57 protein-coding genes (2 of these 57 cut by a window edge) are annotated in these 55,426 nt (G+C 67.9%); 22 read left to right on the forward strand and 35 right to left on the reverse strand.

The window, feature by feature from the left end; genetic code table 11:
* Positions 1-429: the start of an acetolactate synthase large subunit gene (locus tag RMCB_RS27045; RefSeq protein ID WP_029366054.1), read on the reverse strand. It extends 1,434 nt beyond the left edge of the window; 429 of the gene's 1,863 nt are visible here — the first part of the coding sequence; its start codon is at positions 427-429; its stop codon lies beyond the left edge, outside the window.
* Between the two features lie 296 nt (positions 430-725).
* Here RMCB_RS27045 and RMCB_RS27050 point away from each other — a divergent pair, with 296 nt between their 5' ends.
* Positions 726-1,124, forward strand: a complete 399-nt coding sequence (locus RMCB_RS27050; protein WP_062831213.1) for a PH domain-containing protein — start codon at positions 726-728, stop codon at positions 1,122-1,124.
* A 63-nt stretch (positions 1,125-1,187) separates the two neighbouring features.
* Here RMCB_RS27050 and RMCB_RS27055 read toward each other — a convergent pair whose 3' ends face one another.
* Entirely contained in the window at positions 1,188-2,039 is an 852-nt protein-coding gene (locus RMCB_RS27055) for a DoxX family protein (protein WP_029366056.1), read from the reverse strand.
* 145 nt (positions 2,040-2,184) lie between these two features.
* Between RMCB_RS27055 and RMCB_RS27060 the strand changes: the two genes are divergently transcribed.
* Both RMCB_RS27060 and RMCB_RS27065 read left to right on the forward strand, forming a co-directional pair.
* Positions 2,185-3,306, forward strand: coding sequence for a PQQ-dependent sugar dehydrogenase (locus RMCB_RS27060; protein ID WP_029366057.1), 1,122 nt, complete (start codon positions 2,185-2,187; stop codon positions 3,304-3,306).
* Between the two features lie 93 nt (positions 3,307-3,399).
* Positions 3,400-4,026: a TetR/AcrR family transcriptional regulator gene (locus RMCB_RS27065; RefSeq protein ID WP_062831259.1), complete on the forward strand. Its 627-nt coding sequence runs from the start codon at positions 3,400-3,402 to the stop codon at positions 4,024-4,026.
* Positions 4,027-4,029: 3 nt separating this feature from the next.
* Here the strand turns inward: RMCB_RS27065 and gatB are convergent, their stop codons facing one another.
* A complete protein-coding gene (gatB, locus tag RMCB_RS27070) occupies positions 4,030-5,535 on the reverse strand; it encodes an Asp-tRNA(Asn)/Glu-tRNA(Gln) amidotransferase subunit GatB (RefSeq protein ID WP_062831214.1) in 1,506 nt (501 codons plus the stop codon).
* A gap of 24 nt (positions 5,536-5,559) precedes the next feature.
* Positions 5,560-6,033 carry a MarR family winged helix-turn-helix transcriptional regulator gene (locus RMCB_RS27075; protein ID WP_029366060.1) on the reverse strand — a complete coding sequence of 158 codons (474 nt, stop codon included), beginning with the start codon at positions 6,031-6,033 and terminating at the stop codon, positions 5,560-5,562.
* 74 nt (positions 6,034-6,107) lie between these two features.
* On the opposite strand from RMCB_RS27075, the gene RMCB_RS27080 reads away from it, so the two are divergent.
* Positions 6,108-6,800, forward strand: a complete 693-nt coding sequence (locus RMCB_RS27080) for an NAD(P)-dependent oxidoreductase (RefSeq protein ID WP_062831260.1) — start codon at positions 6,108-6,110, stop codon at positions 6,798-6,800.
* Between the two features lie 111 nt (positions 6,801-6,911).
* Here the strand turns inward: RMCB_RS27080 and RMCB_RS27085 are convergent, their stop codons facing one another.
* The 3 genes from RMCB_RS27085 to gatC form a co-directional block, all read right to left on the reverse strand.
* Positions 6,912-7,943 carry an ATP-dependent 6-phosphofructokinase gene (locus RMCB_RS27085; protein ID WP_029366062.1) on the reverse strand — a complete coding sequence of 344 codons (1,032 nt, stop codon included), beginning with the start codon at positions 7,941-7,943 and terminating at the stop codon, positions 6,912-6,914.
* A gap of 105 nt (positions 7,944-8,048) precedes the next feature.
* On the reverse strand, positions 8,049-9,530 hold the full coding sequence (gene gatA, locus RMCB_RS27090) for an Asp-tRNA(Asn)/Glu-tRNA(Gln) amidotransferase subunit GatA (protein ID WP_029366063.1): 1,482 nt from the start codon (positions 9,528-9,530) through the stop codon (positions 8,049-8,051).
* Positions 9,527-9,826, reverse strand: a complete 300-nt coding sequence (gene gatC / locus RMCB_RS27095; protein WP_029366064.1) for an Asp-tRNA(Asn)/Glu-tRNA(Gln) amidotransferase subunit GatC — start codon at positions 9,824-9,826, stop codon at positions 9,527-9,529. Before gatC ends, gatA begins: the two co-directional genes overlap by 4 nt.
* Positions 9,827-9,930: 104 nt before the next feature.
* Between gatC and RMCB_RS27100 the strand changes: the two genes are divergently transcribed.
* On the forward strand, positions 9,931-10,599 hold the full coding sequence (locus RMCB_RS27100; RefSeq protein WP_201028360.1) for an ACT domain-containing protein: 669 nt from the start codon (positions 9,931-9,933) through the stop codon (positions 10,597-10,599).
* Positions 10,600-10,671: 72 nt separating this feature from the next.
* Here RMCB_RS27100 and RMCB_RS27105 read toward each other — a convergent pair whose 3' ends face one another.
* The 8 genes from RMCB_RS27105 to ligA all read right to left on the reverse strand — a co-directional run bounded on the left by RMCB_RS27105 (position 10,672) and on the right by ligA (position 19,679).
* On the reverse strand, positions 10,672-11,688 hold the full coding sequence (locus RMCB_RS27105) for a hypothetical protein (protein ID WP_062831216.1): 1,017 nt from the start codon (positions 11,686-11,688) through the stop codon (positions 10,672-10,674).
* Positions 11,685-12,749 (reverse strand): vWA domain-containing protein, encoded by a 1,065-nt coding sequence (locus RMCB_RS27110; RefSeq protein WP_062831217.1) that lies wholly within the window; start codon positions 12,747-12,749, stop codon positions 11,685-11,687. The genes RMCB_RS27105 and RMCB_RS27110 overlap by 4 nt, the downstream gene beginning before the upstream one ends.
* Complete coding sequence (locus tag RMCB_RS27115; RefSeq protein WP_062831218.1) at positions 12,746-13,831, reverse strand: vWA domain-containing protein; 1,086 nt, start codon at positions 13,829-13,831, stop codon at positions 12,746-12,748. The genes RMCB_RS27110 and RMCB_RS27115 overlap by 4 nt, the downstream gene beginning before the upstream one ends.
* Positions 13,822-14,295 carry a hypothetical protein gene (locus RMCB_RS27120; protein WP_062831219.1) on the reverse strand — a complete coding sequence of 158 codons (474 nt, stop codon included), beginning with the start codon at positions 14,293-14,295 and terminating at the stop codon, positions 13,822-13,824. The genes RMCB_RS27115 and RMCB_RS27120 overlap by 10 nt, the downstream gene beginning before the upstream one ends.
* Complete coding sequence (locus RMCB_RS27125; RefSeq protein ID WP_062831220.1) at positions 14,288-15,157, reverse strand: DUF58 domain-containing protein; 870 nt, start codon at positions 15,155-15,157, stop codon at positions 14,288-14,290. Before RMCB_RS27125 ends, RMCB_RS27120 begins: the two co-directional genes overlap by 8 nt.
* A 16-nt stretch (positions 15,158-15,173) precedes the next feature.
* Positions 15,174-16,178 (reverse strand): AAA family ATPase, encoded by a 1,005-nt coding sequence (locus RMCB_RS27130; RefSeq protein WP_062831221.1) that lies wholly within the window; start codon positions 16,176-16,178, stop codon positions 15,174-15,176.
* Between the two features lie 56 nt (positions 16,179-16,234).
* Complete coding sequence (locus RMCB_RS27135; RefSeq protein WP_062831222.1) at positions 16,235-17,461, reverse strand: proline-rich domain-containing protein; 1,227 nt, start codon at positions 17,459-17,461, stop codon at positions 16,235-16,237.
* Between the two features lie 157 nt (positions 17,462-17,618).
* On the reverse strand, positions 17,619-19,679 hold the full coding sequence (gene ligA / locus RMCB_RS27140; protein WP_062831223.1) for an NAD-dependent DNA ligase LigA: 2,061 nt from the start codon (positions 19,677-19,679) through the stop codon (positions 17,619-17,621).
* An 86-nt stretch (positions 19,680-19,765) separates the two neighbouring features.
* Between ligA and RMCB_RS27145 the strand changes: the two genes are divergently transcribed.
* Both RMCB_RS27145 and RMCB_RS27150 read left to right on the forward strand, forming a co-directional pair.
* On the forward strand, positions 19,766-20,176 hold the full coding sequence (locus RMCB_RS27145) for an MmcQ/YjbR family DNA-binding protein (protein WP_029366073.1): 411 nt from the start codon (positions 19,766-19,768) through the stop codon (positions 20,174-20,176).
* A complete protein-coding gene (locus tag RMCB_RS27150) occupies positions 20,173-21,747 on the forward strand; it encodes a 4-coumarate--CoA ligase family protein (RefSeq protein WP_062831224.1) in 1,575 nt (524 codons plus the stop codon). Before RMCB_RS27145 ends, RMCB_RS27150 begins: the two co-directional genes overlap by 4 nt.
* Before the next feature lie 5 nt (positions 21,748-21,752).
* On the opposite strand, the gene RMCB_RS27155 is transcribed toward RMCB_RS27150, so the two are convergent.
* From RMCB_RS27155 to RMCB_RS27210, 12 genes are all read right to left on the reverse strand, one after another.
* Positions 21,753-22,085, reverse strand: coding sequence for an ArsR/SmtB family transcription factor (locus RMCB_RS27155; protein ID WP_062831225.1), 333 nt, complete (start codon positions 22,083-22,085; stop codon positions 21,753-21,755).
* The gene (locus RMCB_RS27160) at positions 22,082-22,576 is read right to left on the reverse strand and encodes an SRPBCC family protein (protein WP_062831226.1); all 495 of its coding nucleotides are present in this window, start codon (positions 22,574-22,576) and stop codon (positions 22,082-22,084) included. The genes RMCB_RS27155 and RMCB_RS27160 overlap by 4 nt, the downstream gene beginning before the upstream one ends.
* A 75-nt stretch (positions 22,577-22,651) precedes the next feature.
* Positions 22,652-23,662: a uroporphyrinogen decarboxylase/cobalamine-independent methonine synthase family protein gene (locus tag RMCB_RS27165; RefSeq protein ID WP_062831227.1), complete on the reverse strand. Its 1,011-nt coding sequence runs from the start codon at positions 23,660-23,662 to the stop codon at positions 22,652-22,654.
* Positions 23,659-24,729 carry a tRNA 2-thiouridine(34) synthase MnmA gene (mnmA, locus tag RMCB_RS27170; RefSeq protein WP_062831228.1) on the reverse strand — a complete coding sequence of 357 codons (1,071 nt, stop codon included), beginning with the start codon at positions 24,727-24,729 and terminating at the stop codon, positions 23,659-23,661. Before mnmA ends, RMCB_RS27165 begins: the two co-directional genes overlap by 4 nt.
* Complete coding sequence (locus RMCB_RS27175) at positions 24,726-25,931, reverse strand: cysteine desulfurase family protein (RefSeq protein ID WP_062831229.1); 1,206 nt, start codon at positions 25,929-25,931, stop codon at positions 24,726-24,728. The genes mnmA and RMCB_RS27175 overlap by 4 nt, the downstream gene beginning before the upstream one ends.
* A gap of 47 nt (positions 25,932-25,978) precedes the next feature.
* Positions 25,979-26,815: a lysophospholipid acyltransferase family protein gene (locus tag RMCB_RS27180; protein ID WP_062831261.1), complete on the reverse strand. Its 837-nt coding sequence runs from the start codon at positions 26,813-26,815 to the stop codon at positions 25,979-25,981.
* 53 nt (positions 26,816-26,868) lie between these two features.
* A complete protein-coding gene (locus tag RMCB_RS27185) occupies positions 26,869-27,705 on the reverse strand; it encodes a GNAT family N-acetyltransferase (protein ID WP_062831230.1) in 837 nt (278 codons plus the stop codon).
* An 88-nt stretch (positions 27,706-27,793) separates the two neighbouring features.
* Complete coding sequence (locus RMCB_RS27190) at positions 27,794-28,453, reverse strand: nitroreductase (protein WP_062831231.1); 660 nt, start codon at positions 28,451-28,453, stop codon at positions 27,794-27,796.
* Positions 28,453-28,863 carry a cupin domain-containing protein gene (locus RMCB_RS27195; protein WP_062831232.1) on the reverse strand — a complete coding sequence of 137 codons (411 nt, stop codon included), beginning with the start codon at positions 28,861-28,863 and terminating at the stop codon, positions 28,453-28,455. The genes RMCB_RS27190 and RMCB_RS27195 overlap by 1 nt, the downstream gene beginning before the upstream one ends.
* A gap of 1 nt (position 28,864) precedes the next feature.
* Positions 28,865-29,599 (reverse strand): SDR family oxidoreductase, encoded by a 735-nt coding sequence (locus tag RMCB_RS27200; protein ID WP_062831233.1) that lies wholly within the window; start codon positions 29,597-29,599, stop codon positions 28,865-28,867.
* Positions 29,600-29,822: 223 nt separating this feature from the next.
* On the reverse strand, positions 29,823-30,779 hold the full coding sequence (locus RMCB_RS27205; protein WP_029366085.1) for an electron transfer flavoprotein subunit alpha/FixB family protein: 957 nt from the start codon (positions 30,777-30,779) through the stop codon (positions 29,823-29,825).
* Positions 30,780-30,831: 52 nt separating this feature from the next.
* Positions 30,832-31,623: an electron transfer flavoprotein subunit beta/FixA family protein gene (locus RMCB_RS27210; protein ID WP_029366086.1), complete on the reverse strand. Its 792-nt coding sequence runs from the start codon at positions 31,621-31,623 to the stop codon at positions 30,832-30,834.
* Between the two features lie 211 nt (positions 31,624-31,834).
* On the opposite strand from RMCB_RS27210, the gene RMCB_RS27215 reads away from it, so the two are divergent.
* Genes RMCB_RS27215 through RMCB_RS27235 form a run of 5 tightly spaced genes read left to right on the forward strand, consistent with a single transcriptional unit; the run spans position 31,835 to position 37,597 of the window.
* Positions 31,835-32,608 (forward strand): class I SAM-dependent methyltransferase, encoded by a 774-nt coding sequence (locus RMCB_RS27215; RefSeq protein WP_062831234.1) that lies wholly within the window; start codon positions 31,835-31,837, stop codon positions 32,606-32,608.
* The gene (locus RMCB_RS27220; RefSeq protein ID WP_062831235.1) at positions 32,605-34,149 is read left to right on the forward strand and encodes a 1,4-alpha-glucan branching protein domain-containing protein; all 1,545 of its coding nucleotides are present in this window, start codon (positions 32,605-32,607) and stop codon (positions 34,147-34,149) included. The genes RMCB_RS27215 and RMCB_RS27220 overlap by 4 nt, the downstream gene beginning before the upstream one ends.
* 26 nt (positions 34,150-34,175) lie before the next feature.
* Positions 34,176-35,417, forward strand: a complete 1,242-nt coding sequence (locus tag RMCB_RS27225) for a glycosyltransferase family 4 protein (RefSeq protein WP_062831236.1) — start codon at positions 34,176-34,178, stop codon at positions 35,415-35,417.
* Positions 35,418-35,469: 52 nt separating this feature from the next.
* Positions 35,470-36,846 (forward strand): MFS transporter, encoded by a 1,377-nt coding sequence (locus tag RMCB_RS27230; RefSeq protein ID WP_062831237.1) that lies wholly within the window; start codon positions 35,470-35,472, stop codon positions 36,844-36,846.
* Positions 36,839-37,597, forward strand: a complete 759-nt coding sequence (locus tag RMCB_RS27235; RefSeq protein ID WP_062831238.1) for an ArsR/SmtB family transcription factor — start codon at positions 36,839-36,841, stop codon at positions 37,595-37,597. The genes RMCB_RS27230 and RMCB_RS27235 overlap by 8 nt, the downstream gene beginning before the upstream one ends.
* A gap of 4 nt (positions 37,598-37,601) precedes the next feature.
* On the opposite strand, the gene RMCB_RS27240 is transcribed toward RMCB_RS27235, so the two are convergent.
* Positions 37,602-38,441, reverse strand: a complete 840-nt coding sequence (locus tag RMCB_RS27240; protein WP_165606334.1) for a GntR family transcriptional regulator — start codon at positions 38,439-38,441, stop codon at positions 37,602-37,604.
* 229 nt (positions 38,442-38,670) lie between these two features.
* On the opposite strand from RMCB_RS27240, the gene RMCB_RS27245 reads away from it, so the two are divergent.
* From RMCB_RS27245 to RMCB_RS27285, 9 genes are read left to right on the forward strand one after another with little or no spacing between them, the layout of a single operon-like run.
* Positions 38,671-40,308 (forward strand): ABC transporter substrate-binding protein, encoded by a 1,638-nt coding sequence (locus tag RMCB_RS27245; protein WP_062831240.1) that lies wholly within the window; start codon positions 38,671-38,673, stop codon positions 40,306-40,308.
* A gap of 16 nt (positions 40,309-40,324) precedes the next feature.
* Complete coding sequence (locus RMCB_RS27250) at positions 40,325-41,293, forward strand: ABC transporter permease (protein ID WP_029366094.1); 969 nt, start codon at positions 40,325-40,327, stop codon at positions 41,291-41,293.
* Positions 41,290-42,180 (forward strand): ABC transporter permease, encoded by an 891-nt coding sequence (locus tag RMCB_RS27255; RefSeq protein WP_062831241.1) that lies wholly within the window; start codon positions 41,290-41,292, stop codon positions 42,178-42,180. Before RMCB_RS27250 ends, RMCB_RS27255 begins: the two co-directional genes overlap by 4 nt.
* A 26-nt stretch (positions 42,181-42,206) precedes the next feature.
* Entirely contained in the window at positions 42,207-43,187 is a 981-nt protein-coding gene (locus RMCB_RS27260; protein ID WP_165606335.1) for an ABC transporter ATP-binding protein, read from the forward strand.
* A complete protein-coding gene (locus RMCB_RS27265; RefSeq protein WP_062831243.1) occupies positions 43,184-44,209 on the forward strand; it encodes an oligopeptide/dipeptide ABC transporter ATP-binding protein in 1,026 nt (341 codons plus the stop codon). Before RMCB_RS27260 ends, RMCB_RS27265 begins: the two co-directional genes overlap by 4 nt.
* Positions 44,206-45,396, forward strand: coding sequence for a M20 family metallopeptidase (locus RMCB_RS27270; protein WP_062831244.1), 1,191 nt, complete (start codon positions 44,206-44,208; stop codon positions 45,394-45,396). The genes RMCB_RS27265 and RMCB_RS27270 overlap by 4 nt, the downstream gene beginning before the upstream one ends.
* A 31-nt stretch (positions 45,397-45,427) precedes the next feature.
* Positions 45,428-46,792, forward strand: coding sequence for an aspartate aminotransferase family protein (locus RMCB_RS27275; protein WP_029366099.1), 1,365 nt, complete (start codon positions 45,428-45,430; stop codon positions 46,790-46,792).
* The gene (locus RMCB_RS27280) at positions 46,789-48,225 is read left to right on the forward strand and encodes a xylulokinase (RefSeq protein WP_062831245.1); all 1,437 of its coding nucleotides are present in this window, start codon (positions 46,789-46,791) and stop codon (positions 48,223-48,225) included. Before RMCB_RS27275 ends, RMCB_RS27280 begins: the two co-directional genes overlap by 4 nt.
* Positions 48,226-48,227: 2 nt before the next feature.
* Positions 48,228-48,995 (forward strand): glucosamine-6-phosphate deaminase, encoded by a 768-nt coding sequence (locus RMCB_RS27285; protein ID WP_036422056.1) that lies wholly within the window; start codon positions 48,228-48,230, stop codon positions 48,993-48,995.
* A gap of 30 nt (positions 48,996-49,025) precedes the next feature.
* Here the strand turns inward: RMCB_RS27285 and RMCB_RS27290 are convergent, their stop codons facing one another.
* Genes RMCB_RS27290 through RMCB_RS27300 form a run of 3 tightly spaced genes read right to left on the reverse strand, consistent with a single transcriptional unit; the run spans position 49,026 to position 50,457 of the window.
* Positions 49,026-49,340 (reverse strand): DUF202 domain-containing protein, encoded by a 315-nt coding sequence (locus tag RMCB_RS27290; RefSeq protein ID WP_062831246.1) that lies wholly within the window; start codon positions 49,338-49,340, stop codon positions 49,026-49,028.
* Positions 49,337-49,720: a YidH family protein gene (locus RMCB_RS27295; protein WP_036422058.1), complete on the reverse strand. Its 384-nt coding sequence runs from the start codon at positions 49,718-49,720 to the stop codon at positions 49,337-49,339. Before RMCB_RS27295 ends, RMCB_RS27290 begins: the two co-directional genes overlap by 4 nt.
* Complete coding sequence (locus RMCB_RS27300; RefSeq protein WP_029366104.1) at positions 49,717-50,457, reverse strand: acyltransferase; 741 nt, start codon at positions 50,455-50,457, stop codon at positions 49,717-49,719. Before RMCB_RS27300 ends, RMCB_RS27295 begins: the two co-directional genes overlap by 4 nt.
* Before the next feature lie 171 nt (positions 50,458-50,628).
* Here RMCB_RS27300 and RMCB_RS27305 point away from each other — a divergent pair, with 171 nt between their 5' ends.
* A complete protein-coding gene (locus tag RMCB_RS27305) occupies positions 50,629-51,912 on the forward strand; it encodes a BamB-related PQQ repeat family beta-propellar protein (protein ID WP_062831262.1) in 1,284 nt (427 codons plus the stop codon).
* Between the two features lie 12 nt (positions 51,913-51,924).
* On the opposite strand, the gene RMCB_RS27310 is transcribed toward RMCB_RS27305, so the two are convergent.
* From RMCB_RS27310 to RMCB_RS27325, 4 genes are all read right to left on the reverse strand, one after another.
* On the reverse strand, positions 51,925-52,614 hold the full coding sequence (locus tag RMCB_RS27310) for an esterase (RefSeq protein WP_062831247.1): 690 nt from the start codon (positions 52,612-52,614) through the stop codon (positions 51,925-51,927).
* 75 nt (positions 52,615-52,689) lie between these two features.
* Positions 52,690-53,892 (reverse strand): THUMP-like domain-containing protein, encoded by a 1,203-nt coding sequence (locus RMCB_RS27315; protein WP_062831263.1) that lies wholly within the window; start codon positions 53,890-53,892, stop codon positions 52,690-52,692.
* Entirely contained in the window at positions 53,850-54,842 is a 993-nt protein-coding gene (locus tag RMCB_RS27320; RefSeq protein WP_029366108.1) for a class I SAM-dependent methyltransferase, read from the reverse strand. The genes RMCB_RS27315 and RMCB_RS27320 overlap by 43 nt, the downstream gene beginning before the upstream one ends.
* A 32-nt stretch (positions 54,843-54,874) precedes the next feature.
* Positions 54,875-55,426, reverse strand: the 3' portion of a protein-coding gene (locus tag RMCB_RS27325; protein ID WP_062831248.1) for an enoyl-CoA hydratase. Its footprint extends 114 nt past the window's final position; only the last 552 of its 666 coding nucleotides appear in the window; its start codon lies off the right edge, out of view — the gene reads right to left on this strand; it ends in the stop codon at positions 54,875-54,877.

The raw sequence follows: 55,426 nt of genomic DNA on the forward strand, positions 1-55,426 counted from the left end.
GCCGATCAGGCCGCGTCCGACCTGACCGGTGATCGCCACCACCGGAATCGAATCCATCTGAGCATCGGCCAACGGCGTCACCAGGTTGGTCGCGCCGGGGCCCGAGGTGGCCATCATGACGCCGACCTTGCCGGTGGCGTGGGCATATCCACTCGCGGCGTGGCCTGCGCCCTGCTCGTGGCGCACCAACACGTGGCGCAGCTTCTGTGAGTCGAAGAGCGGGTCGTAGACGGGCAGCACCGCTCCGCCGGGGATGCCGAAGATGACGTCGACGCCGATTTCCTCCAGCGAACGGATGACCGCCTGAGCGCCTGTCATCTGAAGCGGCGCAACCCTTTTCGACTGGGTCTGCGTGGACTGGGCGGCGGTCGACCTGCCGTTGGCCGGGTCGGCCGACTGTTCGGGCGGTCGCGTTGTCGGTGCGCTCACGGTTTCCTCTTCACGTTCTCTTGGGAAATCTGGGTTGTCAATGATGGTCAGACGCGCTGGAAGCAACAAAAAACCCCCGTCAGCAGGCTGCTGTACGAGGGTGGCGCGTCGATGCTGTTGGCTATGCCCGGCAGAGGGCCAGCGCGGCATCAACGCGCCAACCAATTACTACGAGCAATCCGGGGGTCTGCATAACCGTTGACGGTAGCTGGCGCACAGGTCGAAGGTCAAATTGCGACCGGCCTGCGCCGACCGCCGTGGACACCGGCCCGGTCCCGACGGCGCGCAGTGCAAGGATGGATGTCGTGAGTTCCCGTTCTGCAACCAAACCGGTCGTCCTCCGAATGTCGCCGATGGCGCACATCGCGGTCGGATTCTTTGCACTCGGCCTGCTGACGTTGGTGCTCACCAATCCCACCTGGGGCACGCCCCTGCTGATCCTGCCGATCGGGTTGTCCTACGCCATCGTCCGCTACCGGACCGTCGCCGATCACGACGGCGTGACCGCGCGCTCGCTGCTCGGCAGCCGCACGGTGGCGTGGTCGGAGATCGACGGATTGCGTTTCGACCGGTCGTCGTGGGCCGTCGCGCACTTGCGGGACGGATCGGAACTGCGTCTGCCCGCGGTCACGTTTGCGATGCTTCCGCTGCTCACCGAGGTGAGCGGCGGACGCGTCCCTAACCCGTACGCGTAGCGCAGCAGTTCAACCACGCGTAGCGGAGCGGAGCAGTTCAACCACGCGTAGCGCCCAACGCTGTCAGCGCAGCGGGTTTCCGCCGTTGAGCAGCGCCCACAGTCCGATGCCGACGCCGATGCCCACCAGCAGCGCGACGAACGACCCGACGAACGGGCGTCGGGCCCATCCCCGCCCGGCGTCGAAGCCGTACCGACCCGGTCCGGTCAGCACGAGCGCAGCGGCGACAGCGACGGGAATCAGCCGATATTCGTGGCCGTCGGTCATGAAACTGGACAGCCGAGCGTCCTCGTGCGCGGCCATCGCGTCTACCAGCACGCCGTTGATCAGATAGGCCAGTGCGCCTGCCGCCGCGACCGGGGTGAACAGGCCGAGGACCAGCAGCACACCGATGGCCAGCTCACCGCCGGTCGCAACGTAGGTCACGATGTCGGCGTGCTGGAAGCCTGCCTGCTGCAGCCAGGTCTTGAACCCGTCGAGGCCGGGGCCGCCCCACCAGCCGAACGCCTTCTGCAGGCCGTGGATGATGAGCAGCCCGCCCACCGCCAGGCGCAGGATGAGCAACCCGAGGTCCTGGGTGCCCCGTCGGCCCGCCGCCCTGACGCGATCGTCGAGGATGGGATCGCGTTCGATCTCGGCGGGTTCGGCGCCGTAGGGACCGAGGGGCTGACGCAGGCCCGGCTGCACGTACGGCAGCGGCTCGGGCTCGCCCATCAGCGGGTACCCGGACTGGTCGGCCGGCTTGGCGGAGTCGTACCGCGGGATGGCGGTGGTTTCGAAATCGCCGCCGTAGGTGGCCGACGGCAGATCGTCTTCGGGGTCGACCAGGCTTGCCGTGGCAGGTCTGGCGGAGTCGCCGGTGCCCGAACTATCTGGTCTCTGCCAAGCGAGTGGGTCCTGCGAGTGACTGGTCACGCTGCCAGGGTAAGTGCAAGTCAAGCCCGAACCTGGTATTTACCCCGGCGCTTCCGCCTGGTATTGGCCCCCGAGGTGCCATTACCGCAAAGGATACGGTTGCCCGGCGTGGCGAGCACTGCGCGACAATCCGTAATCTGGCGGCATGGAATCGCGTCGGCGGATATCGGTGGTGGCCGCCGTTGTGTGTGCCGTGATGTTGGCCGGCTCGGGGTGTGCACGGTTCAACGCGGCCCAGTCGGAGCCGTTCACCACCGAACCTCAGATGGGCCCGCCGCCGTCCTCGTCGCCGCCACCTCCTCCACCGCTGCCGGCCAAACCGTTCCCCAAGGAATGCCCGGCGCCCGGAGTGATGCAAGGCTGCCTCGACAGCACCAGCGGTCTGATCATGGGCCCCGACAGCCAGTCGGCGCTCGTCGCCGAACGGCTCACCGGCGCGGTCAAAGAGGTGTCCACCAAGGCCGAACCGAAGGTCAAGGTGGTCATCCCCGTCGATCCCTCCGGCGACGGCGGGTTGCTCGACATCGTCCTGTCCCCCACCTACGCGCAGGACCGGCTGATGTATGCCTACATCAGTACGCCGACCGACAACCGCGTCATCCGCATCGCCAACACCGATCCGCCCAAGCCGATCCTGACCGGTATCCCCAAGGGCGCGACCGGCAACACCGGCTCGCTGATCTTCACCAGCCCGACGACGCTGCTGGTGCAGACGGGCGACGCCGGCAATCCGGCCATGGCGGCCGATCCGGCCTCGCTTGCGGGCAAGGTGCTGCGGATCGAGCAGCCCACCACGGTCAATCAGGCCCCGGTCACCACCGCGTTGAGCGGCTTGGGCGCAGGCGGCAGCATGTGCGTGGATCCGACCGACGGTTCGCTGTACGTCACCGACCGCGGCCCGACCGCCGACCGCTTGCAGCGAATCACCAAGGATTCCAAGGTGTCGACGGTGTGGACCTGGCCGGACAAGCCAGGGGTCGCCGGGTGCGCGGCACTCGACGGCACCGTGCTGGTCAACCTGGTCAACACCAAGAAGACCGTCGCGGTGCGGATGGCCAAGGACACCGGCGCGGTCACCGGTGAGCCTGAGGTGCTCCGCGACAACGTCCGCGGCCACGCGTGGGCGCTGCAACTCTCACCTGACGGCAACGTGTGGGGCGCGACGGTGAACCGGACCGCCGGCGACGCCGAGAAGCTCGACGACGTGGTGTTCCCGCTGTTCCCGCAGGGCGGCGGCTTCCCCCGCAGTAACGCCGACAAGACCTGATACACAACGCTTTTCAACATCGCGCCACGGTCGGCGCGGCCGGCATTTCGGCTTGGACCGCGCCGGCACACGGCGTCCCGTACCATGAGCCGGATGCCCGACCGCCAGCGCCGTAGATACGCGCCGCGGCTGCCACGCGAGCAACGCCAGCAGCAACTGCTCGATGCGGCGATGACAGTCCTCGCCGACTGCCCGTTGCAAGAGCTGAGCATGGAGGCCGTCGCCGAGGCGGCCGGTGTCGGTAAACCCGTGCTGTACACGGCGTTTCGTACCCGAGCCGAACTGGTGGCGGCCCTGCTGGCCCGCGAGCACCAGCGCGGCCTGCAGCAGGTGCGTGCGGCGATGCGGGCCGATCTTTCCGCCATCGAGCCCAGCGGCGCCTACCCCGCCGCCGTGTCCGCGCTCGTACGCTGCGCTCTGGAGAACCCGACCCGATGGCGGCTCATCCTCACGTCGCCCGACAGCGTGCCACGGGAGTACCGCGACGCGCTGCACACCGCCCGCTCCGACGTCGAGATGCGGGCCCAAGAATTGGCCAAGGCAGGCACTGCACTGGATCCTCGCCTGGCACAACTCGATCCGGTACTGCTCGGGCACACCATGCTGTCGTTCGCGGAGATGCTCGGCCGCCTCGCCATCAACGAGGCGACACCGTATCCGCGCGAACGGCTCGAGCAGTTCGCCATGGTCGCGATGACCATGTTCGCGGGAGCCGGCTGAGCGCTATCCCTGGCCGCAGGCCGCGAGCACCAGTTCCCGCACGCGGGCCGCATCGGCCGAGCCTTTGGTCGCCTTCATCACCGCACCCACGACAGCACCCGCGGCCTGGACCTTGCCACCGCGGATCTTTTCGGCGATATCGGGATTGGCGGCCAGGGCCTCGTCGACGGCCGCCTGGATCAGCGAATCGTCGCGGACCAAGGCCAGGCCGCGGTCGTTCATCACCTGTTCGGGCTCGCCCTCGCCCGCCAGCACGCCCTCGACCACCTGGCGGGCGAGCTTGGTGGACAGCTTTCCGTCATCGACCAGCTTCAGCACCGCTGCCACCTGTGCGGGGGTGATCGGCAACGCGTCGAGTTCGACGCCACTCTCATTGGCCTTCTGCACCAGGAAGTTGCCCCACCACGCGCGGGCACCCTCGCTGGATGCGCCGTGTTCGACGGTGGCAGCGACCAGTTCGACGGCGCCGGCGTTGACCAGGTCGCGCATCACCTCGTCGGAGACGCCCCATTCCTGCTGAATTCGCTTGCGCGCCAACCACGGAAGCTCGGGGATGGTGGCGCGCAGCCGGTCCACCAGCTCGTCGCTGGGCGCGATCGGCTCCAGATCGGGCTCGGGGAAATAGCGGTAATCCTGCGCGGTCTCCTTGCTGCGGCCCGCGGTGGTGTGCCCGTCCTCGTGGAAGTGCCGGGTCTCCTGCGTCACGGTGCCACCCGCCTGCAGCACGGCGGCCTGCCTGCGCATCTCGTAGCGCACCGCGACCTCGACGCTCTTGAGCGAGTTGACGTTCTTGGTCTCGGTCCGGGTGCCGAACTCCGCGGCGCCCTTGAGCTTGAGCGACACGTTGGAGTCGCAGCGCATCGACCCCTGGTCCATCCGCACGTCGGAAACATCCAACGCGCGCAACAGGTCCCGCAGCGCGGTGACATACGCGCGAGCGATCTCCGGTGCCCGCTCCCCGGTGCCTTCGATGGGCTTGGTGACGATCTCGATCAGCGGAACGCCTGCGCGGTTGTAGTCGGCCAGCGACGTGGTGGCACCAGCGATGCGGCCGGTGTCACTGCCGAGGTGGGTCAGCTTGCCGGTGTCCTCCTCCATGTGCGCGCGTTCGATCTCCACGCGCCAGGTGGTGCCGTCGTCGAGCGGGACGTCGAGGTAACCGTTGACCGCGATGGGCTCGTCGTACTGCGAGATCTGGTAGTTCTTGGGCTGATCGGGATAGAAGTAGTTCTTGCGGGCGAAGCGACCCCACGGCGCGATCTGGCAGTTCAGCGCCAGCCCGATGCGGATCGCCGACTCCACCGCGGCCTCGTTGAGGACGGGCAGCGAGCCCGGCAGGCCGAGACACACGGGGCACACCTGGGTGTTGGGCTCAGCACCGAACCGGTTGGCGCAGCCGCAGAACATCTTGGTCGCCGTGGAGAGCTCGACGTGCACCTCCATACCCATCACGGGCTCGTAAGCGGCGAGCACGTCGTCGTAGTCAAGAAGTTCCGCGGCACCAGACATGCACACGATCCTAATTGGACGGGTTCAGGCCAGGCCGGGGTGCACTCCCGGTGTCAGTCCCGCGGCCGCCGACATGCTCTGCAGCGCGGTGAGCAGGGCGGCCCGCTGCTCCTGCGACAGCGGCGCGGTGATCTGGTCCTCCAGGTCGCGCACCACCCGGTCCAGGCCCGGCAGCACGTCGCGGGCGCTCTTGGTCAGCGACACGGCGAACGCCCTGCGGTCCGTCGGATGCGGCAGCCGCTCGACCAGGCCTTGCTCCTCCAGCGCGTCGACCATGGCCACCATCACGTTGCGGTGCAACCCGAGGCGGACCGACAGCTCACGCTGCGACTGGCCATCCAGCTCGGCGAGTGCGAGCAGGATCGCGGTGGCCCGCGGGTGGATGCCCAGCGATTCGAGCCGCCGCTTGAACTCGTCGGCGATGTGCGACCCGAGCTGCGAGAGCAGGAACGGTATGCGCTCGTCGAGCGCGGCGATGCCGGTCGGGTCCTGGGTCATGTGCGGACACTAGCACTTGTCATGATTGTCATATAACGTGACTATCACTATTAGTGATCATTCTGGAGGTAGTCATGCGCATCACGATCTTCGGGGCCAACGGCACGACCGGACGCATCCTCACCAGGCGGGCGCTGGACGCCGGTCACACCGTGATCGCCGTGACCCGCCATCCCGAGCAGTTCCCCATCACCGATCCCAATCTGACCGTGGCGAAGGCCGATGTCCGCGACCTCACCGCCGTCACCGCCGCGGTCGAGCGCGCCGACGCGGTGTTGTCCACTCTGGGCGTCACGTTCACCATGGCGCCGGTCGACACGTATTCCGTCGGCGTGGCCAACATCGTCAGCGCGATGCGCGCGACGGGCGTCGCTCGGCTCGCCGTCGTGAGTTCCACCGCGATCGCCGAGTATCCGGGCCGCACCGACACACCGTTCGCGTTGCGCGTGGTCCAGCCACTGATCAGCAACGTCTTCGGCAAGACGCTCTACGCCGACATGCGCCGGATGGAAGACATCGTGACCGACAGCGGACTGACCTGGACGATCGTCCGGCCCTCCGGCCTGTTCGACCTGCCGGACGTCACCGAATACCTTGCCGGGCAACGTGATCCGGTGGGCGCGTACACGTCGCGCACGGACCTCGCCGACTATCTGCTGAAACTGGCCGAGTCACCGAAACCCGGTGCGATCGTGACGGTTTCGACGACGGTCGACACCCCGTCAATGTGGCAGCTGCTGCGCCGCGAGGCGTTCAAGACCGCGTGAGGTTGCCGCGGGTTCTCCCGCGAGCAGACGTGAAAGTCCGCGACACGCGGCGTTTCCGGTACCCCCGCGTCTGCTCGCCGGGAAAGGTCGAGCCGCTCGCAGAGAACGCGCTCAGCCGAAGAACTCGGCCGCGTCGTCATACCGGCTCTGCGACACCAGCTTGAGCCTGCGCGTGGCGTCGGCCAGGGACACCCGCTCGATGTTCTCGCCCCGCAGCGACACCATCATCCCGTACTCGCCGGCATGGGCGGCGTCGGCGGCATTTACCCCGAACCGAGTGGCCAGCACCCGGTCGTAGGCAGTCGGCGTCCCGCCACGCTGCACGTGACCGAGCACCGTGGTGCGCACTTCCTTCTTGATCCGCTTCTCGATCTCGACGCCGAGTTGGTGAGCGACGCCGGTGAACCGGACGTGGCCGAACTCGTCGATGCCACCGTCGCGAAGCTGCATCGACCCCTCGGCGGGCTTGGCGCCCTCGGCGACCACACAGATGAAGTGCGAATCACCGCGCTGGAAGCGCTGTTTGATGAACCGGCAGACTTCTTCGACATCGAACGGATGCTCAGGGATCAGTGTCATGTGCGCGCCGGAGGCCATGCCGGCGCTGAGTGCGATCCACCCGGCGTGGCGACCCATCACCTCGACGAGCATCACCCGCTGATGAGATTCGGCGGTACTGTGCAGGCGGTCGATGGCCTCGGTGGCGACCTGCAGCGCCGTGTCGTGGCCGAAAGTGACATCGGTGCAATCGATGTCGTTGTCGATGGTCTTGGGCACGCCCACCACCGGAACGTTCTCCTCGGACAACCAGTTGGCCGCGGTCAGCGTGCCTTCCCCGCCGATCGGGATCAGCACGTCGATGCCGTTGTCCTCCAGCGTCTGCTTGATCCGGGGCAGCCCGGCTCGCAGCTCGTCTGGATTCACGCGCGCGGTGCCGAGCATGGTGCCGCCCTTGGCGAGCAACCGATCGTTGCGGTCGTCGTTCTTGAGCTGAACCCGCCGGTCTTCCAGCAGACCCCGCCAGCCGTCCTGGAATCCGACGACCGTCGAGCCGTACCGCACATCACACGTACGCACCACCGCGCGGATGACCGCGTTGAGACCGGGACAGTCGCCGCCGCCGGTCAAGACTCCGATCCGCATCAGTCAGCCGCTCCTCGTGTGCGCATGTGTCCTATCTTGCCCGGCAGGCCACTACGCTGCCGGGCAAGGGTTGAAACTGCAGGTGGGTCTACGTTCGGAGGGGATTCAGAGCGCGCTGGGCATCGGGCCGCGAGCCGCCTCGTATGCGGCGCCGACCCGGTAGAGCCGGTCATCGGCCAGAGCCGGGGCCATGATCTGCAAGCCGACCGGCAGGCCGTCATCGGGAGACAGACCTGACGGAACCGACATGCCGCAGTGCCCGGCCAGGTTCAGCGGCAGGGTGCACAGATCGAACAGGTACATCGCCAGCGGATCGTCGACCTTCTCCCCGATGCCGAAGGCTGTGGTGGGAGTCGTGGGGGTGACCAGAACGTCGACGGTTTCGTAGGCGCGTTCGAGGTCACGGGCGATCAGCGTCCGGACTTTCTGCGCCTGGTTGTAGTACGCGTCGTAGTACCCGGCCGACAGTGCGTAGGTGCCGATCATGATGCGGCGCTTGACTTCCGGACCGAAACCCGCAGCCCGGGTCAGCGCCATGACCTCTTCGGCGCTGCGCGTGCCGTCGTCGCCGACGCGCAAGCCGTACCGCATGGCGTCGAAGCGCGCGAGGTTGCTGGACACCTCCGAAGGCAGGATCAGGTAGTAGGCCGCCATTGCGTGGTCGAAGTTCGGGCAGTCGACCTCGGTGACCTCCGCACCGAGGGCGGTGATCTGCTCGACGGCCGCGTTGAACGATGCGAGGACGCCGGGCTGATAGCCCTCACCGCGCAGCTGCTTGACCACACCGACCCGGACGCCCTTGAGGTCGCCCTGTGCGCCGGCCTTGGCCGCACCCACCACATCGGGCACCGGCACGTCGACCGACGTCGAGTCGTGAGGATCGTGGCCGGCGATGACCTGGTGCAGAAGTGCGGTGTCGAGCACCGTGCGCGCACATGGGCCGCCCTGGTCCAGTGACGACGCGCACGCGATCAGCCCGTAACGGCTGACCGTGCCGTAGGTGGGTTTGACGCCGACGGTCGCCGTCAGCGCCGCCGGCTGCCGGATGGACCCGCCGGTGTCGGTACCGATGGCCAGCGGCGCCTGGAAGGCCGCCAGCGCCGCGGCGCTGCCGCCGCCGGAACCGCCCGGCACCCGGTCGGTGTTCCACGGGTTGCGGGTCGGGCCGTACGCGGAGTTCTCGGTCGAGCTGCCCATGGCGAACTCGTCCATGTTGGTCTTGCCCAGGATCGGGATGCCGGCCGCGCGCAGCTTGGTGGTCACCGTCGCGTCGTACGGCGAGCGCCAGCCTTCCAGGATCTTGGACCCAGCCGTCGTCGGCGCATCGGTGGTGGTGAAGACGTCCTTGAGCGCCAGCGGAACACCGGACAGCGGCGAGGCCAGCGTCTCGCCTGCCGCGACCTGACGGTCGACAGCGGCGGCTGCGGCCAGCGCCTGCTCGGCACCGACGTGCAGGAACGCATGGAAGCGCTCATCGGTCGCAGCGATCTGATCCAGATGCGCCTGGGTGACCTCGGTGGAGGTGACCTCGCCGGCGGCGATCTGAGCGCCGAGGGTCGCGGCGTCGTAGCGTGTGAGATCGGTCATTCTGCTTCTCCCAGGATCCGTGGCACCGCGAACCGCCCGTCCTCGGCCTTGGGCGCCGCGGCCAGCGCCTCGTCCTGGGTCAGGCACGGCTCGACCACGTCGGGCCGCGTGACGTTGACGTCTTTGAGTGGGTTATCGGTGGCCTCGACGCCGGTGACGTCGACGGATTGGATCCGGCCGACGTGGGCAAGGATGGCGTCGAGTTGGCCGGCGAAACTGTCCAACTCGTCATCGGTCAGCGCCAGCCGGGCCAGATGCGCCAGGTGGGCAACCTCGTCTCGGGAGATCTGCGACACGACAAAGCAGCCTAGTCACTGCGCCAAACCCTCTGGCAGCGGGCACGAGCGAAGCCGTCGCGGGCGAGGTACTCGTAATGCCCACGCCGCACCGTTGTGCAACAGTGTTGCCCGTGCCTTCCTATCTGCTGCGGGTCCAGCTGGAGGATCGTCCAGGCCGCCTCGGCTCGCTGGCGGTCGCGCTGGGTTCCGTAGGTGCTGACATCTTGTCGCTCGACGTCGTGGAGCGCGGCGCGGGATTCGCGATCGACGATCTGGTGGTCGAGCTGCCCGCCGGGTCCATGCCCGACGCTCTGATCACCGCGGCCGAGAACTTGACCGGCGTCTACGTCGACAGCATCCGGCCGCACACCGGTCTCCTCGAGGCGCACCGCGAGCTCGAACTGATCGACCACGTCGCAGCCGCCACGGGACGCGCTGCCCGGCTTCAGGTTCTCGCCGAGGAGGCGGCTCCTGTGCTGCGGGTCGGATGGTGCACGGTCCTGCGGGCGAGCGCATCCGGAGTCGAGCGACTGGCCGGTAGCCATGGCGCACCCGAAACCCATCTCCTGTCGGCACCTTGGCTGCCACTGCAACAGGCGGAGACGCTCAACGGCACCGCGGACTGGGTGCCGCAACTGTGGCGGGACATGGACACCACCCTGGCCGCCGCGCCGTTGGGCGACCACGACACGGCCGTGCTGCTGGGCCGGCCGGGCGGCCCGGGGTTCCGGCCGTCGGAGGTGGCCCGGCTGGGTTACCTGGCCGGGATCGTGGCTACGATTCTGCGGTAGAGGTTCAGACCGCGATCGTCTTTCGCATAGCGACGACAACCGTTGAAGGCCGTGGTCTTCTCATGCCCCCGCTCACGGCGACTCCTGATTACCACCGTGTGCATTGGCGTTGTCCAGCAGGATCTTGAGGCGCTCCAACGGATTTCCGTCGCCCAGCCGCTGACCCGGTGCCTGGCCGCTGCCGGTACTGGGCAGCCGGTCGGGGCTGACGGGGTTGAGCACGTCAGGCCCGCCGCCCTCCGCCGGCGGGCCGGGCGTCATCGTGGGCTCGGGCGTATCGGGCGACGGCATGTTCGGACCCGGTCCCGGCGGTGGCGCCCCACCCGGGGTCTGTTGGCCGTCGCTGGGTTGTCCCGGCGACGGCGAAGGTGACTGCGAGGCCCCGGGCAATCCCGGCAGCGGCGGTGCCGAGGTCGGGGTCAGCGATGTCGGAGCCGGCTGCGGCGTCACGGTTTGCGGCGGCGCTGACGGCGGCGGGGGCGGACGATGCAGGTTGCGCAGTTTCTCCTCCAACCGCGGCAACGCCTGATCGCGGATGGCCTTGCGGTCGGCGTTGGCATCGTCGTTGCCCGCGAAGCATTGCGCCGGCGCTTCCTTGACGATCGCGATCGCGGCGTTGTACCGGCGCTCGGCCGCCTGTTTGTCATTGCCGCGGGTTGCCAAGTCCCCCAACGTTTCCTGCACCAGCTCGAGGTTCACCCGCACCGGGCAGGAAGCGGCGGGATCGGTGCGCGACAGCGAGTCGCCGAAGCGTGCCTCGGCGTCGGTCAGCCGGCCTTCCAGAACCATCAGGTCGCCCGCGGCGAACGATGTCTTCGCCGGGTCGACGACGTTGAACATCTCCAGGATCGAGATGTCGTCGCGCATGGCGTCGATGTCGTGCCGGTCGAAGTCGGATGCCGCCCAGTTACCTGCCACCACCACGCTGATCAGCTTCGCCGCCACGGCCAGGAGCACGATCACCACCGGTGCGGAGAAGAGATACAGACGTCGCCGCAAGCGCAGGCGGGCGGGACCGGACCGGTAGTGGGTCAGCATTCGCCGAGCCGCGGCGCGCACCGCGGCACCGGATTCCTTCATCAGCATCATGAGGTGACGTCCTTGCGCGACATCCGATTACGCCGGAACTCCCGAATCGTCAGCACGATCTCCCCGAGCACCAGCGCGGCGGCCAACATCGTGAACAGCCAGTACAGTTCCCGACGTTCGACGAGTTTCGAAGCGTGCAGCGGATTCTCGTCGTCGGACCCGGCCACCGGATCCACAGCGGGCAGCACGGCGGTGATGGACTGGCCTGCCTCCCGGTGAAAGTAGGGCACGCCGAGTTCACCGGCGATCTTCTTCAGCGTCGACTCGTCGAGCGTGGAGTTCAGCGGCGCGCCGGTACCGGGATCGTTCTGGTAGACCTTGGTGCCACCGACCCAGCCCTGTGGCACCGGACCCCCGGCCGACGTGCCATAACCCAGTACCGCACCGCCGCTGACGGCCTTGTCGGGGAGGTCGAATGACTCGGATGTGGCGCGGGTGCCCGCGTCACCGGATCCGAAGTAGAAGACCAGGCTCTTGGAATCCTTGAATCGGCCGGCCGCCGCCTCCAACTGCTTCCTCAGTTCGTCACGCGCGGCAGTCGGATCGGCCTGGTACATGGCGTCGGGCGCGACCAGGGTATAGGGCGACAATCCGTGCACAAGTGACTGCAGGCTCCAGGCGTCGTCCGAAAGAGGCCAGTCCACAGCAGCTTTCGACGCGAAGGAGACCAAGCCGAACCTGGCCCGCGGGTATTCGTTGATCAACGACGAGATGTCGGCCCGAACCCCGGCCATCCGCGACTGCCGGTCACCGAAGTCCTGCACCCGCATGTTCACAGAGCGGTCGACCACGAAGAACACGTTGAGGTTGGGGTCGACGGCCGAGGCGCCCTTGGGCTGTTCGGCCGGGTGGTCGCCGTCGAGATCGAAACCCGGCCGCGCCGATGCGAACACCAGCATGAGTACCGCGAGAGTCAGCCCGCCCCAGCGCAGCACGACCTTGCGGTACTGACCGGTGCCGGTGCGGACCAGCACGCGATACAGCGCGACCATACGGATGACGATGAGAAGCGCACCGAGGCCGAACAGGGCAATCGGCGCGACAATCGGGTCGAAGGTCATCGGCGCAATACCGCCAGCGAGACGCACAGCAACACAGCCGCGGCGACCGCGGCGATGAGCGCCTCCTCAGGCGCATCCCAGGACTGGCTGGTCACCACTCGGCCACTGGGCAGGACGGCCTGCGGCGGGTTGTCCCGAATCTGGTCGAGCAGCCGGGTGAGAGTGGAATCACCCCCCGCCTGCGCGGTTCCGGCCGGGTTGAACAATGCGAACTTGCCGCCCGTGGCGTCGGCGATCGATTGCAACCGGTTGTTGGCATCCGGCGAACTCTGGGCGACATCGGAACGCGAGATCACATTGATCTGCACACCGGCCTTGACTGCCATGTCTTTGATGGCCTGCTCGGTGTAGAGCTGCGCACGCTGTTCATCCGGTGACCGCAGAGCGCTGTAACCCAGGTAGACCAGCGACCGCCGATGCTGACTCTTGCCTTCGAACGACGGGAAACCGGTGAGGCACAACGCCAGAATGTCCTCGGCGCTCGGCGCGTAGTCGACATAGGTGACCTTCTGGGCGAACTTGTCGATCCCGGTCTGCAATTCGGCGCGGTCGGCATCCGACACCGGCCGGTGTGTGTCCAGATCCTGCTGAATACGAGCCAGTTTCGCGAAGTACTCGAACCGGTCGGCGGCGAAATCGTGGTCGCGGGTCAGCGGCACCACCCGCAGACTCGGCGATGTCAGCCCGATCCGCTGGGTGTCATACGACTTCGCCTGCTCGGCGTAGTAGTTCAGGAAGTTCGCGGTGCTCGGGTCGATGACCGGTTCGCCCACGCACAGCATGGTGTCCAGGGGGTGCTCGGTCTCGAATTCCTTGGTGGAGCTGGAGGTCCCGACCGGCCGCGCGCTGGCGACCAGAGCGGTGGCGAACGTCGCCAGTAACAGGACACCGGTGACGATCATCGACAGGAAGTAGATCCGGTACACCCGCGCGTACTCGGGCAGCCGGGTCAGCCGGTCGACATGCGCGAGCGGGCGCAGCACCTGCTGCACCTTCGCCATCGGAAGCAGCGAGGCCGCGATGACGCACACCGCCAGGATGACCAGCCCGGCCAGGATGACCGGCCACCATTTCAGCGCCATGTGCGTACCAGTTCCTCGGCGGAGCGACCGAGCGTGGCCATGTCGGACTGTGGCGCGACGCTGAACTGGACGTCGTTGAGCGCACGGAACAGCGGCCCGACCCCCGCCAGGTCGCCGTCTGCGATCTCAGCGACATGCAGGTACTGGGCCCGCACCCCGGTGGTGACGTAGATGAAGCTGCGCAGGATCCGGCTCACGGCCGCTCCTGCCTGGGCAGGGGTGAGACCACCGGCCAGATACTGCTGATTGGTGCGCTGCAACGAGCGGGCGAACCGGCGGCGCACCAACCAACCGTGCAGGTTCCGGATCACGGGCACGGTACGCAGCCGGGCCGGCGCCAAGGTCCACACGAAAACCCCTGTACACCAGATGATCACGATGGCGATCAGGAATAAGCCGATGGCCACGCACCAGTACGAGAACGGCAGCGGGCCGCCGATAAACCGCAACAGATCATCAGGCATTGCCGAACACCTCGTTCATGTCGACGATCCGGTCCCGGATCTCGGCACTGGCGGCGACGCGGGCGAAGCAGACCTCGTGTGAAGACAGGAAGCTGTCCAGTGCAGCGACGCGAGCCTGCTCGGCGGCGCGATAGGCGGCCACGACGCGCGGCCCGAGGGTGGCGCCGTTGAGCACAAACCGCCCGGTCGCCACGTCGAACCCGTCGTGCTCCCCCTCGTCGGCCCCGACCGCAGGCATGTCGGTGACCATCAGCCAGATGATTTCATGTTGCCCTGCAAGCGCTTTGAGTGCTGCATCGAGCCGAGGGCTGATGTCGGGTTCGTCGGAGACGACGATCACCAAAAGCCGTCTGCGATGCGCGTGCGCGACGAACTCCAACTGCGCGACGATGTCGCTCGCGCCGACCTCACCGAGACTGTGGTTGTAGTAGTGCTCGAGAATGCTCTCGATGTGGGTTTCCCCGCGCCGGTTGCGGATGTTCGCCGAACCTCGCGCGTCGCCGTACACCATCCCGACCTCGTCGCTGCGGCCCACCGCGATGAGGCCGATGGCACCGAGCACATTCGTGGCGACCTCGCGTTTCACCTCGCCGGTCGGCGTCAAGGCGGTCATGTTGCGGCCCGCGTCGGCGACCAACAACATCTTGTGGTGCCGCTCTGAGACGAACCGCTTGATGAGCACCGAACCGGCGCGTGCCGAGGCTTTCCAGTCGATGTCGCGGACGTCGTCGCCTGGCACATATGGACGCAGGTCGTCGAGTTCGAGTGTCCTGGTGTGCAGCAGTGCGTAGCGCCCGCCCTCCAGCAGGCCCCTGGTGTCGGTACCGAAGTACTGCTTGGCCCGGTTGAGGTACTTGCCCATGTGTCCGCAGGGCCGATCAGGGCACGCGAACCGACTGCAGCACTGCGTCGATGACCGTTTCGGGTGTCACGCCCAGCCGCGTCGCTTCGAATCCGAGGATCAACCGGTGTCGCAGCACGCGATAGGCGAGCTTCTGAATGTCTTCGGGCAGCACATGATTGCGGCCCTGCAGCACCGCAGAGGCGCGCGCCGCGCGGCTGAACGCGATGGTGGCGCGCGGGCTGGCGCCGTACTGCACCAACTTCGCCAGCTGCGGCGGCAGGAACTGCGCAGGGTTGCGGGTCACACCGATGAGCTGCGTGATGTAGTGCACCAGCACGGGATCCAGGTGCACATTGCGTACCACGCTCTGCAAGCGCCGCATATCGTCCAGTCCCACAACGGGTCTCGGCTTCGCTTGGCGATCGTAGACACCCGCATCGATCCGGAAGATGACCTCGGCCTCTTCCTGAGGGGTGGGGTACCGCAGGACTTCCTTGAGCATGAAGCGGTCGGTCTGCGCCTCCGAGAGCGGATACGTGCCCTCCTGGTCCACCGGGTTCTGGGTCGCGATGACCAAGAACGGCTCGGGGATCGGGTAGAGCTTGCCCGCGATGGTCGTCTGACGCTCCTCCATCGCCTCCAGCATGGCGCTCTGCGTCTTGGCGCTGGAGCGGTTGATCTCGTCGAGCAGCACGATATTGCTGTGCACCGGCCCCAGCTGCGTGACGAACTGACCCGACGACGAGTCGTAGATCTGCGTGCCGATGATGTCGCTGGGCAGCAGATCGGGCGTGCACTGGATCCGGTTGAAGCCACCCGAGATCGCGTCGGCGACAACGCGCGCCGCGGTCGTCTTGGCCAGCCCCGGAACGCTCTCCAACAGGATATGGCCGCCGGTGAGCAGGCCGATCAGCAACGATTCACGCAGGTTTTCCTGACCGACGACCTTGGTCGAGAACACCTGCGCTATCGCGCTGACGATCCGATGGGCGCTTTCCATCTCATGCTGATTCGGTTGCACGCGCGCAACTGTCGTCATCGAGTTACTCCCCCCGTAATGTGCGCAAGCTCAAACGAGATGCTGCGTGGTCGCGCTCAACTCCACTTGATCGTCGGCGGGGTCTGGCTCAGGTCAGCGTCGCCGAACAGCGTGAAGCTGTCGCTGCCTGTTATCCGCCCGCCGTCGCGGCCCTGAACCGAGTAGCCGAAGCTGCCGGACAACGTGACGTTGGCCGACAACGAATACTCGGAGAACGTGATCTGTGCGCCGTCCGGTGCCGGGGCCTGCCAGTCCACCGTGCCGTCGACGGCGCCGTACTCATAGAGATGCTGCGGGCAGTTCGGCGGCGACGTCGACTTGGAGCGGGCACAACCGTCCAGCAGGCTCTTGATGTTCGCGGTGATGCTGTTCTTCGCCGAATCGCTCAGCGAGAATTCGGGGCTGTTGGCGCCCGCGTAGCCGGTGAGCGAGTCCAGCAGCAGCGGCTTGCCCTCGACCTTGAGGTTGCTGTTGTTGGAGCCCCAGTCGACGTAGCCGGGAAACACGTAGACCACCGAGCTGCCGACCGGCTTGCCGAAGGCGGTCAGGGTGCCCATGGCCTTGCTGCTGGCCTGGGCCGAGTAATCCAGCCGTACCGCAGCGGAATCGAGCTTCCACTTGTTGCCCGACTTCTTCATCATGAACGTGGTGTCGGACACCTGATCCCCGAAGTTGGCGGTCACGTGCACCGAGCCGAATCCGATGCCGTTGTTCGAATCGTCGCCCAGGATGCGGATATTGGAGATCGGCATCTTCTCGACCTGAGACTTGAGGATCTCGTCGGTCAGCAGTTCCTTGGATGCCGGCTGGTCGGCCCCGAAACTCAGCGCCGCTTCCGCGTCGCCCTTGGCGAGCGCCTCGAGATAGCCCTGCACGGTCTTGCCCGCGGAATCGCTGGAGCCGCCGCCACCACCGCGTCCGACCAATGCCACGACGGCGACGATCACGATCACCAGAAGCACCGCAGCACCTGCACCGATCGTGATGATCAGGGCCTTGCGGTTGCGCTTGCCCCCGGGTGGCGGGAAGCCGGCGAACTGCGAGTCGAACTGCGGTGGCCCGACCTGCGGCGGGCTCCCGGGTTGCGGCCAGCCCGGCTGCGCTTGAGCACCCCACGCCGGCTGTTGCTGTGCGCCCCAGGGTTGTGCGGCCGGCGGTTGCTGCGACGGCATCGGTGGGGACGGCTGCCAACCGCCGGACGGGTCGGCACCACCCTGATCGCCCTGGCCGCCGATCGGGCTCGGTCCGCCGTAGCCACCGTCACCGCCTGACCAGTTCGTCACAGCAGAACTCCCAACCGCGGTTCATGCCGCACTGGCAAACCCCCACTTTCCGCGACCCGACTGTGTGCACACGACGAGCCGGGGACTTTTATCGTTCGGAGGCATTCTAAGCAGCCGTTGATCATCACGCAGACACCAATCTGCGTCGGCTATCGCTTTATGCGGGCCCTTCTGCGAGCAACGTCCGGAAACCGTCCTCGTCGAGGATGGGCACCCCGAGTTCGACCGCCTTGTCGTACTTCGAACCGGGCGCGTCTCCGGCGACGACGTAGGCGGTCTTTTTCGACACGGAACTGGCCGCTTTGCCACCGCGGGCGATGATGGCCTCCTTGGCCTGATCACGGGAGAAGCCGGGCAGGGACCCGGTGACGACGATGGAGAGCCCCTCCAGCGTGCGCTCGACGCTGGTGTCGCGTTCGTCGGCCATCCGCACCCCGGCTGCGCGCCATTTGTCGACGATCGCGCGGTGCCAGTCGACGGTGAACCACTCGACCACCGCGGCGGCGATGGTCGGGCCCACCCCTTCGACCGCGGCGAGTTGTTCCTCGGATGCTGCGACGATGGCGTCCAGGCTGCCGAACTCGGTGGCCAGCGCCCGGGCCGCGGTGGGGCCGACGTGGCGGATGGACAGCGCCACCAGAACCCGCCACAACGGCTGGGCCTTCGCCTTGTCGAGGTTGGCCAGCAGCCGCTTTCCGTTGGCGGACAGCTCGCCGGCCTTGGTGGTGAACAAGTCGGTGCGCAGCAGATCGTCGGCGGTCAACGTGAACAGGTCGCCCTCGTCGGTGATGACGCCGCCGGCCAGCAGCGCCGTCGCCGCCTCGTAACCGAGTCCCTCGATGTCGAACGCACCACGGCCCGCGACGTGAAAAACCCGCTCCCGCAACTGCGCCGGGCAGCTGCGCGTGTTGGGGCAGCGGATGTCGGCGTCGCCCTCCTTGGCGGGGGCCAGCCGGGTGCCGCATTCGGGACAGTTTGTGGGCATGACGAATTCGCGTTCAGACCCGTCCCGCAGGTCGACCACGGGGCCGAGCACCTCGGGTATGACGTCGCCGGCCTTGCGGATCACGACCGTGTCGCCGATCAGTACGCCCTTCCGTTTCACCTCGGTGGCGTTGTGCAGCGTCGCGAGACCGACCGTCGAACCGGCCACCTTGACGGGCTCCATGTACGCGAACGGCGTGACGCGACCGGTGCGGCCCACACTGACCCGGATGTCGAGCAGCTTGGTGGTGGCCTCCTCGGGCGGGTACTTGTAGGCCACGGCCCAGCGCGGGGCGCGCGAGGTCGAGCCGAGCCTGCGTTGCAGTGCCACCTCGTCGACTTTGACCACCAGCCCGTCGATTTCGTGATCGACGTCGTGGCGGTGTTCGCCCCAGTAGGCGATGCGCTCGGCCACCGCGGCGACCCCGGACACCTTGGTGGTGTGCGCCGACACCGGCAGGCCCCACTGCCCCAGCGCACGGTACGCGTCATGCAGCGACGCCGGGCTGAACCCCTCCGAGTAACCCAGGCCGTGACAGATCATCCGCAGCCGGCGCCGCGCCGTGACCGCCGGATTCTTCTGCCGCAGCGAGCCGGCCGCGCTGTTGCGCGGGTTGGCGAACGGCGGCTTGCCCTCGGCCACCAGCCCGGCATTGAGGTCCTCGAAATCGGCGACCCGGAAGAACACCTCGCCGCGCACCTCGAGCACCGCGGGAACCGGGAACTCGTCGGACGGCGTGAGCCGCTCGGGGATGTCGTCGATGGTGCGGGCGTTGAGCGTGACGTCCTCACCGGTGCGCCCGTCGCCACGGGTCGCGGCGCGCACCAGCCGGCCGTCGCGGTAGACCAGCGCCAGCGCCACCCCGTCGATCTTCAGTTCGCACAGGTAGTGCGCGGCGTCGCCGGTCTCGCCGCTGATCCGGGCAGCCCACGCCGAGAGTTCGTCGGAGTCGAACACATTGTCCAGCGACAGCATGCGCTCCAGATGCTCGGCGGGCGTGAAATCGGTGGCGAAACCCGCGCCACCGACCAGCTGCGTCGGTGAATCCGGGGTGCGCAGCTCAGGGTGGGCCTCCTCGAGTCCCTGCAACTCGCGCAGCATCGCGTCGAACTCCGCGTCGGAGATGACCGGTGCGTCCCTGACGTAATACCGGAACTGGTGCTCACGGACCTCGTCGGCCAATTCCTGCCAACGTCGCCGCAGGTCAGCGTCTTCACTGTCGCTCGAGGTCACCCCCGCAGGTTAGCCGAGGGCACCGACAGGCAAACAGCGTCGCCGGTGCCCGCGTCGTGTGCGGCAGCGCCGGTTAGGGTGGCGACATGCCGCATCCGATCATGTTCAGTGACGATGATCAGGGACTGGCCGAGCTTCGCACCATCGCACTCGACTTCCCCGGGGCGTTCGAGAAGGTCTCGTGGGGCAGGCCGGTGTTCTGCGCGCCGAAGATGTTCGCGATGTACGGAGGCAACGTCAAGGCCGCCGACGGCATGGTGCCGTACCCCTACTCCCTGCTGGTCAAGGTCGACGACAGCGACCGTCGCGCACTCGAGCAGGACCGCCGGTTCTTCTTCCCGGCCTACATGGGCCCGTTCGGCTGGCTCGGCCTGGATTTCACTGCGGCGAAGGTGGATTGGGACGAGGTGACCGAACTGGTCGACGCCTCGTTCCGCTTGATCGCGCCGAAGAAACTCATCAAACAACTCGACGAACGCCGACTGGAGGCACCATGAGTTTTGCGAGTCCCTTTGCCGATGTCGAGATTCCGACGGTCAGCGTCCACGAGTACCTGTTCGCCGATCTGACCGCCGACGACGCCGATCGCGTGGCACTCGTCGACGCCAAAACCGGCACCGAAACCAGTTACGGGGAGCTGGTCGCCCGCATCGACGCGTTCGCGGGGGCACTGGCGGCGCGTGGCATCGGCGTCGGCGACGTGGTTGCGCTGTTGTCTCCGAACAGTTCCGCCTTCGCCGTGGCGTTCCACGGCATCCTCCGGTCAGGTGCGACGGCGACCACCATCAACGCCCTGTTCACCGCGAAGGACATCGCCAAGCAGCTGACCGATTCGAAGGCCAGGTTGTTGGTGACGGTGAATGCGCTTCTGCCCCATGCCGCCGAAGGGGCCGCGGCCGCGGGCCTGGCCGAGGATCAGGTGGTGGTGCTCGACGGCGCCGGACTGCCCGACGGGCACGCCGCACCCGAGGTCACCTTCGACCCGGCCACACACCTGGCCGCGCTGCCGTACAGCTCGGGGACGACGGCAAACCCCAAGGGCGTCATGCTCACTCATGCCAACTTGACCGCCAACGTCGCGCAGATCAGGCCGCTGCAGGGCATGCAGGCGCAGGACCGCCTGTTGGCGGTCTTGCCGTTCTTCCACATCTACGGCATGACGGTGCTGCTCAACGCCGCACTGCATGCCCGGGCCCGGCTGATCGTCATGCCATCGTTCGATCTCGCCGAGTTTCTCGGCAACATCCAGAATCACAAGTGCACCTACGCCTACATCGCTCCGCCGGTGGCGGTCGCACTGGCCAAGCACCCGCTCGTCGACTCCTACGACCTGTCGTCACTCAAGGGCATCATGTCGGGCGCTGCCTCGCTGGACGCCGAGCTGGGCCATGCGGTGGCAAATCGATTGGGCTGCAGCGTCGTTCAGGGCTACGGCATGAGCGAGCTGAGCCCGGTCAGCCACATCACGCCCACCGACGGCGGGCTGGGCACGATCGGCACCGTCGCGCCGCTGGACTCGTGCGGCTGGACCGTACCCAATGCCGAGAGCAAGCTCGTCGACCCCGATACCGGAGCCGAAATCGGTATTCCGGCAGAGGGTTTGAGTGCGACCGGCGAGCTGTGGTTCAGGGGCCCCAACGTCATGGCCGGGTATCTGGGCAACGAGCAGGCCACCAGCGAGACCATCGACTCCGACGGCTTCCTGCACACCGGGGACCTCGCGCAGGTGGACGCGACGGGCTGCGTCTACATCGTCGACCGGCTCAAGGAGCTGATCAAGTACAAGGGTTATCAGGTGCCGCCTGCCGAGTTGGAGGCGGTGCTGCTGACGCATCCGGGTATCGCCGATGCCGCGGTGATCGGTGTGCACGACGGCGAGACCGGCGAGGAGATCCCGAAGGCGTTCGTGGTCAAGCAGCCTGGCGCGGAGTTGACCGGCGACGAGGTGATGGCCTTCGTCGCCGGCCAGGTGGCCCCGTACAAGAAGGTGCGCCAGGTCGAGTTCATCGACGCGGTGCCGAAATCCTCGGCAGGCAAGATCCTGCGGCGCGAGTTGCGGGCCCGCTGACCCGGCTACTGCGGCTCTTCCACGAACGCACGCAAGCGATCGATGGCCCGGTCCCAGCGCTTGGAGAGGGCGGACAGGTAATCGCTCGCCTCGGCCAGCGGCTCCGGCTGGATGCGCCAAATACGTTCGCGCCCTTTGCGATCACTGGCCACCAGGCCCACCGCCTCCAGTAACAGCAGGTGTTTGGTCGCCGCCTGGCGGGTCACCGGGATCACCTGGGTCAGCTGAACAGTCGAGCACGGCCCGCCGTCGCAGAGCCGCGTGACGATGCGCAGCCGGTTGGGGTCGCCGAGCGCGTCGAATAGTGGGGCGCGCTCGTCGACGTCTGCGCTGCTCACACCTGCTCACCCAAAGCGAGGTACTTGCTCACCAACTCGGCCTGGATGGCCCAGCCCTCGCTGTTGGCCTCGTACGCCGAAACCCGTCGTTCGGCCGGGATCGCGTCGAACCCGGATTCGACGATGCGCAACAGCACTCCCCCGTCGGCCTCGGCGAGCGTGAACTCCACGAGCGTGGTGGGTTCGGCCGCATAGTCGGTGTCGGGGTCGACGGCATACGGGTGCCAGCGGTAGGCGAACCGTCGTTGCGGCTCCACCGCCTCGATGTACCACTTGCCGGACTCGCCTGCATAGGGCTCCTGCGATGCCGCCACGGCGTCGTCGACATCCGTCGGGGTCATCACGCCGTTGACGGCCTCACCCGCGACGAACGGACCGTCGAAGCGAACGCCGAACCAGCGGCCGAACTCCTCGGAGTCACTGATCGCACGCCAGACTCGGTCCAGCGGGGCCCGCAGCAGAACTTCTTTTTCGATTCGATCTGTACTCATATACGCAACCTTTCAGTTGCCTATCACGCTAATCGCAAACGCCTCGATGCGCAACCTTTTGGTTGCTTCTGGGGTTCAGATTCCTTCCGGATCGACCGCGAAGCCGTCAGCGGCCTTCTGCACCAGCCCGTAGGCGATCCGCGCCCACTCGGGCGTCGCGCCGGCCAGCCCGCACGCCGGGGTGATGCCGATGCGGTCCCGCAGCACGCCACGGGCGAAACCGAGCCGGTCGGTCACCGCCACGACAGCCTTGGCGACCTCTTCGACCGACGGCCTGCGTTCGGGCGCCACGGTGGGCACCACCCCGAGCAGCACCGTGCGACCGGAGTCGACGAACTCGCCGATGCCATCCAGATCGGCCGCGGTCAGGGTCGACACGTCGACGGAGACAGCGTGAACGCCGCTGCGCAACAAGCCTTTCCACGGCAAGTCGGGTGCGCAGCTGTGCACCGCGGTCTGCGCACCCACCTGCGCGGCACAACCGTCGAGCAGGCTCACGGCGACGGTCTCGTCGACCGGATGCACCGGAGACAGACTGGTCACGCCCGTCAACCGCCCCGCCAGCGCAGCGGGCAGCGACGGCTCGTCGAGTTGCACCACCACCGTCGTGTCCAGCCGGCGCGCCACCTCCGCGCGGTGCTGTGCGAGCCCTTCGGCCAGGGATGCAGCCAGGTCCCGCAACGCGCCCTGATCGGTGATGGCCCGGTGCCCGCCGGACAATTCCAGCTGAGCGGCCAACGTGATGGGCCCGGGCGCCTGCACCTTCACGGCGCGCCCGCTGCCGCGCAGTCCGGCCTTCTCCCAGGCTTCCTCGAGCGCGTCGATGTCCTCGCCCAGCAGGCTCACCGCACGACGCAGCGCGGCGCTACGGCCCGGTGCGATGCGGTAGCCGCGAGGCACGGTGTCGATGCCGATGTCCACCAGCAGCGCCCCGGCCCTGCCGATCATGTCGGCGCCGATACCACGAGCCGGCAGTTCGACCAGATGGGTCAGTGTGTGCAGTTCGCCGACGACAACCTCGGCGGCCTGCCGCGCGGCCGTGCCCGGCCACGACCCGATACCGGTCGCCGCTGCGAAAGCGCTCACGCGCGTGCGATGGTGGCGCTGGCGATGACCTCGTCGCCGTCCGCGTCGGGACGGTAGAGCACCATGGTCTGCCCGGGGGCGACGCCGCGCAGCGGGGCGCGCAGGTTCAGCACCAGCCGACCGTCGAGCAGCTCGGCCACGGTGTCGGTGACGCCGCCGTGCGCCCGCACCTGCACCCGGCATTCCACCGGCCCGTCGAATGGCACGCCGCTGGTGAAGACCGGCTTCTCGCCCACCAGCAACCGCACTTCGAGATCTTCGGCCGACCCGACGTGCACGGTCCCGGTTTCCGCGTCGATCGCGGTCACGTATCGCGGCCTGCCGTCGGCCCCGGGGCCCGGTATCCCCAAGCCCTTGCGCTGTCCGATGGTGAAGCCATGGACACCGTCGTGCTCGGCGAGCACGGTGCCCTCGGGGTCGACCACCGAGCCGCGGCGCACCCCGATACGCGCGCCGAGGAACGCCTGGGTGTCTCCCGACGGGATGAAGCAGATGTCGTGACTGTCCGGCTTGGCCGCCACCGCAAGACCGCGAGAAGCGGCCTCCTCCCGGATCTGCGTCTTGGGCGTGTCACCGATCGGGAACAGCGCATGCCGCAGCTGCTCGGCGGTCAGCACACCCAGCACATAGGACTGGTCCTTGTCGGCGTCGACCGCGCGGCGCAGCCTGCCGTCCTGAAGGCGCGCGTAGTGACCGGTCGCCACGGCATCGAAACCCAGTGCCAATGCGCGGGCCGACAGTGCCGAGAACTTGATGCGCTCGTTGCACCGCACACACGGATTCGGGGTCTCTCCGCGCGCGTAGGCCTCGACGAAGTCGTCGATCACGTCGTCTTTGAACCGGTCGGCGAAATCCCATACGTAGAAGGGGATGCCGAGCACATCGGCGACGCGCCGGGCGTCACCGGCATCCTCCTTGGAGCAGCATCCGCGTGATCCGGTGCGCAGCGCGCCGGGCGCGGACGACAACGCCAGATGCACACCGACGACGTCGTGACCGGCGTCGACCATGCGGGCGGCGGCCACCGACGAATCCACGCCGCCGCTCATCGCGACCAGAACCCTCATGACCGGCCCGTTCCCGCGCTCGCCAGCGCAGCCTGCCGGGCCCGCTCCACCGCGGCGGGCAAAACCTCCAGCGCGGCCTCCACGTCGGCGTCAGTGCTGTTGTGTCCCAACGACAGTCGCAGTGAACCCCGGGCGGTGGCCGAATCGGCGCCCATGGCGATGAGCACGTGCGAGGCCTGTGCCACCCCTGCTGTGCAAGCCGAGCCCGTCGAACATTCGATGCCCTTGGCATCGAGCAGCATCAGTAGCGAATCGCCTTCGCAGCCACGGAAAGTGAAGTGAGCGTTGCCCGGAAGTCGGCCTTCGTCAGCGGCGCCGTTGACGTACGTGTCGTCGATGGCCGACAGCACCCCCTCGATCAGCCGGTCCCGCAGCACCCGAACCCGTGCGCTGTTGGCCGCCATACCGTCGATCGCCATCTTCGCGGCCGTCGCCATACCGACCGCCCCGGCCACATCCGGTGTGCCGGAACGGATATCACGTTCCTGACCGCCGCCATGCAGCAGCGGTACGCACGCCACGTCGCGGCGCAGCAGCAGCGCACCGACACCCGCCGGGCCGCCGAACTTGTGCGCGGTCACGCTCATCGCGGACAGTCCGCTGGCACCGAAGTCCACCGGGACCTGACCGACCGCCTGGACCGCGTCGCTGTGCATCGGGATACCGAACTCCGTGGCGACCGCCGCCAGCTCGGCGATCGGCATGATGGTGCCGACCTCGTTGTTGGCCCACATGATCGACACCAGAGCCACGTCGTCGTGCTCCTGCAGCGCTGCCCGCAGAGCCTCAGGCGATACCGCGCCGTCCGCACCGACCGGCAGCCACGTCACCTCGGCGCCCTCGTGCTCGACCAGCCACTCCACTGCGTCCAGCACGGCGTGGTGTTCGACGGGCGTGGTGACGATCCGCCGCCGCGCGGACTCGGCGTCGCGGCGGGCCCAGTAGATGCCTTTGATCGCGAGGTTGTCGCTTTCGGTGCCGCCGGCGGTGAAGATCACTTCGGAGGGCCGCGCCCCGAGCAGCTGCGCCAGCGTCTCCCGCGATTCCTCCATCCGGCGCCTGGCCTGCCGGCCGGATCCGTGCAGTGACGATGCGTTACCCACGGTGGCCAGCACAGCGGTCATCGCCTCGATGGCGGCGGGATGCATCGGGGTGGTGGCGGCGTGATCGAGGTAGACCGTCCTACCTGGGGAAGGGGTCATAACGTTCCCAGGATAGCCGCCACCCGGCGAGCGCCCCGAATCGCCGGTCAGGCCACCAAGGCGTGAGCGGGTGCGGTCGGCAGAATCTGCTCGGCACGCACCGCGGCTTCGCAGCGCGCGGCCAGATCGCGACGGTCCTCTCCGGGCAGCTGCAGCGAACCAACGTGCACGTGGCACACCGTGCGACGTGCGGTGATGACGCGCCGGACCGACGCAAGCAGGGTGTCGTCCCCGACAAAGGCGGGCACCGTGGACTGGCGGCCGTCGCGATGCCGGTAGGTCAGCCGCAGCGGCTGCACCGGCCGGGCCGCGTCGATGGCGGCCTGGAACATCGCAGGCCGGAACTGCCCGTAGGCCAGCCCGCACCAGGTGGTGCCCTCCGGGAACGCCACCACGGTGTGACCGTCGGTCAATCGCTGCGCGACGGTGTCGACCACAGCGGGCAACCGGCGCAGGCTGCCCCGGTCGATCGGAATGACCTTCATGATGCGGGCCAGCCGGCCCAGTGCGGGCCACTCGATCAGGTCGGCGCGGGCCACAAAGGATCCCGGCAGCACCGCCCCGATGGTGAAGATGTCCAGCCACGACACATGGCCACTGACCACCAGCACACCCTGCAGGTTGCGGATCGGCCCGCCCGACACGCTGATCCGCACGCCGAAGCACCGCAGCATCATTCGGCAGTAGAACCGCTGAACGTGCGAGCGTCCGGGCAACGGCACGGCCAGCAGCGGCACACCGGGCGCCAGGAGCAGCGCCATGACGACCCGCACGGTGGTGCGAACCCAGACGACCGGCCGACGGCCGGTGTCGGCACTGCCCGCCTGCACACAGCTGGCGTCACACGAGGCCTTGGGCAGCCACGAATGCTCGCAGGCGCTGATTTGCGCTTCCGGCGTCCGGGGCTCTGTTTGTCCTCCTCGCGTCCGGGGGACGGTCACGACCCCATCCCATCGGCCATATCGGCTGCCGCCGACACAGAGCGCAAGCGCTTGAGATAGCGAACATCGGCCCGGCGCTTGTCGAGCAGGGCCGGGAAGTCACCCACCCCGAAGTCGGGGTCGTGGGCCGGTTCGCCGCACACCTGCGCGCCCAGCCGCAGGTAACCGCGCATCAGCGGCGGCACCGAGGTCCGCGTCGGTGGATCGATGTCGTCGAGGCCCTTGCCGTCGAGGACGACGGGCCGGTACGGGTACACGGTGAACTCCTGCGGCGCAGCATGGCGGCGGCGCACGAAGTCGCGCACGCCGCGGATCTGGGTTCCGGGAGGGCCGTCGGCGGTGCCCGCCGTCGGCACGGAGACACAGCCGGTGACGTAGTCGTAGCCGCACCGGTCGAGGTAGGCCAGGATGCCCGCCCACATCAGCAGGACCACGGCGCCGTTGCGGTGGTCGTTGCGCACCACCGCGCGGCCCATCTCCACGAGCGACGGACGCAGCGCGTCCAGACCCGTCACGTCGAATTCGGTGGCGGTGTAGAGCCCGCCCGCGGCGATCGCGCCCGGCGGCGGCAGCATGCGATAGCAGCCGACCAGTTCGCCGGAGTCCTCGTCCTGCACCAGCAGGTGATCGCAGTACTCGTCGAACCGGTCGGCGTCCCGGCCATCGATGGCACCGGCGAGGGCAAATCCCGGCTCCGCGGTGAACACGTCGTGACGCAGCCGTTGCGCTGCGTCGATCAGCTCGGCATCGGTGGACAACAACAGCGAATAGCGCGGCGAATCCGCCGACGGGGTAGGACGGTCTGCGGCGATGAGTACAGATGAAGTGCTCATAACCAGCACGGTCGCCCAGCCGGGTCGCCGGATGGCGTCGCCAGCGTGACATGTCCGTGATCGCTAGGTGACGAATTGGACTGGGCGCTCAGTCGTCGAGAAACACCACGTTCTCACTGACCGGATTGCGCGGTGTGTCCAGGTGGTTGGCGGGAAATGCCTCGTCGACGTAGCCGATCGAGATCCCGCACAGGATCGTCAGATCGGTTGGGATACTTAGTTGTTCACGTAGCACATCGGGATAGAACCCGATCGACACCTGTACGCAACTACCCAGACCCCGTTCGTTCAACGCCAGCATCAGCGTCTGCAGAAACATCCCGACGCCCATCGCGTCCACATTGCCGAAATCGCGGTGCATACACACCACCCCGGCAACCGGCGCGCGGAAGAATTCCCAGTTGCGCCGCTGCGCCGCCCAGCGGCCCGCGGCGTCGTCACGGGCGATTCCCATCGCGCCGTACACCTGGGCCCCGGCCTCGCGGCGCAGGTGCGCGAATCGCGGCGGTAGCCCGGCGGTACCCACCGCCGGGGGCGTGGTGTCGACCGCGGTGAGCAGCGCGTCGACCAGACGGACGCGCCGCTCACCGGTGGCGAAGAACACCTGCCACGGCTGGGTGTTGGAGTTCGACGGCGCCCGCATCGCAAGGGCAAGCGCCTCATCGAGCAGCTCCCGCGGAACAGCCTTGTCCGGCAGGAACATTCGCGATGATCGCCGCGACCTGACGACGTCGGAGAACTCGGCCATCAGCGGACTCGTCGGTCCTTGCGGGCCTCGAGTTCATCGTCGTCGACGACGACGAGCATCGGTTGGCCGGGCACGCACAGCATGTTGACCAGGAAGCGCAGCGGTACGTCGTCTCGATTGTTGGCGTCGGAATAGTGGATGACGTCGCCGCCGGGCTCCCAAAACGCCTCCCCCGCCTTGATCACCCGCGGGGCTTCGCCTTCCAGTTCGAAGAGCATCTCTCCCTCCAGCACATAGCCGAATGCCGGGCCGGCGGGATGTCGGTGCGGCGGCGCCCCGGGTGACCCGGCCGGCCATTCGATGATCGTCGTCATCACCTCGGCGTCTGCCGGGATGAACGGCGGCTTGACCGTCTGGAGCACGGTCATCGCGTCGTGCAGTGCTTTTTCGCGCTCTGCGGAAATGGTCATGTCAGCGCGCCGCGAGCCATTGGGTTGAGCCGAGAATTCCGTCGTCACCGGTGACCAGGCTGTGGTCATCGACGGCGGTACCGAAGTACGTGGCCTGTGGGTCGATCACCACCGGCTTGTCGTCGCCTCGCTTGGCAAGCACCGCACGGGCCATGTCGGCGAACGATAGCTTCTCGGGTCCACCGATGTTGACGATTCCGTTGACAGGCCCGGCCTGGGCGGCCTTGGCCACCTCGGCGGCGACATCGTCGACCGAGATCAACTGGATCCGGGCGTCGGGAACGCGCACCTCGTCGCCGACCACGAGAGTGTCGGTGATCGCCTCGGCGAACTCCTGGAACTGCGTGGCGCGCACGATCGTGTAAGGCAGGCCGGATTCGGTGATGATCTTCTCTTGGGCCACCTTGGCCCGCATGTAGCCGCTGTCGGGCAAGCCGTCCGCCCCGACGATGGACAGCGCGACGTAATTGCCCACACCCGTCTCCTGCGCGGCGGCAGTCAAGTTCTGTGCGGACGCGGTGAAGAAGTCCATCACCGGTCCATCGTCGAACGACGGCGAGTTGACGACATCGACGAGGACCTCGGCGCCGCTGAGTGCCGCCACCAGACCCTCACCGGTGACCACGTTGGCACCCGACGACAGGGAGGCGGCGACCACGTCGTGGCCGGCTTCGGTGAGCAGCCGCACGACCCGCGAACCGATCTGGCCGCTGGCCCCGATCACTGTGATTTTCATTGTGCGAACACCTTTCTCTGGCGTGGTCCCACCGTGGCGAGGATCCACCCGAACACCTCGCGGCCGGAATCAGCCGCGACCCGTCACGACATCCAGCCTGTCAGCGCACGGCCGGATTCAAACCCTGGAAAGTCCGTAGTCCTCGGTGGTTCTGCAGAGGTGTGCGCACGACGAAAAACCCCGACGCATCGGATGCGCCGGGGTCTTTCGTACGAGTCGGACGTCAGCCCTTGCGAGCCTGGATGGCCTCGGTGAGCTGCGGGGTGACCTTGAACAGGTCACCGACGATGCCGAGGTCGGCGATCTCGAAGATCGGCGCCTCTTCGTCCTTGTTCACCGCGACGATCGTCTTCGAGGTCTGCATGCCGGCGCGGTGCTGGATCGCTCCGGAGATGCCCAGCGCGATGTACAGCTGCGGCGACACGGTCTTGCCGGTCTGACCGACCTGGAACTGGCCCGGGTAGTAGCCCGAGTCGACCGCGGCGCGCGAGGCACCGACGGCGGCGCCGAGCGAGTCGGCGAGCGCCTCGACGATGCCGAAGTTCTCCGCGCTGCCGACGCCACGACCACCGGCGACCACGACGGTGGCCTCGGTGAGTTCGGGGCGGTCGCCGGCCACGGCGGGCTCGCGCTTGGTGATCTTGGTGGCGTTCTCGGCCTGGGCCGGAACCTCGACGTTGACGACCTCACCGGCACCGTCGGCGGGGGCGGCTTCGATCGAGCCGGGGCGCACGGTGATGACCGGGGTGTCGCTGGTGACCTGGGCTTCGACGGTGAACGCGCCACCGAAGATGCTGTGGACGCCCACCGCGCCTTCGCGGACCTCGATCACGTCGACCAGCAGACCCGAACCGATGCGGGCCGCGAGCCGTCCGGCGATTTCCTTGCCATCGGCGCTGGCGGCGATCAGCACGCCTGCGGGTGCTGCCGTCTCGGCCAGCCCGGCGAGCACGTCGACCACCGGGGTGATCAGGTAGTTCTCGGCGTCATCGGATTCGGCGACGTAGATCTTCGCGGCGCCGGCGGCCTTCAGGCCGTCCACCAGCGGTGCTGCCGTGCCCGGCTTGCCCACCACGACGGCAGCGGGCTCACCCAGCACGCGAGCGGCGGTGATCAGTTCGGCGGTGACCTTCTTCAGGCCACCCTCTGAGTGCTCGACGAGCACAAGTACTTCAGCCATGGGATTTCTCGTTATGTCTTTCGCGTCTCGTTAGATTCGATGGAAGCAGCTGCTAGATGAGTTTCTGAGCCACGAGGTAATCGGCGACCTTGGTACCGCCGTCGCCCTCGTCGGTGATCTTCTCGCCCGCGGTCTTCGGCGGCTTCGGGGTGGAAGACAGCACCTTGGACCCGGCGTTGGCAACGCCGACCTCGTCGGCCTCGACGCCGATCTCGGCGAGGGTGAGCACGGTGACTTCCTTCTTCTTCGCGGCCATGATGCCCTTGAAGGACGGGAAGCGGGGCTCGTTGATCTTCTCGTTGACGCTGACCACGGCCGGGAGCGGAGCTTCCAGCGTGAAGACACCGTCGTCGGTCTCGCGCTCGGCGGTGACCTTGCCGTCTTCGACGGTCAGCTTGCGCACGTGGGTGAGCTGCGGCAGGCCCAGGTACTCGGCGATGACGGCCGGGACCGCGCCGCCGACGCCGTCGGTGGCTTCGTTACCGGCGATGACCAGTTCGGTGCCCTCGATGGTGCCCAGTGCGCGGGCCAGCGCCCACGCCGTTTGGATGACGTCGGAGCCGTGCAGGCCGTCGTCCTTGAGGTGCACGGCCTTGTCGGCACCCATGGACAGTGCCTTGCGGATCGCCTCGGTGGCGCGCTCCGGACCGGCGGTCAGCACGGTGACGGTGCTGTCGCCGCCCTCACGCTCCTTGATCAACAGTGCTTCTTCGACGGCACGCTCGTTGATCTCGTCGAGCACGGCGTCAGCGGCCTCACGGTCGAGGGTGAAATCGCCGTCGGACAGCTTGCGCTCCGACCAAGTATCTGGGACCTGTTTGATCAGGACCACAATGTTCGTCATGACTCTGGTTCGTCCTCCTAGTGGGGCCGGGGACCGGCCAACCGTTTACGCTTTTGCGACAACCCCATGTTACTAGTCGGTAACTTACGGAGTTCGCAGGAACACCATAGCTGGTCGTGCCTGGTACGCAGTGACCACTATCACACGCATGCAAGAGGGAACTGTTCGCCAGTAGGCCACCAACCGGTCGACTGGGTTAGCCTGCCTTCCAATGAGCACATTTGTTGACGGTCCGGAAGACGCCCTCCCCCTGACGGGCGAGCGCACCATCCCCGGCCTGGCCGAGGAAAATTACTGGTTCCGTCGGCACGAGGTGGTCTACCAGCGGCTGGCCGACCGCTGCGCCGGGCGCGACGTGCTCGAGGCCGGCTGCGGCGAAGGCTACGGCGCCGACTTGATCGCGGGGGTCGCCCGCACGGTCATCGGCCTGGACTACGACGAAGCGACGGTCGCCCACGTGCGGGCGCGCTACCCCCGCGTCGACATCCGGCACGGCAATCTCGCCGAACTTCCGCTGGCGGACGGTTCTGTCGACGTTGTGGTCAATTTCCAGGTCATCGAGCACCTGTGGGATCAGGCACAGTTCGTCGCCGAGTGCTATCGAGTGCTGCGGCCCGGCGGCCTGTTCTTGGTGTCGACCCCCAACCGGATCACCTTCTCCCCCGGCCGCGACACCCCGCTCAACCCGTTCCACACCCGCGAACTCAACGCCGCCGAGCTCACCGAACTGCTGCAGGACGCCGGATTCCACATCGAAGGCGTGTCCGGGGTCTTTCACGGTGCCGGCCTGGCCACGCTCGACGCCCGCCACGGCGGGTCGATCATCGACGCTCAGGTGGCCCGCGCGGTGGCCGACGCACCCTGGCCCGAACAACTGCTGGCCGATGTCGCCGCGGTGTCCACCGACGACTTCGACATCACGTCGGCCACCGAACGCGACATCGATGACAGCCTCGACCTCATCGCGATCGCGGTACGCCCGTGAGTGCCCCGGCAGCGGAACCGGTGCCGGGGCTTTTCACCCTGGTCCTGCACACCCATCTGCCATGGCTGGCCCATCACGGTCGCTGGCCGGTCGGCGAAGAGTGGCTCTACCAATCGTGGTCGGCGGCCTACCTGCCGCTGATGCGCGTGCTGCGCACGCTGGCCGCCGAGGACCGCAGCCACCTGATCACGCTGGGCATGACGCCGGTGGTCACCGCACAGCTCGACGACCCCTACTGCCTGACGGGTATGCACCACTGGCTGGCCAACTGGCAGCTGCGCGCATTGGAAGCCACGACGCTGGGCGACCGGAAAGGATTGCGCGAGTTCGGGATTCGCGAACACGCCGAAGCCGGCGCGGCAGTCGATGACTTCACCACCCTGTGGCGGCACGGTGCCAGCCCGCTGTTGCGCGAGCTGATCGACGCCGACACCATCGAACTGCTCGGCGGCCCGCTGGCGCACCCGTTTCAGCCGCTGCTCAACCCCCGACTGCGCGAATTCGCACTGCGCGAGGGGCTCGCCGACGCCCGGGCACGCTTCGCACACACCCCGCGCGGCATCTGGGCGCCCGAATGCGCGTACGCGCCGGGAATGGAAACCGGTTACGCCGCAGCGGGTGTGGGCCATTTCATGGTCGACGGCCCGTCACTGCACGGCGACACCGCACTGGGCCGCCCGGTCGGCGACTCCGACGTCATCGCCTTCGGGCGCGACCTGCAGGTCAGCTACCGCGTGTGGTCGCCCAAATCCGGCTACCCCGGCCACGCCGCCTACCGCGACTTCCACACCTACGATCACACCACCGGCCTCAAACCGGCCCGGGTCACGGGACGCAACGTGGCGTCCGAGGACAAGGCACCGTACGACCCGCAGCGCGCCGACCGCGCCATCGACGACCACGTCGCGGACTTCGTCACCGTCGTGCGGCGGCGACTGCTTCGCGAGAGCGAGCGCATCGGCCGGCCCGCCCACGTGATCGCGGCCTTCGACACCGAGCTGTTCGGCCACTGGTGGTACGAGGGCCCGACCTGGCTCGAGCGCGTGCTGCGGGCCCTGCCGGAGGCCGGTGTGCGCGTGGGCACGCTCGCCGACGCCAAGGCCGACGGATTCGTCGGCGCCCCGGTCGAATTGCCGCCCAGCTCATGGGGTTCGGGCAAGGACTGGCAGGTGTGGAACGGTGACAAGGTGAGCGACCTCGTGCAGCTCAACGCCGAGGTCGTCGACACCGCCCTGAGCACGGTGGACAAGGCCCTCACCCAGAACGCCGCGGTGGGCTCCCCCACACCACGCGATCACGTCGCCGACCAGATCCTGCGCGAAACCCTGCTCACGGTGTCCAGCGACTGGCCGTTCATGGTCAGCAAGGACTCGGCCGCCGACTACGCGCGGTACCGCGCACACCTGCACGCCCACGCGACCCGCGAGATCTGTGACGCGCTGGCGTCGGGCCGCGGCGAACACGCGCAGCGATTGGCCGACGGCTGGAACAAGGCCGACGGACTGTTCGGCTCGCTCGACGCCCGCAGACTCCCCAGATGACCACCCCGCCGAGAAAGCGCACAACCATGAAAATCCTGATGGTGTCGTGGGAGTACCCGCCGGTGGTTGTCGGCGGTCTCGGCAGGCATGTGCATCACCTGGCCACCGCTCTCGTCGCGGCGGGCCACGACGTCGTGGTGCTGAGCCGGCGGCCGTCGGACACCGACCCGAGCACGCACCCGTCGACCGACGAGGTCAGCGAGGGGGTCCGTGTCGTCGCCGCCGCCCAGGACCCGCACGAGTTCGACTTCGGCACCGACATGATGGCCTGGACGCTCGCGATGGGCCACGCCATGGTGCGTGCCGGCCTGAGGATCAAGGATGACGCGGGCGAGCCGTGGCAGCCGGATCTGGTGCACGCCCACGACTGGCTGGTCGCCCATCCGTCGATCGCGCTGGCCGAATACTTCGACGTACCACTGGTTTCCACCATCCATGCCACCGAAGCCGGCCGGCATTCCGGGTGGGTGTCGGGCCGGATCAGCCGCCAGGTGCACGCGGTGGAGTCCTGGCTGGTGCGTGAATCCGATTCGCTCATCACGTGTTCGGCGTCGATGAGCGACGAGATCACCGAACTGTTCGGGCCCGGGTTGGCCGAGACCCGGGTGATCCGCAACGGGATCGACGCCGCGCTGTGGCCGTTCGCGCGGCGGCGGCCCCGGCAGGGCCCGGCCCAGTTGCTCTACGTCGGGCGCCTGGAGTACGAGAAGGGCGTGCACGACGCGATCGCCGCCCTGCCCCGCATCCGGCGGGCGCATCCGGGCACCACGCTGACCGTCGCCGGTGACGGCACCCAGCAGGAGTGGCTCGTCGAAGAGGCCCGAAAGCACAAGGTGCTCAAGGCCACCCGATTCGTCGGACGGCTGGGCCACGACGAGCTGGTGGCCGCGCTGCACACCGCCGACGCCGCCGTGCTGCCCAGCCATTACGAACCGTTCGGCATCGTGGCACTGGAAGCCGCCGCCACCGGCACCCCGCTGGTCACCTCCGATGTCGGCGGCCTCGGCGAAGCTGTGATCAACGGGCAGACCGGGATGTCGTTCGCGCCGCGCGATGTGGCCGGGCTGGCCGCCGCCGTGCGTGCCGTGCTCGACGATCCCGAGGCTGCGCAGGACCGCGCGATCGCCGCCCGCGACCGGCTCACCTCGGATTTCGACTGGCACACCGTGGCCGCCGAGACCGCCCAGGTGTACGTGGCGGCCAAACGCGGTGTCCGCGAGCCACATCCGCGCCGTCCCATCGTCGAGCACGCGCTGCCCGACCGCTGAGGCCGGAAATGATTCGACGGGCGTCGAATCATTTCGCCCCTAGCGTGCGGGTATGGCACTCACACGAGCCGCAGTTCTCACCCTCGTCGCCGCCTACCTGGGCCTTTTCGTCGGGCTCATCGACGCGAACGCCGTCAACCTGGCGCTGCCGAGGATCCGTGACGATCTCGGCGGCGGCATCGCAGGCGCCCAGTGGACCATCGACGCCTACAACATCACCTTCGCCGCGGCCCTGTTGACCGCAGGCTCGCTGGGCGACCGGTTCGGCCGGCGCAGGCTGCTGCGGATCGGGTTGACGCTGTTCATCGCCGCCTCAGTGGCGTGCGCCCTGGCACCGGCGCTGCCCGCCCTGCTGGCCGCCCGCGCGGTTCAGGGCCTGGGAGCAGCGCTGATGTTGCCGCAGGGGCTGGCGATCACCTCGGCAGCCTTCCCGGACCCCGCCGACCGGGCGCGCTCCACGGCGGCGTGGGCGTTCGCCGCCGCGAGCAGCACCGCGCTCGGCCCGCTGCTGGGTGGACTGTTGGCCGACACGGCGGGCTGGCGCTGGATCTTCTGGGTCAACGCGCCGGTGGGCGCGCTGGCGCTGATCCTGAGCCTGCGGCACCTACCCGAATCCCGCGACCCCGCGGCGGCCCGCATCGACATACCGGGCCAGTACCTGGCAGTGCTCGGCCTGGCCACGCTGACGCTGGTGCTCGTCGACGGACACACCTGGCCGTGGCAACGCATCGTGCCGGTCGCTTTGGTCGCGGCGTGCGCGCTCGCGGCGTTCGTCGCCGTGCAGCGTCGCAGCGCCCGGCCGATGCTGCCGCTGGACTTGTTCGGCAGCCGCCGCTTGGTCGGTGCCCTGCTGGCGACCTTCACCATGACCTTCGGCATCTACGGTCTGCTGCTGGTCAACAGTTTCGCGTTCCAGCAGCAACGCGGCCTGAGCGCGCTGGCGACCGCGGTGTGGTTCCTGCCGCTGCCGATCACATATCTGGCGCTGATTCCGGCGGCCAACGGGCTGGCCCGGCGGACCAGCGCGCGGACGGCGATGACCGCCGGCTTGGGACTGATGGCGGCCGGGCTGCTGCTCTATGCCGCGGTCGGCCCGACGGGGCCGGTGTGGCTGCTGGAACTGTCGCTCGTGCTGGCAGGGGCAGGGCTGGCGCTGAACACCGGACCCGCCGTGTCGCTGGCGATGTCGGCGATGCCGGTGCAGCGTTCGGGCCTAGGCGCCGGGGTGGTGAATCTGTCGCGGCTGTTGGGTATCACTGTCGGTGTCGCGGTGTTGGGTAGTGCCATGGCGGCCATCGGTGGTGAGCTCGGGGTCCGTGTCGCGCTGGTGGTCGGCGGGGTGTGTCAGCTGGCCGGGGCAGCAGCCGCGCTGCGGTTGGCGCGGGCTTCCGCAGTCCCGCTGCCGAGGAAGGAGGCGTCGCATGCGTGATCTCAGCGACCTGCCGTCGACCGCGGACGTCGACATCGCCGCGCTGGCCGCACTGCTTGCCGATCCCGCTCGCTGCCGCGTGCTGCTGGCCCTCGACGACGGCCGCGCGCTTCCCGCCAGTGTCCTGGCTGACGAAGCAGGCATCAGCCGCTCGACCGCCAGCAGCCACCTCAACAAGCTGACCGATGCCGGTCTGCTCACCGTGCAGAACCACGGCAGGCACCGCTATTACCGGCTGGCCGGGCCCGAAATCGGGGAGCTGATCGAGCAATTGGGCCGGCTGGCGCCCGCCCGGCCGGTCACCTCACTGCGCGAAGGCACCCGGGCGGCGCGGCTGCGCAGCGCGCGCACCTGCTACGACCACATCGCCGGGAGGCTCGGCGTGCGGATCATGAGCAGCCTCATCGACCACGATGTGCTGACCGGCGGCGACGGCCAGTTCCACGACGGCGACGCCGACCGGCTGAGCAGTCCTGGACGCGATGTGCCCTACGAACTCACCGCAGCCGGTGCCGACCGCCTTCGCCGCATCGGTGTTGAATTGCCAACGAGCCCAAGGCCACTGGTGCGGTACTGCATCGACTGGACCGAGCAGCGCCACCACCTGGCAGGCGGTCTGGGCCGGGCGGTGCTCGACCGCTTCCTGTCGGCCGGCTGGCTGCGCCGCGCGCCTCAGCACCGCGCACTGATAGTGACCGATGCCGGTCGCGTCGCGCTGGCGCGCGAGTTCAGCATCGACTGGCCCGCCTGAGGCGTCAGTCCGCTCCCTGTTGCGGATCGGTCAACGGGGACACCGACCAGTTGGACAACTCCGAGGGCCCCAGGATGCGGTGCCGGGTCTGGCCTGCCGTGTAGAAGGTGAATTTCGTTGCCCGGTAACACTGTTCGAAGCAGTCGAAGGCTTGGCCGGCCGCATCGAAGCTGACTCCACGGATACGGACCACCAACTCCCCCGGTTCCAGCTCGAGCTGTTCGGACTCCCAGCTGTTGGGTGTGTCGACCTCGAACGCCTGCTCGGTGTACTCGTCGGTGAGCCCGTAGCGCTCCTGCAGAAATCGGTACAGGGACTCGCCCGCGGCCAGCCGGTCGCGGTCGATCGAGGGCACCCTGCTCAACGGCAGCACGGCGCGTTCGAGTATCCGGTCGCCGGCCGCACCGATCGTCCTGCGCCGCCAGATCTCCCATGTCGGCTGGCCGCTGTCGACACCGAGCGCTGCGGCGATGGTCGTACTGGGCAGCCCGACCGACATCGTGATCAAGGCAGTGGTCACCGACGGCGACCGGCCCTGGTCGTCGGTCAGCGTCTGCAGCAGTTCACCCGGCCGCGTCGGATCGGCGCCGATCCGCGGCTCGGCCACAAAGGTCCCCAGGCCCTGATGCCGGTGGATGCGGCCGGCCCGCTCCAACTCGTCGAGCGCGCGGCGCACGGATATGGTGCTGACGTCGGCGATCTCGGCGAGTTCGGTGGTCGAGGGCAAACGATCACCGGGGCGTAGATCGCGCTCGGCCATGATGCTGAGGACCAGTTCCTGCACCTGTTGGTAGCGGAGCTTGCGGTCACCCCCCGCCGGGCTGCTCCCCTTTGGTGTCGACATCTGGCCTCCCCAGTCTCGGTCGGTGACCGACAACGCACCGCTCGCACCCTGCATACTAACTATGCATCTCTGTCGCTGCGCCGATTCTCCGTGCTGAACAGCATTCGAAACCGGTCAGAAGAGAAATTTTCGCGAAACACACACGTCATCACACGATCACAGACATACTCACAATACTGTGTATGCACAGTGATGGCACTGGCTCCGCACCCGAAGGAGAATCCCGGCGATGCACAAGATTGACCGACGCAGCTTCCTGCGCACCTCGGCGGTGGTCGCCGCAGCTCTCGGCGGCGCGGCGGCACTGGCCGCGTGCGCGCCCGAGACCGCGACGCACACCGTCCTGCGTGTCGGATCGACGACGGACATCGACTCACTGAACCCGTTCACCGCCTTCTCCACCCAGTCCTATGACGTCTTCCAACTGCTCTACGACAAGCTCATGGAGTACGACGCGGATCTGAACGTCAAGCCCTCCCTGGCGACCGACGTCAAGGTCGACGACGGCGGCAAGACCTATACGTACACCCTGCGCGAAGGCGTCAAGTGGCAGGACGGCACCCCCTTCACCGCCGACGACGTCGTGTTCACCCTGCTGATGGTCCGCGACAACGACTACGGAACGTACGGTGCGTACTTCAAGGATCTCGTCGACGCGACGAGCACGGGAAACACTGTGCGGCTGACGTATTCGCGCCCCCAGACACTGGATCCCGGAGTCATCACGCCGATCGTCCCCAAACACATCTGGTCCGGTGTGAACAAGAACGACCTGCCCCGGTTCGCCAACGACAAGCCGGTCGGCACCGGTCCGTTCATCTTCGACTCATGGCAGAAGGGCAACACCGTCACCGTCACCCGCAACGACAACTGGTGGGGCGCCAAGCCGGCCGCGCAGAAGGTCACCTGGACGAAGTTCGGCAGCGACGATATCGTCACGCAGGCCCTGCGCACCGGCGACATCGACATCGTCGCCGAGATCCCACCCACCATCTTCGGCGGACTCAAAGACGCGGCCAACGTCAAAACCGGGGACCTGGAATCATTTTCGTTCCACATGATCGGGTTCAACTGTTCCGCCGAGCCGAACTCGAAGGGCAACCGGATCCTGCTCGACCCGGTGGTACGCCAGGCGCTGAGCTGCGCGGTCAGCCGCCAACAGCTCGTCGAGCTCGCTCTCTCGGGCTATGGCGAGCCGGGTACCGGGCTGCTGCCCGTCGCATTCGGCGACTTTCACTACGTCCCGGCCGCAGCAGAGGTGCTGGACAACAACCAGGACAAAGCCCGCAAGCTGCTCGACGATGCAGGCTACGTCGACCGGAACGGCGACGGTATCCGCGAGTCGAAAGACGGTGCCCCACTGAACTTCCGGATCCTCGCCATCGCCGACACCGCTGTCGACGTGAAAGCAGCCGAGCTGTTCGTCACGGCCGCCAAGGCGATCGGTGTCGGCGTGAGGCTGTCCACCACCGATGCCGACGCGATGGGCAGCACGGTGTTCAACACCCAGGGGCCTGATTGGGACATCGTGGTGTGGGGCTGGGATTCGGAGATGTACGACCCGTCCTATCTGCTGGGCATCGCGACCACCGACCAGATCGGCGGGAACAACGACACCTACTGGAGCAACCCGAGATACGACGAGCTCTACGAACAGCAGCGCACCACGATCGACCGCGGCCAGCGGGTCAAGCTGGTCCAGGAGATGCAGGCGATCCACTACGCCAGCTGTCCCTACATCGTGATGTGGTACCAGAAGAAACTCACCGGGACCCGGACCGACACCTGGACCGGCTGGCAACCCATCAAGGGTGGCATGGTGCTGAACTTCCCGCGAGTCAACTACCTCGACGTGAAACCGGCCTGAGGCGGGCCCCAAGGAGATGCTGCGTTATCTCGCAACGAAACTGACGTATCTGACTCTCACCCTCGTCGCGGTCCTGATCACCAACTTCCTGATTTTCCACCTGATGCCCGGTGACCCGGTCACCCACATCGCGCGCGGCCAGCACCTCGACGCCGCGGCGATAGCCAGGCTCCGTACGTACTACGGGCTGGACCGCCCGCTCAGTTCGCAGTTCGTCACCTACGTCACCCACCTGTTGCACGGTGAGTTCGGGTATTCGTACTCCTACTCGGCCCCCGTCGGCCCCATCGTGGGCGACGCGCTGGTCAACACCGTGATCCTGGTGACGGTCTCGACGGTGCTGGTGGTCGCCCTCGGCGTGGTGATCGGGGTTTTCGCCGCGGCACGCCGCGGCACGCGATCGGACCGGGGGCTGGTGGTGGGCTCGCTGGTGTTCTGGAGCCTGCCCACGTTCTGGGTCGGCATGTTGCTCATCTTCGTGTTTGCGGTCGCGCTGAACTGGCTGCCCATCGCCGGGATGTACACCGCCGACGCGATATATCCCACTGTGTTCACCCGGATCGCCGACTTGGCACGGCATTTGATCCTGCCGACGGCCGCGATGGTCATGGTCGACATGGCGCAGTTCGTCCTGATCACCCGCAGCTCTCTGCTGAACACGCTCTCGGAGGACTTCATGACCACAGCGCGCGCCAAGGGCCTGCACCCGCGCCGCGTGCTCTGGCGCCACGGTGTGCGCAATGCTCTGCTCCCCGTCGCCACCGCGACCACCTTGTACGCCAGTGCCACCGTCGGCGGCACGATCCAGGTCGAGACGGTGTTCTCGTGGCCCGGGATGGGCCAACTGATCTACCTGTCCGTGGTGCGGCGCGACTACCCCGTGATGGAGGCGTGCTTCCTGCTGTTCGCCGTGGTGGTGGTGCTGGCGAACTTCGCCAGCGACGTCATCTACCGCGCACTGGACCCGAGGGTGAGACTGACATGACCGAGGTGAACATCCCGGCGGGAACCACCAGCTCCGGCTGGCGTGACGTGGTAACCCAGTTGTGGCGCGACGCCATGGGGCGCACCGGTGTCCTCATGGCGGCCGCGGTGGTCGCGCTCGCCGTGGTCGGCCCACTGGTGGCGCCCTACGATCGCGGCGCGGTCGCCGAGTCCCGCACCGGAATCCTCCAGCCGCCCAGTGCAGCTCATCTGCTGGGTACCGACGAGCTGGGCCGCGACGTGTTGCGTCAGGTGCTCGCCGGCACCCCCATCTCGTTGGAGATCGGCCTGATCGCCACGCTCGTGACAGTTCTCATCGGCACGGTGGTGGGCGTCCTCGCGGGCTGGTTCACCGGAGTTGTCGACGCCATCCTGATGCGCATCACCGACTTCTTCCTGGTGCTGCCCAACCTGCCGCTCATGATCGCACTGGGAGCGATTGTGGGACAAAGCCTTCCGATGATCGTCCTGGTCATCGCGGTGACCAGCTGGCCTCCCACGGCCCGCATCGTGCGGTCCCAGACGCTGGCGCTACGGGAACGCGAGGTGGTGGCACGGGCCCGCACCGTCGGCCTGTCAGCACCGGCGATCCTGCGGAAACTGATCCTGCCCGGCGTCGCCGCACTGGTGATCGCGAATGCCGTCCTGGTGATCGCGGGATCCATCCTGGCCGAGGCCACGCTGTCGTTTCTCGGACTCGGCGACCCGTCGCGCACATCGTGGGGGCAGGTACTGCACAACGCGTTCGTATCCGGTGCCGTCGGCAGCGGTTACTGGTGGTACTTCCTGCCTCCGGGTGTCGGCATCGTCGTCGTCGTGCTGGCGTTCTCGCTCATCGGCCAAGCGCTCGAACACATTCTCAATCCGAAACTGGCGGCGACCACATGAACCTGCTTGAGATTCGCAATTTGTCGGTGACGTATCGATCCGGAGTCGAGGAGGTCCGTGCCGTCGACGGCATCGACCTCGACGTCAACACCGGCGAGGTCGTCGGGCTCGCCGGCGAATCCGGCTGTGGCAAGAGCACCTTGGCGCTGGCGGTGGCGCAGCTGCTGCCCCGCGGCGCCCTGGTGACTGCCGACCGGATGCAGTTGGGCCCCACCGACCTGCTCGCCGTCGACGACGACGGGCTGCGCAGGCTGCGCTGGAGCCGGTTGTCCATGGTGTTCCAAGGCGCGATGAACAGTTTCAATCCCGTCATGCCCATCGGCGCTCAGATCGCCGAGGCCATCCGCACCCACCGTCCGCACACCGGCAAGCGCGAGATCCGTGCGCGCGTCGCCGAATTGCTCGGCGAGGTCGGCATCGCGGCAGGCCGGGCGGCGGACTACCCACACCAGTTCTCCGGCGGTATGAAACAGCGGGCGATGATCGCGATGGCCCTGGCCTGCGACCCCGAATTGGTGATCGCCGACGAACCGACCACGGCGCTCGACGTCATGACGCAGGCCCAGATCCTTGAGCTGATCCGGCGTCTCGCCGACGAGCTGGATCTCGCGATGCTGGTGATCTCGCACGACCTGATGGTGCTCGGCGAATTGTGTGACCGGGCAGCCGTCATGTACGCCGGCCGTATCGTCGAACGCGGGCAGGCCGACGAGGTGTTGACCCACACAGCGGTGACCGGGCCGGCGCACCCCTACACCCGGCAGCTGCTGGCGTGCTTTCCGCGGCCCGGCGCAGGTGCCGCATCGATCAGCGGAATACCCGGAAGCCCACCGGATCTCGCTCACCCTCCGGACGGGTGCCGGTTCCGTGCGCGCTGCGAGGTGCCCCTCCCGGCGTGCGCGGCCGAAGACCCGGCTTTGCGTCCCGTAGCCGCTACCACCACGCATTTCGCTGCGTGCCACCGGGTATCAGAGACGACGACGCTTGCGCTGGGGGTAGCCCGATGACCGAACCGAACACCGGCGGGCCGGTCGCCGAGATCACCGATCTGCACGTGCACTTCCCGATTCGCCACGGCCGCCGTCGCCTGCTGGCCCGCGCCGTCGACGGTGTCGACCTGACCATCGACGAGCGGGAGATCGTCGCGCTCGTCGGTGAATCCGGTTGCGGCAAAACCACGATCGCACGCACCATCATGCGGCTGGCCGAGGCGACGTCGGGTTCTGTCGCCATCGGTGGCGTCGACATCACCCATCTCAGCGGCCGGAAGCTGCGCACGATGCGGCGAGACTTTCAGATGATCTTCCAAGATCCCTTCGAGAGCCTGCCCGCCAATTCGACCGCATTCGATCTGGTGGCAGAGGGGCTGGCGATCCACCGTCGCGGCATCGATGCCACCGCCCGGCGGCAAGCCACTCTGGCCGCGCTGGCCGCGTGCGGCCTGCCGGAATCGGTCGCCGGGCGGCGCATGTTCGAACTGTCGGGCGGCCAGCGCCAACGGGTCGCCATCGCGTCGGCGGTGGCCGTCGAACCTCGATTGCTTGTCGCCGACGAACCGGTGTCCATGCTGGACGTGTCACTGCGGGCCGGCATCCTGCGCGTGCTACTGGATCTGCGGGAACGCCTCGGCATCGCAACGCTTTTCATCACTCACGACTTGGCGCTGGCCGGCGTGTTCGCCGACCGCGTGGCGGTGCTGTACCTGGGCCGCATCGTCGAGCAGGGAGTGGGTACCGAGGTGATCGCCAACCCGGCCCATCCGTACACCCGCGCGCTGGTCGACGTGATGCCCAGGCCCGACGGCAGGCGCACCGCCCGCGCACTGCTCACCGGTGAGCCGCCCAACCCCACGGCCGAGATCACGGGGTGCCGGTTCGCCGCCCGCTGCCCACTTTTTCACACGCTCGGATCGCCCGAGCGCTGCACCACCGAACCACCGGCGCTGCGCTCGATCAGCGCCGATCACGCTGTGGCATGCCACTTTTGGGACACCACGGTTCTGACAACAGCTAAGGAGAACATCGCATGACTGCCAGCCGAGAAGAAACGATCCAGCTGCTCGACAGCCTGGTCCGCATCGATTCTGTGACGCCGTGGCTGATTCCGGGAGGCGCCGGAGAGGGCGAGGTCGCCCGCTTCATGCAACGCTGGCTGACCGCGGCCGGACTGGACGTCACACTGGAGGAGGTCGAGCCGGGGCGGCCCAATGTGCTGGCGTGGCTACGCGGTAGCGCACCGGGGCCCACCATCTGTCTGACCGCTCACAGCGACACCGTGGGATATGCGGCCTGGCCCAATCGCGCGTTGTCGCCGGTAGTCGAAGGCGACCGCATGATCGGCGTCGGAGTGGCCGACGACAAGGGCGGTTGCGCGGCCGCGATGCTGGCCGCTGCCGAACTGGTGCGGTCCGGAACGCCGCTGGCGGGCAATGTGCTGGTCGCGCTGGCGATCGACGAGGAAGGCGTGAGCATCGGCACTGAACACCTCGTCGCCAACCACGCCGACGAGATCGACCTCGCGATCGAACTGGAACCCGAAGGCTCCCACCTGATTTTCGGCGAGCACCAGGGTTTCGGGTGGATCGACATCGTGGTGTTCGGCGAGCCCGCCCACGGTTCGGCACCCGACAAGGGTGTCGACGCCATCGTGCACATGGCCGAGGTGATCACACGCCTGCACCGCCTCGACGAGACACGGTGGAAACCCAACCCCGATCCGCGCAACGGCCGCACGGTGTTTCATACCGGCACGATTGCCGGCGGCACCGACTACGCGACCTACCCGGCGGAAGTGGTGCTCGGCATCGAGATCGGCACTCAGCCGGGTGAGACGCTGGCCGACCGGGTGGCCGAGATCGAGGCGATCTTCGACGAGGTCAAGGCGGTCGAGCCGCGCTTCCGCGGCGAAGTCCGGGTGCGGCTGGACCGCGATCCGTTCACGGGTGCGGGCAACGATGCGCTGCTGACTGCCCTGGCCGACGCCACCGAAGCCGTCAACGGAACCAGGGCCGAGATCACGGGACTCAACGCGTGGACCGACGCGGCGCTGCTCCAGAGCGCTGGGATTCCCACGGTGCTGTTCGGTCCGGAAGGGGGCAACTATCACGCCGCCGAGGAGTGGGTGTCGATCCCCGATGTGGTCGCGACCGCCGAGATCCTGCGCCGCACCGTCGTCACCCTCATCGGGGTACCCGAACCGGCCACGTCCCCGTCCTGACCAACATCCCGCCGAGAAACCAAGGAAAACAATGACATTCACCGAGGCGTTCAACGTTCGCACGCCCAACACCCGCGCCTTGTTCGAACGCGCGAAACGCACCATACCCGGTGGCGCGGGCTCGACCGCGCGGTTGCCTCGCAACGGATGGAAACCCTCGCCGCTCTTCATGGCCGAAGGGACCGGGTCCCGTCTCACCGATGTGGACGGCAACACCTACATCGACTATCTGCTCGGCCTGGGCCCGATGATTCTCGGACACCGTCACCCGGGCGTGACCGCCGCCGTGCAGCGCGCGATCGCCGAGTACGGCACCTGCTTCGGCCTGCCCTACGAGCTGGAGATCGAAGCGGCGGAGAAAGTCGTCGCCGCGGTTCCCGGTATCGAACAGGTGCGGTTCACCAACTCCGGTTCTGAAGCGGTCGGCACCGCCGTGCGGCTGGCGCGGGCCACCACCGGCAGGCGGCTGATCGTTCGGTTCGAAGGCCACTACCACGGCTGGCAGGACACCGTGTACTGGTCCAACCATGTCGATGTGGACCTCGCCGGACCCGCCGATCACCCGCGCCCGGTCGCCATGGGACCGGGTGTTCCGGCCGAACTGGGCGGCACCCTGGAGGTGCTCACCTGGAACGACCCCGAGAGTTTCGTGAAGCTCATGGACCGCCGGGGCGACGAGGTGGCGGCGGTTCTCACCGAGCCCGCAGTGTTCAACACCGGCTGCATCCTGCCCGAGCCCGGGTACCTGGAATTGCTGCGCAGCGAGACCCGCAAGCATGGCGCGATGCTCATCTTCGACGAGGTGATCACCGGCTTCCGCTTCGCGCGCGGAGGTGCCCAGGAGTGGTTCGGGGTGCTGCCCGACCTGACGACCCTTGCCAAGGGTCTGGGCGGCGGGTTCCCCGTCGCGGCCGTCGGCGGTACCACCGAGGCGATGAGACTCGTTGCCGCAGGAAAGTATTCGCACTCGGGGACCTACAATGCGAACGTGGTGCAATGCGCTGCGGTGTCAGCCACCATGGATGTGCTGGCCGAGCCCGGGCTCTACGAACGTCAACGCGCCCTCGGCTACCGGCTCGCCGAGGGACTCTCCACGCTGGCTGCGGACCGGGGGTTGGACGCCTACGTCGAGGGTCTGGGAACCGTGTTCCAGCTATGGTTCGCCGATGGACCGATCCGCAACTGGCGCGACGCGGTGGCCCACGCCGACGAGGATCTGTTCACCCGGTGGTATCAGGAAATGCTGCTGCGCGGCGTGCTGTTCCACCCGCTGCAGTTCGAAAACCTCTTCGTCTCACTGGTACACGATGATCACGACATCGATGAAACGCTCACCGCCGCTGCCGACGCGTTGTCGGTCGTGGCCACCGGCCGCCATGCGGTGCACACGGCGTGAGCGGTGAGCGGGTCCACCTCGGGATCGATCTCGGCACCTCGTCACTGAAGGTCGTCGCGGTCGGCCCCGACGGTGAGGTCTGCGCTGCCGCACGGGGCGACTACGCCACGGCAAGACCGGAAACCCTTGCAGCCGAACAGAATACGCAAGACTGGTGGGTCGCGCTGGCGGCAGCGCTGGCCGAGGTCGCCGCCGCGGCGCCTGCGCAACACTGGTCGGGCATCGGCCTGTCGGCGATGTTGCCCACCCTGGTGGCGCTCGACGCCGCGGGCGCTCCGACCGGGCCTGCGATCACCTGGGAGGACGGCCGCGCCGAACCCGAAGCCGAACTGCTGCGGGCCGCGATCGGCGACGAGAAGCTCTACCAGCTCACCGGGCAGCGGGTCGACGGTCGTTACCTGGCGCCCATGCATCGGCGCCTCGACGGACAGGGCCACGGCGGCGTCATGGCAGCGTCGGCCAAGGATGTGCTCTACGCGCAGCTCACCGGCGAGTTGCTGACGGATCCGAGCACCGCTGCGGGCACCGGCGTGTTCGACCTCGACCGCTGCGCCTGGGACCCCGAATTGATGGTCGCCGCAGAGGTTCCGGGGCTGCCCGCGGTCGCACCCTCGGATACCGTCGCGCCGCTGTCTGCGCAGTGGCGCGCCGCGTTGGGTATCGCCGACGACGTGCCGGTGGTGCTCGGGGCGGCCGACTCGGTGCTCGGCGCGTTCGGTATCGGCGCGCGCACGCATGGCGATGTCGCGGTCATTGCCGGGACAAGTGCGGTCGTGCTGGGCATTTCGGACCGGGCGGTGCGGGATCCGCAGCGGCGCTACCTGCTCACACCCCTTGCCGGCGTCGGGTGGGGTCTGGAGATGGACGTGCTGGCCGTTGGTTCGGCGTTCGGCAGTATCGCCCGACTGCTCGGCTTGTCCGGCCCGGCCGCATTGCTGGACGCTGCCGCCACGGTGCCGCTCGACGACAAACCGGTGTTCCTGCCCTATCTCACCCCTGGCGAGCAAGGGGCCCTGTGGGATCCCGACCTGACCGGAACGTTGCACGGGCTCGACCTGTCCATGGGAGCCGGCCACGTCGGGCGGGCGCTGCTGACCGGAGTCATCGTGGAATTGCGCCGCGCGATCGCGATCGCCGAAACCGCCACCGGTCGACGAGGTCCGGTGCTCCTCGGCGGCGGCGCCGCGGTCAGTCCCCTGCTCTGGCAGGACCTCGCCGATGCCACCGGCCGAGACGTCCTCGTGGACTCGGCGGGCCGGGATCATTCCGCCATCGGCGCCGCGGTGTTCGCGGCACAGGCACTCGGCCGGCCGATCAACCATCAACCGCAACTGCACCGCGTCTCACCGCGACCGGCACATACCGCCCAGTGGGCACGGGCTGCGGACCGTCATGACGCATTGCGCGCCGCACTCGGAGGTATCGAACTGTGATCATGTCCCCCGCCGCTCGGGTCGTGGTGGTCGATGACGACGAATTCGGCGCCGCGGCTGCCGATGTCGTGCTCGAGCACCTTCCGTACCACGAACCAAGACTCGGCATCGCGACCGGCGGCACCCCGATGCCGGTGTACGCCGAGCTCGCCCGCCGGGTGCGAGGTGGCCAAATAGACCTCAGCACAGGCTTTTTGATAGCTCTCGACGAGTATGTCGGCTTGGGCGCACAGGACCGCCGCAGCTATGCGTCCTATGTGCACACCCACGCGGCCGTGCCGCTGGGCGTCGCACCCGGTAACGTCCTCGTACCCGACGGGCTGGCGCTAGACCCCGATGCGGAAGCCGAAGCATACGAGCAGCGCATCGCCGACCTCGGCGGCGTCGACGTCCAGATCGCCGGTATCGGAAGCAACGGGCATCTGGCCTTCAACGAGCCGGGTTCGGCGCTCGATTCCACCACCCGGGTCGTGGCGTTGTCCGACCAGACCCGCAGCGACAATGCGCGGTTCTTCGACAGCAGGTCCGATGTTCCGCACGATGCGATCACCCAAGGGCTTGCGACCATCTGCCGAGCCCGTTCGGTGGTGCTGTTGGCACGCGGCACCGAGAAGGCCGCCGCACTGGCCGCGGCACTGGCCGGCCCGGTCAGCACCGAGGTACCCGCATCGGTGCTGCAGCGTCATCCGGCGGTCACCGTGATCGCGGACCGAGCCGCGGCCGCCGAGCTGCCCGACCGATTGGCCCAACATGCCCGGAACAGTTTGTGACGCAGCCCTTCTCGCCGTTTCCTGCGACGTTTAGAGGGGCAACGAAAGCACCGACACCACGATGAGAACGAGGACGCTCACGGTCACCACGTAGACGTCGGGTGACGGGGTGATGCGGTTCGGCCGCGGGTCGCGAGCCAGAACGCGTTGTCTGCGCAGGCCCACCAGATAGACCAGCAGCGCCACCGCGACCGCGACACACGCTGCCACCAAGCCGAATCCGGCCTTGTGGTCCGCAATGTCGTGGAGCATCAGCAGCGCCCCGTTGCCCAGCACGGCGAACGCCGTGCGGGTCCATGACAGTGAGGTCCGCTCGGCCTGCAATCCCCGCTCGAAGACCCTCAACCCGAGGCCATTCGGACCACGGCGATGAGCAGCACCAGCACGCCGATCAAGCACAGGCCGACCGCAAGGTACGCCGGCGTGGGATGGCGCGGCAACGACGTCCCGGTCCGCATCGCCCGCTCCACCTGCCGCCAGCGCCACAGGCCGACCCCGGAGGTCAGCGTCGCCAGCACCGTGAGCGCCAGGCCCAGGACGTGGCGCGCCTCGGGGACGCCCAGCTCGGGCACGAACTGGATGACGGCAACCGCGGCGGCCAGCAGGCCGAGCGCCGTGCGCTGCCACGCCAGGAACGTCCGCTCGTTGGCGAGTGTGAAGCGGTAATCGACAAGCTCCTGTTCCTCGCCCGAACAGGGGCCCGCGTCCTCCGCCGGCTCGTTCAGTTGCTCGCGGCCTTCTTGCGCTCGATATCGGCCAGCGCGGCGGCCAGTTCGGCCCGCTGCGCCGCCGACGTGTCCCAGGCCAGCTTGCGGTTCTTGACCACCTTGGCCGGCGACCCGACGGCGATCGAATAGTCCGGGATGTCCCCCTTGACCACCGCATGGGCGCCCAGCACGCAGCCGCGGCCGATCGTCGTGCCGCGCAGCACCGTGACCTTCGCGGCGATCCAGGTGTCGGGGCCGATGCGCACCGGGCTCTTGATGATGCCCTGGTCCTTGATCGGCAGCTCGATGCTGTCCATCTTGTGGTCGAAGTCGCACACGTAGCACCAGTCGGCCATCAGGGCGGACTCGCCGAGCTCGATGTCGAGGTAGGTGTTGATGACGTTGTCGCGTCCCAGCACCACCTTGTCGCCGATCCGCAGCGAGCCCTCGTGGCAGCGGATGGTGTTCTTGTCACCGATGTGCACCCACCGGCCGATCTCCATCTGGGCCAGTTCCGGCGTGCACTGGATCTCGACACCCTTGCCGAGGAAAACCATGCCGCGCGTGATGATGTGCGGATTGGCCAGCTTGAACTTGAGCAGTCGCCAGTACCTGACCAGATACCACGGCGTGTAGGCGCGGTTGGCGATGACCCATCTGAGCGAGTCCACGGTGAGGAAGTTGGCCTGCCGAGGGTCGCGCAGACGGGAGCCCCGCCAGCGCTTGTGGATCGGGGCGCCCCACATCGTCGTCATGGCCCGAGAGCCTACGCGAGCGGGCGCGACCGAATTCGGGGTCGCTCCGCTCCTGCCCCCTCACATTCGCAGCGGTTACCCTCAGCTTGACCACATGTGCGAACCACATGCGCCGACAGGGTGCAGCCAACCATCCGTGCCGACCCGTCCGGGCTCCGACGAAAGGACACCGTGATCCGCCGATACCTTGCGCTGGCGGTAGCGGCGCTGCTCACCGGCGTGCTCACCGGATGTGAGAACACCGACTCATGGGTCGACGCGCACCCTGCAGCAGGCTGGTCAGCGCAGTACGGCGACGCCGCCAACAGCAGCTACAGCGCCGTGCACGGGGCCGACGCGCTGAAACCGGCCTGGAGCCGCTCGGTCAAGGGTTCCCTGGGCGCCCAGGTGGCCCTGGGTGCGACCGGTTACCTGGCTGCCAACGCGCAGACCGCAGGCGGTTGTTCGTTGATGGTCTGGGAGTCGGACAACAACGCACGTCAGCGCTGGTGCACCCGGCTGGTGCTGGGCGGCGGCTGGTCCAGTGCGCTGTTCGACGGCTTCGACAACCTCTACGTCGGTCAACCCGGCACCATGCTGTCGTACCCGCCGACGCAGTGGATCCGGTGGCGCCAGCCCGTGATCGGCATGCCCACCACGCCGCGCCTGCTCGACGACGGCCAACTGCTCGTGGTCACCCACCTCGGGCAGGTCCTGGTGTTCGACGCACATCGCGGCACCGTGGTCGGCACGCCGCTCGACCTGGTCACCGGGGTCGATCCGACCGATTCGCAACGCGGGTTGGGCGACTGTGCACAGGGCAGGCGCGGCTGCCCGGTGGCGGCCGCGCCCGCGTTCTCCAAGGCCACCAACATCGTGGTGCTGAGCCTGTGGGAGCCGGGTGCCGAAAGCCCCGTTCTGGTCGGCCTGCGATACCGCCCGAACCAGACGCCCATGCTCAACCGTGAGTGGACCAGCACCGCGGTCGGTCAGGGCCCGCTGGCCAGCCCGGTGCTGTCCGCGGACGGAGCGACGGCCTACGTCAACGGCCGCGATCAACGCCTCTGGGCGATCAACACCGCCGACGGCAAGGCCAAATGGTCGATACCGCTGAACTTTCTCGCCCAGACACCCCCGTCGGTGTCACCCAACGGCCTGATCGTGGCCGGCGGCGGACCCGACGCCAAGCTGCTGGCCGTGCGCGACAACGGCGACAAGGGCGACGTCGTGTGGACGCGCGATGACGTCACGCCGCTGACGACCACGAGCCGGGCCGCGGGCCTGGGGTACACCGTGGCGCGCGAGGGCGGGCACGGTCAGACCCTGCTGGTGTTCGACACCAGCGACGGGCACACGCTCAACAGCTATCCGCTGCCGGAGGCCACCGGCTGGCCGGTCGGCGTCTCCATCGGCCACGACCGGCGGGTGGTCGCCGCGACCAGCGACGGTCAGGTGTACGGCTTCGCCCCGGCGTAACGGGGGCCGCGGTCACGCCAGCAAGTCCCCCAACGCATCTCGCGGCACCGACGCCTGGGTGGCACCGGCCGTCTCGGCGAACAGTTCCCCCTGTCCGAAGAAGAAGATCACCGCATCGTCGGTGATCGCGAAGTTCTGGTAGTGCGTCGGGTCGAGCCCCGCACTGGACGGTATCGCCTGCTCGACGCCGGACTGCTTCTGCAGCTGGCGTTGCACGATCGGGAAGATCACGTCCAGCGGCTTGCTGCCCGGCTTGAACAGCGTCTCGAACGTGATGGGCGCCCGGGTGACGAGGTTATAGTTGAAGGCCTTGTACCAGGTTTGGGGATGCGCTCCACCGACGTTCTGATACACCTCGAACACCAGGCTCTGGGTGCGCGGTGGTAGCCCCGAGGTGTACCGGGTGCCCCTGGCATCGAGCACATACGGCTGATCGCGGGAACCTGGCATCTGCGAGACGTTGACGAATCCGTCCCGGGTCTGCGTCAGGTAGTTCGTGACGGGCTGCTGGTCGGGATAGTCCACGGGAAACGTGTAATCGAGCGTGTAGGACGCGTTGGCGGTGTGCACAGTGCAGTTCAGATCCAGACCGATGGTGCCGCCCAGATCGGCGCACGCGTTCTGGGCCGTTGCCACCGGCGTCGAGAGCCAGCCCACCAGCACACCGGCCGCCAACGTGGCCACTACAGGGGGAAATCGCATTGTCAGTCGTCCTCGCAGGCGATCAACTAGAGGCCGGCTGGAACTCCGGCGCGTCAACCACAGGGTACGTGGCCCTCACCGCGACGGCCGACAAACGAATGCCGTTGCGGTGCTCGCGGCACCCGATCCCAGCCGGGTGATGACCACGGAGAGTTGCTCCGAGCCGCGCAGACGCAGCCGTCGCCGCAACACATCTGGGTCCACGTTCACGCCGCGCACCAAGATTTCGACGGCCCCGACCGACCGTGCCGACAGCACCTCGCGCAGTCGACGCTCGTGATAGCCCACTTGTTCGAGCACCTCGAACCCCCGCAGTCCGGCGGGTAGCTCTTCTCCCGACAGGTAGGCGATGTCCGGGTCGAGCTGCCACAGACCGTGGCGGGCCGCATAGTGCCGGACCAGTCCTGCCCGCACCACGGCACCGTCGGGGTCGATGATCCACCGCCCGGCGGCCGCCACCGGGCAGTCGTCGGGCTCGGCGTCGGTGATCTGTTCGTCACGATCGAGCAGGGTGGCCCGGCGGCGAACGCCGCGTTCGGCCAGGCCCTGCGACCACAGGCACGCTTCACGAACTCCCCCGCCCAGCGAGGTCACCTCGATCTCACCGGTGAACCCCATCTTGGTGAGTTCGTCGAAATCGATTCCGGGAGCGCATTTTACGACCGTGTCACGGTCGCGGTAGACGTCCAGCACGGAGTCCAGCGCCGGTGTGTAGGCGCGCGGGTCGAACCGCCGGCGGCCACCCTGGCGCCGGGCCGGGTCGAGGATCACCACGGCGTCCCGCGTGATCGGACGCAGCGCGTCGGCGCGGCACAGTGCCACCGCCGGCACGTTGTTGGCGGCCATCGCAAGCCGTACCGGGTCGAGGTCGCTACCCACCAATTCGGTTGCCGAATGCTGCAGCGCCACAAGCTCACTGCCGATCGAACAGGTCGCGTCGTGCACCCGCGCTCCGGCCAGTCGGCGGGCGCGGTGCGCAGCCACCGGCGCCGCGGTGGCCTGCTGCAACGCCTCATCGGTGAACAGCCAGTGCGCCGGGTCGTCGAATTTGGCTGCCGCCCTGCGACGCAACTGCACGGTCTCCACCAGGACCGCCGCTCGGTCGCCGAATCGCGTTCGCAGAGAGGCGATGTCACCGACCAGGGCCGGGCCCGCCAAAGTCAGCTCTGCGGTCGCGGCGAGAGCCTGACGACCCTCGTGCGACCGCAGATAGCCGACATCGGCAACAGTGAACGCTACGACGGCTTGACCCCGGTGACCATCACGTTGTAAAACCAGCCCTTGGGCACCACACGGCGCCACACGTTGGCGTCCACCCAGCTCAGCGCCATCCAGCTGTTGAAGGCGAACTTCGCCCAGCCCCAACCCAATCGGCCAGGAGGCACCGCGGCTTCGAAGGTGCGCACCGGCCAGCCGAGCATCGCCGCGGTGAACTCCTCGCTGGCGGTACGGACCTCGACCGCGCCGGCGTTGGTGGCCATGCGCTCCAAGTCCGCCGGGTCGAAGGTGTGCAGGTCCACCACGGCCTCCAGCGCTGCGGCGCGGGACGACTCGTCGAGTTCGGCCTGCGGGCGGCGCCAGCCCTCGAGGCCCGGCAGCTTCGTGACGTTGGTGGTGGCGTGCCAGGTCAGCGTGGACAGCTCGCGCGCGTAGCGGTTGCCGACGGTGGTGGGCTCTCCGGCGAAGACGAACCGGCCGCCCGGCTTGAGCACCCGGACGACCTCACGCAGCGAGAGCTCGACGTCGGGAATGTGGTGCAGCACGGCGTGCCCGACCACCAGGTCGAAGGTGTTGTCCTCGTACGGGATGCCCTCGGCGTCGGCGACGCGACCGTCGATGTCCAGGCCGAGCGACTGCCCGTTGCGGGTCGCGACCTTGACCATGCCCGGTGACAGGTCGGTCACCGATCCACGGCGGGCGACGCCGGACTGGATCAGATTGAGCAGGAAGAAGCCGGTGCCGCAGCCCAGTTCCAGGGCCCGCTCGTAGGGCAGCTCGCGCTGCTCGTCCTCGGGGACGATGGCGTCGAAGCGGCCGCGGGCATAGTCGATGCAGCGCTGGTCGTACGAGATGGACCACTTCTCGTCGTAGGTCTCGGCTTCCCAGTCGTGGTAGAGCACCTGGGCGAGCTTGCTGTCGTGCATCGCGGCCTCGACCTGCTCAGCCGTGGCGTGCGGGTTAGGAGCCGGCATGTCAGCCTCGACACCGGATTCCTTGATCTCTGTCATGCAGGGCAGCCTAATAGTCCGCTCGGCGCGGGTCAGTCCCGGTCGGTGGGCCCATCGACAGCCGCCTTGGCCGCGGCCAGCGCGGCCACCGGATGCTCGATGAACCGGCGCGCCCACGCCAACGCCGAGTCATAGACGTGATCGGGCGCCACCATCTCGTCGATCAGGCCCAGCGACACGGCTTCCTCAGCCCCGACGAACCGTCCGCTGTAGGCCAGTTCCTTGGCTTTACCGGCACCGATGACGCCGGCCAGCCGCGCACCCGCACCACCGCGGGGCGCCAGCCCGGCCAGGATCTCGGTCGCACCGAACTTCACGTTGTCACCGCTCACCCGCCAGTCCGCCGCCAGCGCCAACGCCATGCCGCTGCCGAGGGCGTAGCCGGTGATGGCCGCAACGGTCGGCCGCGGGATCGCCGCGACGGCCTCAAGGCACTCACGCAGCGCCTTGTCGGCCAGTGCGGTCTCGGCGGCATCGAGCGTGCGCAGCTCCGGCACGTCGTCGCCGGCACAGAAGATCTCGTGGCCGCCGAAGAGCACGATCGCTGCGATGTCGGGACGCTCGGCCAGTTCCGCGGCGGCACC

Origin of the sequence: Mycolicibacterium brisbanense, from assembly GCF_001570425.1 — a bacterium.
GTDB classification, from domain to species: domain Bacteria; phylum Actinomycetota; class Actinomycetes; order Mycobacteriales; family Mycobacteriaceae; genus Mycobacterium; species Mycobacterium brisbanense.

What these genes read in the sequence shown, in the direction of transcription:
- RMCB_RS27050 (WP_062831213.1), top strand. Translation starts at nt 726, where the DNA reads ATGGATGTCGTGAGTTCCCGTTCTGCAACCAAACCGGTCGTCCTCCGA.
- RMCB_RS27060 (WP_029366057.1), top strand. Translation starts at nt 2,185, where the DNA reads ATGGAATCGCGTCGGCGGATATCGGTGGTGGCCGCCGTTGTGTGTGCC.
- RMCB_RS27065 (WP_062831259.1), top strand. Translation starts at nt 3,400, where the DNA reads ATGCCCGACCGCCAGCGCCGTAGATACGCGCCGCGGCTGCCACGCGAG.
- gatB (WP_062831214.1), bottom strand. Translation starts at nt 5,535, where the DNA reads ATGTCTGGTGCCGCGGAACTTCTTGACTACGACGACGTGCTCGCCGCT.
- RMCB_RS27075 (WP_029366060.1), bottom strand. Translation starts at nt 6,033, where the DNA reads ATGACCCAGGACCCGACCGGCATCGCCGCGCTCGACGAGCGCATACCG.
- RMCB_RS27080 (WP_062831260.1), top strand. Translation starts at nt 6,108, where the DNA reads ATGCGCATCACGATCTTCGGGGCCAACGGCACGACCGGACGCATCCTC.
- RMCB_RS27085 (WP_029366062.1), bottom strand. Translation starts at nt 7,943, where the DNA reads ATGCGGATCGGAGTCTTGACCGGCGGCGGCGACTGTCCCGGTCTCAAC.
- gatA (WP_029366063.1), bottom strand. Translation starts at nt 9,530, where the DNA reads ATGACCGATCTCACACGCTACGACGCCGCGACCCTCGGCGCTCAGATC.
- RMCB_RS27105 (WP_062831216.1), bottom strand. Translation starts at nt 11,688, where the DNA reads ATGATGCTGATGAAGGAATCCGGTGCCGCGGTGCGCGCCGCGGCTCGG.
- RMCB_RS27110 (WP_062831217.1), bottom strand. Translation starts at nt 12,749, where the DNA reads ATGACCTTCGACCCGATTGTCGCGCCGATTGCCCTGTTCGGCCTCGGT.
- RMCB_RS27115 (WP_062831218.1), bottom strand. Translation starts at nt 13,831, where the DNA reads ATGGCGCTGAAATGGTGGCCGGTCATCCTGGCCGGGCTGGTCATCCTG.
- RMCB_RS27120 (WP_062831219.1), bottom strand. Translation starts at nt 14,295, where the DNA reads ATGCCTGATGATCTGTTGCGGTTTATCGGCGGCCCGCTGCCGTTCTCG.
- RMCB_RS27125 (WP_062831220.1), bottom strand. Translation starts at nt 15,157, where the DNA reads ATGGGCAAGTACCTCAACCGGGCCAAGCAGTACTTCGGTACCGACACC.
- RMCB_RS27130 (WP_062831221.1), bottom strand. Translation starts at nt 16,178, where the DNA reads ATGACGACAGTTGCGCGCGTGCAACCGAATCAGCATGAGATGGAAAGC.
- RMCB_RS27145 (WP_029366073.1), top strand. Translation starts at nt 19,766, where the DNA reads ATGCCGCATCCGATCATGTTCAGTGACGATGATCAGGGACTGGCCGAG.
- RMCB_RS27150 (WP_062831224.1), top strand. Translation starts at nt 20,173, where the DNA reads ATGAGTTTTGCGAGTCCCTTTGCCGATGTCGAGATTCCGACGGTCAGC.
- RMCB_RS27160 (WP_062831226.1), bottom strand. Translation starts at nt 22,576, where the DNA reads ATGAGTACAGATCGAATCGAAAAAGAAGTTCTGCTGCGGGCCCCGCTG.
- mnmA (WP_062831228.1), bottom strand. Translation starts at nt 24,729, where the DNA reads ATGAGGGTTCTGGTCGCGATGAGCGGCGGCGTGGATTCGTCGGTGGCC.
- RMCB_RS27175 (WP_062831229.1), bottom strand. Translation starts at nt 25,931, where the DNA reads ATGACCCCTTCCCCAGGTAGGACGGTCTACCTCGATCACGCCGCCACC.
- RMCB_RS27185 (WP_062831230.1), bottom strand. Translation starts at nt 27,705, where the DNA reads ATGAGCACTTCATCTGTACTCATCGCCGCAGACCGTCCTACCCCGTCG.
- RMCB_RS27190 (WP_062831231.1), bottom strand. Translation starts at nt 28,453, where the DNA reads ATGGCCGAGTTCTCCGACGTCGTCAGGTCGCGGCGATCATCGCGAATG.
- RMCB_RS27195 (WP_062831232.1), bottom strand. Translation starts at nt 28,863, where the DNA reads ATGACCATTTCCGCAGAGCGCGAAAAAGCACTGCACGACGCGATGACC.
- RMCB_RS27200 (WP_062831233.1), bottom strand. Translation starts at nt 29,599, where the DNA reads ATGAAAATCACAGTGATCGGGGCCAGCGGCCAGATCGGTTCGCGGGTC.
- RMCB_RS27205 (WP_029366085.1), bottom strand. Translation starts at nt 30,779, where the DNA reads ATGGCTGAAGTACTTGTGCTCGTCGAGCACTCAGAGGGTGGCCTGAAG.
- RMCB_RS27210 (WP_029366086.1), bottom strand. Translation starts at nt 31,623, where the DNA reads ATGACGAACATTGTGGTCCTGATCAAACAGGTCCCAGATACTTGGTCG.
- RMCB_RS27215 (WP_062831234.1), top strand. Translation starts at nt 31,835, where the DNA reads ATGAGCACATTTGTTGACGGTCCGGAAGACGCCCTCCCCCTGACGGGC.
- RMCB_RS27225 (WP_062831236.1), top strand. Translation starts at nt 34,176, where the DNA reads ATGAAAATCCTGATGGTGTCGTGGGAGTACCCGCCGGTGGTTGTCGGC.
- RMCB_RS27230 (WP_062831237.1), top strand. Translation starts at nt 35,470, where the DNA reads ATGGCACTCACACGAGCCGCAGTTCTCACCCTCGTCGCCGCCTACCTG.
- RMCB_RS27235 (WP_062831238.1), top strand. Translation starts at nt 36,839, where the DNA reads ATGCGTGATCTCAGCGACCTGCCGTCGACCGCGGACGTCGACATCGCC.
- RMCB_RS27240 (WP_165606334.1), bottom strand. Translation starts at nt 38,441, where the DNA reads ATGTCGACACCAAAGGGGAGCAGCCCGGCGGGGGGTGACCGCAAGCTC.
- RMCB_RS27245 (WP_062831240.1), top strand. Translation starts at nt 38,671, where the DNA reads ATGCACAAGATTGACCGACGCAGCTTCCTGCGCACCTCGGCGGTGGTC.
- RMCB_RS27250 (WP_029366094.1), top strand. Translation starts at nt 40,325, where the DNA reads ATGCTGCGTTATCTCGCAACGAAACTGACGTATCTGACTCTCACCCTC.
- RMCB_RS27255 (WP_062831241.1), top strand. Translation starts at nt 41,290, where the DNA reads ATGACCGAGGTGAACATCCCGGCGGGAACCACCAGCTCCGGCTGGCGT.
- RMCB_RS27265 (WP_062831243.1), top strand. Translation starts at nt 43,184, where the DNA reads ATGACCGAACCGAACACCGGCGGGCCGGTCGCCGAGATCACCGATCTG.
- RMCB_RS27270 (WP_062831244.1), top strand. Translation starts at nt 44,206, where the DNA reads ATGACTGCCAGCCGAGAAGAAACGATCCAGCTGCTCGACAGCCTGGTC.
- RMCB_RS27275 (WP_029366099.1), top strand. Translation starts at nt 45,428, where the DNA reads ATGACATTCACCGAGGCGTTCAACGTTCGCACGCCCAACACCCGCGCC.
- RMCB_RS27285 (WP_036422056.1), top strand. Translation starts at nt 48,228, where the DNA reads ATGTCCCCCGCCGCTCGGGTCGTGGTGGTCGATGACGACGAATTCGGC.
- RMCB_RS27300 (WP_029366104.1), bottom strand. Translation starts at nt 50,457, where the DNA reads ATGACGACGATGTGGGGCGCCCCGATCCACAAGCGCTGGCGGGGCTCC.
- RMCB_RS27310 (WP_062831247.1), bottom strand. Translation starts at nt 52,614, where the DNA reads ATGCGATTTCCCCCTGTAGTGGCCACGTTGGCGGCCGGTGTGCTGGTG.
- RMCB_RS27320 (WP_029366108.1), bottom strand. Translation starts at nt 54,842, where the DNA reads ATGACAGAGATCAAGGAATCCGGTGTCGAGGCTGACATGCCGGCTCCT.